General features: G+C 59.4%; 53 protein-coding genes and 1 pseudogene (1 of these 54 only partly in view). 26 read left to right on the top strand and 28 right to left on the bottom strand.

What is annotated here, in order from left to right; all coding sequences use genetic code 11:
* The 6 genes from AC1DK3_RS12320 to AC1DK3_RS12295 all read left to right on the top strand — a co-directional run.
* Positions 1-224, top strand: the 3' portion of a protein-coding gene (locus AC1DK3_RS12320; RefSeq protein ID WP_477192480.1) for a DUF6111 family protein. Its footprint begins 82 nt before the window's first position; 224 of the gene's 306 nt are visible here — the last part of the coding sequence; the start codon falls outside the window, past its left edge; it ends in the stop codon at positions 222-224.
* Positions 225-227: 3 nt separating this feature from the next.
* A complete protein-coding gene (locus AC1DK3_RS12315) occupies positions 228-1487 on the top strand; it encodes a CCA tRNA nucleotidyltransferase (RefSeq protein ID WP_477192479.1) in 1260 nt (419 codons plus the stop codon).
* 97 nt (positions 1488-1584) lie between these two features.
* The gene (locus AC1DK3_RS12310) at positions 1585-1818 is read left to right on the top strand and encodes a hypothetical protein (RefSeq protein WP_477192478.1); all 234 of its coding nucleotides are present in this window, start codon (positions 1585-1587) and stop codon (positions 1816-1818) included.
* 271 nt (positions 1819-2089) lie between these two features.
* The gene (locus tag AC1DK3_RS12305; RefSeq protein WP_477192477.1) at positions 2090-2926 is read left to right on the top strand and encodes a UDP-2,3-diacylglucosamine diphosphatase; all 837 of its coding nucleotides are present in this window, start codon (positions 2090-2092) and stop codon (positions 2924-2926) included.
* 73 nt (positions 2927-2999) lie between these two features.
* The gene (locus AC1DK3_RS12300; RefSeq protein WP_477192476.1) at positions 3000-4244 is read left to right on the top strand and encodes a BtaA family protein; all 1245 of its coding nucleotides are present in this window, start codon (positions 3000-3002) and stop codon (positions 4242-4244) included.
* 20 nt (positions 4245-4264) lie between these two features.
* Entirely contained in the window at positions 4265-4951 is a 687-nt protein-coding gene (locus tag AC1DK3_RS12295; protein WP_477192475.1) for a class I SAM-dependent methyltransferase, read from the top strand.
* Here AC1DK3_RS12295 and AC1DK3_RS12290 read toward each other — a convergent pair.
* Positions 4948-5133 carry a hypothetical protein gene (locus AC1DK3_RS12290; RefSeq protein ID WP_477192474.1) on the bottom strand — a complete coding sequence of 62 codons (186 nt, stop codon included), beginning with the start codon at positions 5131-5133 and terminating at the stop codon, positions 4948-4950. The two genes, AC1DK3_RS12295 and AC1DK3_RS12290, sit on opposite strands and share 4 nt — an antisense overlap.
* Positions 5134-5336: 203 nt before the next feature.
* Positions 5337-6026, bottom strand: a complete 690-nt coding sequence (locus AC1DK3_RS12285) for a hypothetical protein (protein WP_477192473.1) — start codon at positions 6024-6026, stop codon at positions 5337-5339.
* A 392-nt stretch (positions 6027-6418) separates the two neighbouring features.
* Between AC1DK3_RS12285 and AC1DK3_RS12280 the strand changes: the two genes are divergently transcribed.
* Positions 6419-7429: a hypothetical protein gene (locus tag AC1DK3_RS12280; protein WP_477192472.1), complete on the top strand. Its 1011-nt coding sequence runs from the start codon at positions 6419-6421 to the stop codon at positions 7427-7429.
* Between the two features lie 126 nt (positions 7430-7555).
* Here the strand turns inward: AC1DK3_RS12280 and AC1DK3_RS12275 are convergent, their stop codons facing one another.
* Positions 7556-8356, bottom strand: a complete 801-nt coding sequence (locus AC1DK3_RS12275) for a hypothetical protein (RefSeq protein ID WP_477192471.1) — start codon at positions 8354-8356, stop codon at positions 7556-7558.
* Positions 8357-8698: 342 nt separating this feature from the next.
* Between AC1DK3_RS12275 and AC1DK3_RS12270 the strand changes: the two genes are divergently transcribed.
* The gene (locus AC1DK3_RS12270) at positions 8699-9148 is read left to right on the top strand and encodes a DUF7282 domain-containing protein (RefSeq protein ID WP_477192470.1); all 450 of its coding nucleotides are present in this window, start codon (positions 8699-8701) and stop codon (positions 9146-9148) included.
* Between the two features lie 132 nt (positions 9149-9280).
* Here AC1DK3_RS12270 and groL read toward each other — a convergent pair whose 3' ends face one another.
* The 3 genes from groL to AC1DK3_RS12255 all read right to left on the bottom strand — a co-directional run bounded on the left by groL (position 9281) and on the right by AC1DK3_RS12255 (position 12040).
* Positions 9281-10927, bottom strand: a complete 1647-nt coding sequence (gene groL, locus AC1DK3_RS12265) for a chaperonin GroEL (protein ID WP_477192469.1) — start codon at positions 10925-10927, stop codon at positions 9281-9283.
* Between the two features lie 44 nt (positions 10928-10971).
* Positions 10972-11286, bottom strand: a complete 315-nt coding sequence (gene groES / locus AC1DK3_RS12260) for a co-chaperone GroES (protein WP_477192468.1) — start codon at positions 11284-11286, stop codon at positions 10972-10974.
* Between the two features lie 406 nt (positions 11287-11692).
* Positions 11693-12040, bottom strand: a complete 348-nt coding sequence (locus AC1DK3_RS12255) for an H-NS histone family protein (protein ID WP_477192467.1) — start codon at positions 12038-12040, stop codon at positions 11693-11695.
* Positions 12041-12892: 852 nt separating this feature from the next.
* On the opposite strand from AC1DK3_RS12255, the gene AC1DK3_RS12250 reads away from it, so the two are divergent.
* From AC1DK3_RS12250 to AC1DK3_RS12240, 3 genes are all read left to right on the top strand, one after another.
* The gene (locus AC1DK3_RS12250; protein ID WP_477192466.1) at positions 12893-13483 is read left to right on the top strand and encodes a superoxide dismutase; all 591 of its coding nucleotides are present in this window, start codon (positions 12893-12895) and stop codon (positions 13481-13483) included.
* Positions 13484-13623: 140 nt separating this feature from the next.
* The gene (locus tag AC1DK3_RS12245; RefSeq protein ID WP_477192465.1) at positions 13624-15456 is read left to right on the top strand and encodes a cyclic nucleotide-binding and patatin-like phospholipase domain-containing protein; all 1833 of its coding nucleotides are present in this window, start codon (positions 13624-13626) and stop codon (positions 15454-15456) included.
* A 155-nt stretch (positions 15457-15611) separates the two neighbouring features.
* Entirely contained in the window at positions 15612-16871 is a 1260-nt protein-coding gene (locus AC1DK3_RS12240; RefSeq protein ID WP_477192464.1) for a patatin-like phospholipase family protein, read from the top strand.
* Between the two features lie 103 nt (positions 16872-16974).
* Here the strand turns inward: AC1DK3_RS12240 and AC1DK3_RS12235 are convergent, their stop codons facing one another.
* A complete protein-coding gene (locus AC1DK3_RS12235; RefSeq protein ID WP_477192463.1) occupies positions 16975-17271 on the bottom strand; it encodes a DUF4236 domain-containing protein in 297 nt (98 codons plus the stop codon).
* A gap of 125 nt (positions 17272-17396) precedes the next feature.
* Positions 17397-18833 (bottom strand): helicase HerA-like domain-containing protein, encoded by a 1437-nt coding sequence (locus AC1DK3_RS12230; protein WP_477192462.1) that lies wholly within the window; start codon positions 18831-18833, stop codon positions 17397-17399.
* Between the two features lie 216 nt (positions 18834-19049).
* On the opposite strand from AC1DK3_RS12230, the gene AC1DK3_RS12225 reads away from it, so the two are divergent.
* Both AC1DK3_RS12225 and AC1DK3_RS12220 read left to right on the top strand, forming a co-directional pair.
* Positions 19050-20924 carry a methylmalonyl-CoA mutase family protein gene (locus AC1DK3_RS12225; protein ID WP_477192461.1) on the top strand — a complete coding sequence of 625 codons (1875 nt, stop codon included), beginning with the start codon at positions 19050-19052 and terminating at the stop codon, positions 20922-20924.
* A gap of 5 nt (positions 20925-20929) precedes the next feature.
* Entirely contained in the window at positions 20930-22300 is a 1371-nt protein-coding gene (locus AC1DK3_RS12220; RefSeq protein WP_477192460.1) for a chloride channel protein, read from the top strand.
* Positions 22301-22316: 16 nt separating this feature from the next.
* Here the strand turns inward: AC1DK3_RS12220 and AC1DK3_RS12215 are convergent, their stop codons facing one another.
* The 4 genes from AC1DK3_RS12215 to AC1DK3_RS12200 all read right to left on the bottom strand — a co-directional run bounded on the left by AC1DK3_RS12215 (position 22317) and on the right by AC1DK3_RS12200 (position 25043).
* Complete coding sequence (locus AC1DK3_RS12215) at positions 22317-23126, bottom strand: hypothetical protein (protein ID WP_477192459.1); 810 nt, start codon at positions 23124-23126, stop codon at positions 22317-22319.
* Positions 23127-23441: 315 nt separating this feature from the next.
* On the bottom strand, positions 23442-23645 hold the full coding sequence (locus AC1DK3_RS12210) for a hypothetical protein (protein WP_477192458.1): 204 nt from the start codon (positions 23643-23645) through the stop codon (positions 23442-23444).
* Between the two features lie 137 nt (positions 23646-23782).
* A complete protein-coding gene (locus AC1DK3_RS12205; protein ID WP_477192457.1) occupies positions 23783-24052 on the bottom strand; it encodes a hypothetical protein in 270 nt (89 codons plus the stop codon).
* A gap of 91 nt (positions 24053-24143) precedes the next feature.
* Positions 24144-25043, bottom strand: a complete 900-nt coding sequence (locus AC1DK3_RS12200) for a DUF817 domain-containing protein (protein WP_477192456.1) — start codon at positions 25041-25043, stop codon at positions 24144-24146.
* Positions 25044-25218: 175 nt separating this feature from the next.
* Here AC1DK3_RS12200 and AC1DK3_RS12195 point away from each other — a divergent pair, with 175 nt between their 5' ends.
* Positions 25219-25728: a hypothetical protein gene (locus AC1DK3_RS12195; protein ID WP_477192455.1), complete on the top strand. Its 510-nt coding sequence runs from the start codon at positions 25219-25221 to the stop codon at positions 25726-25728.
* A gap of 85 nt (positions 25729-25813) precedes the next feature.
* On the opposite strand, the pseudogene AC1DK3_RS12190 reads toward AC1DK3_RS12195, so the two are convergent.
* Positions 25814-26347: pseudogene (locus AC1DK3_RS12190) on the bottom strand (glyoxalase superfamily protein); the annotation flags it as partial.
* A 314-nt stretch (positions 26348-26661) separates the two neighbouring features.
* On the opposite strand from AC1DK3_RS12190, the gene scpA reads away from it, so the two are divergent.
* The 3 genes from scpA (at position 26662) to AC1DK3_RS12175 (ending at position 29949) form a co-directional block, all read left to right on the top strand.
* Positions 26662-28836 (top strand): methylmalonyl-CoA mutase, encoded by a 2175-nt coding sequence (scpA, locus tag AC1DK3_RS12185; protein ID WP_477192454.1) that lies wholly within the window; start codon positions 26662-26664, stop codon positions 28834-28836.
* A gap of 39 nt (positions 28837-28875) precedes the next feature.
* Positions 28876-29082 carry a hypothetical protein gene (locus tag AC1DK3_RS12180; RefSeq protein ID WP_477192453.1) on the top strand — a complete coding sequence of 69 codons (207 nt, stop codon included), beginning with the start codon at positions 28876-28878 and terminating at the stop codon, positions 29080-29082.
* A gap of 96 nt (positions 29083-29178) precedes the next feature.
* Positions 29179-29949: a hypothetical protein gene (locus AC1DK3_RS12175; protein WP_477192452.1), complete on the top strand. Its 771-nt coding sequence runs from the start codon at positions 29179-29181 to the stop codon at positions 29947-29949.
* 115 nt (positions 29950-30064) lie between these two features.
* Here AC1DK3_RS12175 and AC1DK3_RS12170 read toward each other — a convergent pair whose 3' ends face one another.
* Both AC1DK3_RS12170 and AC1DK3_RS12165 read right to left on the bottom strand, forming a co-directional pair.
* Complete coding sequence (locus AC1DK3_RS12170; protein WP_477192451.1) at positions 30065-30655, bottom strand: HdeA/HdeB family chaperone; 591 nt, start codon at positions 30653-30655, stop codon at positions 30065-30067.
* A 314-nt stretch (positions 30656-30969) separates the two neighbouring features.
* Entirely contained in the window at positions 30970-31404 is a 435-nt protein-coding gene (locus AC1DK3_RS12165; protein ID WP_477192450.1) for a hypothetical protein, read from the bottom strand.
* Between the two features lie 320 nt (positions 31405-31724).
* On the opposite strand from AC1DK3_RS12165, the gene pip reads away from it, so the two are divergent.
* A complete protein-coding gene (pip, locus tag AC1DK3_RS12160) occupies positions 31725-32669 on the top strand; it encodes a prolyl aminopeptidase (protein WP_477192449.1) in 945 nt (314 codons plus the stop codon).
* A gap of 302 nt (positions 32670-32971) precedes the next feature.
* The gene (locus tag AC1DK3_RS12155; protein ID WP_477192448.1) at positions 32972-34822 is read left to right on the top strand and encodes a DEAD/DEAH box helicase; all 1851 of its coding nucleotides are present in this window, start codon (positions 32972-32974) and stop codon (positions 34820-34822) included.
* 145 nt (positions 34823-34967) lie between these two features.
* Here the strand turns inward: AC1DK3_RS12155 and AC1DK3_RS12150 are convergent, their stop codons facing one another.
* The 5 genes from AC1DK3_RS12150 to AC1DK3_RS12130 all read right to left on the bottom strand — a co-directional run bounded on the left by AC1DK3_RS12150 (position 34968) and on the right by AC1DK3_RS12130 (position 39871).
* Positions 34968-35588: a Spy/CpxP family protein refolding chaperone gene (locus tag AC1DK3_RS12150; protein ID WP_477192447.1), complete on the bottom strand. Its 621-nt coding sequence runs from the start codon at positions 35586-35588 to the stop codon at positions 34968-34970.
* 179 nt (positions 35589-35767) lie between these two features.
* Entirely contained in the window at positions 35768-36265 is a 498-nt protein-coding gene (locus tag AC1DK3_RS12145) for a hypothetical protein (protein WP_477192916.1), read from the bottom strand.
* Between the two features lie 376 nt (positions 36266-36641).
* Positions 36642-37658, bottom strand: a complete 1017-nt coding sequence (locus AC1DK3_RS12140) for an efflux RND transporter periplasmic adaptor subunit (protein WP_477192446.1) — start codon at positions 37656-37658, stop codon at positions 36642-36644.
* Positions 37659-37667: 9 nt separating this feature from the next.
* On the bottom strand, positions 37668-37886 hold the full coding sequence (locus AC1DK3_RS12135) for a DUF1656 domain-containing protein (protein ID WP_477192445.1): 219 nt from the start codon (positions 37884-37886) through the stop codon (positions 37668-37670).
* Complete coding sequence (locus tag AC1DK3_RS12130) at positions 37883-39871, bottom strand: FUSC family protein (protein ID WP_477192444.1); 1989 nt, start codon at positions 39869-39871, stop codon at positions 37883-37885. Before AC1DK3_RS12130 ends, AC1DK3_RS12135 begins: the two co-directional genes overlap by 4 nt.
* Positions 39872-40110: 239 nt before the next feature.
* Between AC1DK3_RS12130 and ada the strand changes: the two genes are divergently transcribed.
* The 3 genes from ada (at position 40111) to AC1DK3_RS12115 (ending at position 43399) form a co-directional block, all read left to right on the top strand.
* The gene (ada, locus tag AC1DK3_RS12125; protein WP_477192443.1) at positions 40111-41190 is read left to right on the top strand and encodes a bifunctional DNA-binding transcriptional regulator/O6-methylguanine-DNA methyltransferase Ada; all 1080 of its coding nucleotides are present in this window, start codon (positions 40111-40113) and stop codon (positions 41188-41190) included.
* Positions 41191-41439: 249 nt separating this feature from the next.
* Positions 41440-41874, top strand: a complete 435-nt coding sequence (locus AC1DK3_RS12120; protein WP_477192442.1) for a CBS domain-containing protein — start codon at positions 41440-41442, stop codon at positions 41872-41874.
* A gap of 391 nt (positions 41875-42265) precedes the next feature.
* Positions 42266-43399: an MFS transporter gene (locus AC1DK3_RS12115; protein WP_477192441.1), complete on the top strand. Its 1134-nt coding sequence runs from the start codon at positions 42266-42268 to the stop codon at positions 43397-43399.
* Between the two features lie 70 nt (positions 43400-43469).
* On the opposite strand, the gene AC1DK3_RS12110 is transcribed toward AC1DK3_RS12115, so the two are convergent.
* Positions 43470-44561 (bottom strand): glycosyltransferase, encoded by a 1092-nt coding sequence (locus AC1DK3_RS12110; RefSeq protein ID WP_477192440.1) that lies wholly within the window; start codon positions 44559-44561, stop codon positions 43470-43472.
* A 765-nt stretch (positions 44562-45326) separates the two neighbouring features.
* The gene (locus tag AC1DK3_RS12105) at positions 45327-46658 is read right to left on the bottom strand and encodes a glycosyltransferase (RefSeq protein WP_477192439.1); all 1332 of its coding nucleotides are present in this window, start codon (positions 46656-46658) and stop codon (positions 45327-45329) included.
* Positions 46659-46967: 309 nt separating this feature from the next.
* Here AC1DK3_RS12105 and AC1DK3_RS12100 point away from each other — a divergent pair, with 309 nt between their 5' ends.
* Positions 46968-48719 carry an FkbM family methyltransferase gene (locus tag AC1DK3_RS12100; RefSeq protein WP_477192438.1) on the top strand — a complete coding sequence of 584 codons (1752 nt, stop codon included), beginning with the start codon at positions 46968-46970 and terminating at the stop codon, positions 48717-48719.
* A 123-nt stretch (positions 48720-48842) separates the two neighbouring features.
* Here AC1DK3_RS12100 and AC1DK3_RS12095 read toward each other — a convergent pair whose 3' ends face one another.
* The 3 genes from AC1DK3_RS12095 to AC1DK3_RS12085 form a co-directional block, all read right to left on the bottom strand.
* Positions 48843-49442: a hypothetical protein gene (locus AC1DK3_RS12095; RefSeq protein WP_477192437.1), complete on the bottom strand. Its 600-nt coding sequence runs from the start codon at positions 49440-49442 to the stop codon at positions 48843-48845.
* A gap of 95 nt (positions 49443-49537) precedes the next feature.
* Complete coding sequence (locus tag AC1DK3_RS12090; protein ID WP_477192436.1) at positions 49538-50185, bottom strand: sulfotransferase domain-containing protein; 648 nt, start codon at positions 50183-50185, stop codon at positions 49538-49540.
* A complete protein-coding gene (locus AC1DK3_RS12085) occupies positions 50186-50830 on the bottom strand; it encodes a sulfotransferase family 2 domain-containing protein (protein WP_477192435.1) in 645 nt (214 codons plus the stop codon).
* Between the two features lie 307 nt (positions 50831-51137).
* Here AC1DK3_RS12085 and AC1DK3_RS12080 point away from each other — a divergent pair, with 307 nt between their 5' ends.
* The 3 genes from AC1DK3_RS12080 (at position 51138) to AC1DK3_RS12070 (ending at position 53945) form a co-directional block, all read left to right on the top strand.
* Complete coding sequence (locus AC1DK3_RS12080) at positions 51138-52118, top strand: NAD-dependent epimerase/dehydratase family protein (RefSeq protein WP_477192434.1); 981 nt, start codon at positions 51138-51140, stop codon at positions 52116-52118.
* A 131-nt stretch (positions 52119-52249) separates the two neighbouring features.
* Entirely contained in the window at positions 52250-52801 is a 552-nt protein-coding gene (locus tag AC1DK3_RS12075) for an isoprenylcysteine carboxyl methyltransferase family protein (protein ID WP_477192433.1), read from the top strand.
* Positions 52776-53945 (top strand): NAD(P)/FAD-dependent oxidoreductase, encoded by a 1170-nt coding sequence (locus AC1DK3_RS12070; RefSeq protein WP_477192432.1) that lies wholly within the window; start codon positions 52776-52778, stop codon positions 53943-53945. The genes AC1DK3_RS12075 and AC1DK3_RS12070 overlap by 26 nt, the downstream gene beginning before the upstream one ends.
* Here the strand turns inward: AC1DK3_RS12070 and AC1DK3_RS12065 are convergent.
* The 3 genes from AC1DK3_RS12065 to AC1DK3_RS12055 all read right to left on the bottom strand — a co-directional run bounded on the left by AC1DK3_RS12065 (position 53942) and on the right by AC1DK3_RS12055 (position 56638).
* A complete protein-coding gene (locus tag AC1DK3_RS12065; protein ID WP_477192431.1) occupies positions 53942-55048 on the bottom strand; it encodes a type III polyketide synthase in 1107 nt (368 codons plus the stop codon). The two genes, AC1DK3_RS12070 and AC1DK3_RS12065, sit on opposite strands and share 4 nt — an antisense overlap.
* 292 nt (positions 55049-55340) lie before the next feature.
* Positions 55341-56264 carry a copper homeostasis membrane protein CopD gene (copD, locus tag AC1DK3_RS12060; RefSeq protein ID WP_477192430.1) on the bottom strand — a complete coding sequence of 308 codons (924 nt, stop codon included), beginning with the start codon at positions 56262-56264 and terminating at the stop codon, positions 55341-55343.
* A 17-nt stretch (positions 56265-56281) separates the two neighbouring features.
* Positions 56282-56638, bottom strand: coding sequence for a copper resistance CopC family protein (locus AC1DK3_RS12055; protein ID WP_477192429.1), 357 nt, complete (start codon positions 56636-56638; stop codon positions 56282-56284).
* Between the last annotated feature and the right edge of the window lie 277 nt (positions 56639-56915).

The raw sequence follows: 56915 nt of genomic DNA, 5'->3' as shown, positions 1-56915 counted from the left end.
ACGAATGGGCGGGCCTGTCGGCGATCGTGAGCCGGGCGCCGTTGCTCCGGCTTTTCGTCGCCGGTGCCGCGCTGATGCTCGGAACGCTCATCGCATTCTCGTCGCGGTCTCACAACAGCCCGCGCGACGTTTACGTGCCGGCCTCGATCGAAGGCGGCAAGCTGGAGCCCGGCCATAGCATCCATGTTCCCGAACCGGCCGAGCAGCCGGCGGCAAAGCCCTGATCCATGGCCGACACGCCGTTGAAATGGCCCCGCGTGAGCGCCCCTTGGTTGAACGCGCCTGCGTTAGGCAAGGTCTTCGCCGCACTTAGCGCCGGCGGCGCCGAAGCCCGCGTCGTCGGTGGCGCCGTGCGCAACACGCTGCTCGATCGGCCCGTCCACGAAGTCGATATCGCGACGACGGCGCCCCCCGAAGATACCATGCGTCTCGCGCGTAATGCGGGACTCGGCGCCTACCCGACCGGCATCGACCACGGCACCATAACCGTCGTCAGCGATGGACAGTCGTTCGAAGTCACGACCCTTCGCCGCGATGTCGAGACCGATGGCCGTCACGCCGTCGTTGCATTCACGAACAATTGGACGGAAGACGCCTCCCGCCGCGATTTCACGATCAACGCGCTCTACTGCGATCTCGATGGCAACATTTACGATCCGGTTGGCGGCGGCCTCGCCGACATCCGCAAGCGCCGCGTCCGCTTCATCGGCGATGCGGAAGCGCGGATACGCGAGGACTACCTTCGCATTCTCCGCTTCTTCCGCTTCAGTGCCCAATATGGGAACGGCCAGATCGATCCGACCGGCCTCGCCGCAGCGGAGGCGTTGAAGGATGGCCTGATCCTCCTCTCCGCCGAGCGTGTGAGCGCCGAGATGCTGAAGCTTCTCGCAGCACCCGGCGCACCGGACGTTCTTGGCGTCATGTACGACGCCGGCATTCTGCAACTCGCAGTCCGCACCCAGATCGAGCCGGATCGTTTCGCCCGGCTGGTCGCAATCGAAGCGGCCCTCGGCGAACCACCCGATCCGATAACGCGTTTGGCGGCCCTCGCCGTCATCCATCCGGGCGACGAGGTCTTTCTCGCCAACCAGCTCAAGCTCTCGAATGCCGACGCCCATCGCATTGCAGCAGCCCTCGAGACCGACCCGGGGATCGATCCGCATACGCCGGAATCCGCAGGCCGAGCGGCCCTTTATAGACTCGGTCGGCAAGATTTCCGCCGCGCGGTACGCCTCGCGTGGGCTCGGTCCGGTGCTTCGCCCAACTCCCAAACCTGGCGCGCTCGAGCGTTGCTGCCGGATCGTTGGAACGCTTCCAAAATGCCCTTTTCCGGAAGCGATGTCATGGCGCTCGGTGTTGCCCAAGGGGTCGCCATCGGCCGCGTTCTCGAGTCTTTCGAACGCTGGTGGATCGAGAACGATTTCCCGTCTGATGCCGAACAACAGCGCAAAGTGCTCAAAGACTTGGCGGCAAAGGCACTTGCTTAGCAAATCAAAATATTTCACTTCACCTGGGCTTTTGCTCCAGGTAGGTTCTCCCCCGTTGCGGGGTCAGTCTTTTGTATTGCGTTGAGGAAATGCCCTGATGGACACTATCGGTCGGGAGCGCGAGCGTTCGCGCAAATTCGTCCAAGTTGTCTTCGCCGTTCTAGCCCTTCTCAGCCTCGTCTCAGCACTCGCGGTATCGACTCGCGGTGTTGATCTGGGATTGCCTGAAACATCGACATATCCGATCGCGCTGGCGTTTCTTATCGTCGGCGCCGTCGATACCGCTCTGCTGTTCGCCTGGGAGCGCATCTCCCAACGTACGGAGCTTTGAGTTCGAAGCCCCGCTTGGCGGCTGCGTCTGGCGGCCGGCTCCCCGAAGGGGAATAGCCAGACGCCAACAAAAACTTTCCGCGCGGCTTCGCATAGAGCGGTCGCCGCCTGGATTCAAAGCCTCAGTCCACGTCCCTTTTTCATCCAGCATTATTGGTAAATGTGCGCGAGTTGGGCTTTTGCCGCTCGCTTACCTCACAGCCGCAGGCCTTCGTCATACGCCTGTTACATGAATCCCGTCCTACGTTTCGCATGAAAGCATAGCTGCTTTTATGGAAAGCGTACTGACTGGGGGGCTGACATTGAGCGCACCGAACCCGGAATTGAATTATCGGGCCGTCTTCATTTCCGACATCCATCTCGGGATGCGTAACTCGCAAGCGACAGCCCTCATCGACTTCCTCAAAAACGTCGAATGCCAGGATCTCTATCTGGTGGGCGACATCGTCGATTTCTGGAAAGTTCGCCGCGGCCCACATTGGCCGCAAAGCCACAACGACGTCCTGCAAAAACTGCTCCGCAAAGCCCGCAAGGGTACGCGCGTCGTCTTTATCCCCGGCAATCACGACGACGGATTGCGGGATTACGCGGGAATGAATTTCGGCGGCGTCGAGCTGCGCCGCGATGCCGTGCACGAAGGCGCCAACGGTAAACGCTATCTCGTTTTGCACGGCGATGAATTCGACGTCGTCGTCCGTTACGCCCGCTGGCTCGCCTTCCTCGGGGACCGCTCGTACGACGCCGCTCTCGCGCTCAACGTGCCGCTGAACTTCATGCGCCGTCAGCTTGGCCTCGGGCACTGGTCGCTCTCCGCGTTCCTGAAGCACAAGGTCAAAAGCGCCGTCAATTACATCGGCGAGTTCGAAGAAGCTCTCGCCGGCGAAGCCCGCCGCCGCGACACGCAGGGCCTCATCTGCGGCCACATCCATCACGCCAACGAACGCATGATCGACGGCATCCACTATCTGAACTGCGGCGATTGGGTTGAAAGCTGCACGGCGATCGCAGAGCGCTTCGACGGCCAATTCGAAATCATTCGCTGGAAAGAACATCTGGCCGCCAGCGGCAAGCAGGCGCCTTCAGGTCGTTGGCTTATCGAAGCAGCCTAGTTTCGGAGGGCGTTTCGGACGGCCGGCGCGCGGAGCGTGTCGTCCGAAACGAACCAGAAATCGGAGATCTCATTTGAACGTCACCGCCAAAGTTTTCGAACCGACGAGCTCCGATCTCTTGAGCGAAGCCGTTCATCAGAACAGCGCCCTGAGCCCCGCCGGCATCCTCGAGCGCACCTTCACGTTCGCCTTCCGCTCGATGGTCTATCCGCAGATCTGGGAAGACCCGCGCGCGGATATGGAAGCCCTCGAGCTTACGCCGCAAAGTCGCCTGGTCACGATCGCCTCCGGCGGCTGCAACGTCATGAGCTACCTGACGGCCAATCCGGCGCGCATTTACGCGATCGATCTCAACGAAACGCACATCGCGTTGCTGAAGCTGAAAGTAGCGGCGGCCCAGCACCTGCCGAACCACGCAACGTTCTATCGCTTCTTCGGCGCCGCCAACGACCGCCGCAATACCCATCTCTATAACGATCTGATCGCCCAGCACCTCGACGCGGATACGCGAAGCTATTGGGAAGGCCGCGACCTCACCGGCCGCCGCCGCATCTCGCGGTTCGCCCGCAACTTCTATCATTTCGGCTTGCTCGGACGTTTCATCGCGACAGGCCACCTCGCGGCGCGCATCTTCGGCGCCAACCCGAAACGGATGCTCGACGCGCGCACCATCGAAGAGCAGCGCGAAATCTTCGCACGCGAAATCGCGCCGGCCTTCGAGCACCCCGTGCTGCGCTGGATCACATCGAACCGCGCCTCGCTCTTCGGATTGGGCATCCCGCCGGTGCAATACGATGCGCTGTGCAACGGCGGCTCGCGGCGCATGTCCGATGTCTTGAGAGAGCGCTCCGAGCGCCTCGCGACCGGCTTCGATCTGAAAGACAATTATTTCGCCTGGCAGGCGTTCGGCCGCCGCTACCCGGCGCAAGGCGAAGGCCCCTGCCCGCCTTATCTCGACAAAGCGAATTTCATGGCCGTCAAGGCGCGCGCCAACCGGGTCAACGTCATCCACGACAACATGATCCGCTTCCTGTCGAACGAACCGGCGGAAAGCCTCGACCGCTACGTGCTGCTCGACGCGCAGGACTGGATGGACGACGCCGCGCTCAACGCCCTTTGGCAAGAGATCACGCGCACGGCCCGCCCCGGCGCTCGCGTCATCTTCCGGACCGCGGGCGAAGAAAGCATTCTGCCCGGTCGCGTATCGGACGCGACCCTGGACCGCTGGACATACGATGCCGCGAAATCGGCCGAGATCCACAAAAAGGACCGCTCCGCGATCTACGGCGGCTTCCACCTCTACGTCAAAAACGCCTAACCGGTACGATGACCGCGACGATGACCGCAGCCACGAACGCCACCGCCGCAAACGCAATGGACGGCATGTATCGCCGCCAGCGCTACATCTACGACCTGACGCGCCGTTATTATCTTCTCGGCCGCGATCAATTGATTGATGAACTCGATCCGCCGGTACCGGGCTCCGTGCTCGAAATCGGCTGCGGAACGGCGCGCAACCTGCTTCGCGCCGCGCACCTTTACCCAGCCACCCAATTCTACGGGCTCGACGTTTCCGAAGAGATGCTGAAGACAGCGCGCGCCGCCATAAATCGCAGCCCTGCTGGCGACGCGATATCGGTCGCGCAGGCCGACGCGACGACATTTTCGCCGAACGAACTCTTCGGCGTCAGAAAGTTCGATCGCATTTTCATTTCATACGCATTGTCGATGATACCACCGTGGGAAGCGGTGATCGACCGCGCCGTCACGCAGCTCGCGCCGCGCGGAGAACTGCACATCGTCGACTTCGGCACGATGGCCTCAATGCGTCCGCTTCCGCGCCGTGCCATGCGCGCGTGGCTTGCTCGCTTCAGCGTCACGCCGCGGCTCGATCTCGAAAGCACGGTCCGCGAAACGGCGAAGCGTCACGGCAGAACGGCATCATTCAGCCAAGGCCGCTTCGACTATTCCGCAATCGCCCGCATTGGCATCTGCTCTCGCAAACCGCAATCCGCTCAGAACTAGCTGACGCTCGGTCCGATTAATTCCCTGAGTGCAGCTTGAATGCGACGCCAATCTTCCGCGAGCCCCTTATCGCCGCTCTGGGCGTATCGGCGCGCCCTTTCCGTCGCGTCGGCGAGCGCCTTGCCTCCGTGCAATACATAGAGCTTGCGGGCATGATCATGAACTTCAACCGCATTCATCATGGCTGATCCTCCCAGTCGTCTTTGATCTCGACTTCACTCCGTTCTCTGCTCTCAAACTTCGGACTCGCAAAAGCCCTCGTAGTTCCCCTGGCCAACCTCGCGTCTAACGTCTCGCGCCTGATCCTCCTGACCCGCTCCCCGCGCAAAAGCCCCGGCTCTCGCGGCCGGGGCTTCGTCCAAAAGAGTGACCCCGAAAGATCCTGTTAGGCGCTCGTCTTGGCTCCTTCAGCTGGCGTTGCGGCGCCGTTCGCGACGATCGCGGCGACCAATGGCTTGTCTTCGGCTGGGATTTCAACCGCAGCAACAGGCGCTTCGGCTGCTTCAGCAGGAGCAGCAGCCTCAGCCGCTGGCTCGGCGGCTTCCGTTGCTGGAGCTTCAGCAGTTGCAGCTTCCGCCGGTGCTTCTTCGGCGGTCGCAGCTTCTTCAGCCGGAGCCGCCTCAGCAACGGCCTCAGGCTCCGAGGCAGCCTCCACGGCGACCTCCTCCGCAGCCGCTTCGGCCGGAGCCTCTGCAACGTCCGCGGGAGTTTCCGCCACGGCCTCAGCAGCCGGAGTTTCTTCCGCAGCAGCCTCGGCTGGCGCTTCAGCCACCGCTTCCGGCGCAGCCTCTGGAGCTGCTTCCTCTGCCGCGGCTTCCGGTGCCGCAGCAGCCTCGACAGCCTCTGGAGCAGCCTCCACGGCGGCCTCAGCAATCGCCTCCGGAGCCGCTTCTGCGGCCGGTTCAGCTACGGCAGCGGCTTCGGTCTCCGAAGTAGACGGTGCAGTAACAACGTCAGAAAGCTCGCCGATCGCTCGTTCGACGGCTTTCATGGCTCTGAAGTCCGGCGACGCCTCAATGCGCGCTCGAACATCGTCGTGTAAGGTCTTGAGCTTGGACAGGATATCGGCCGACATCTATTCTTCCCTTTGTCTTGGAGTTCTGAGAATAAGCATCCCCTTCGCCTGCGCATGACTGTTCATGCGGACGCTCGTCTTCAGCTTGTGCAGTAATGCGCAAGAATAAATGTACAGGAATTCTGTTCAGCGCGAACCGCTGCGACAGTCTGTCAACAGCTATAAATTGCGCGTATGGCCAGTTGGCGTATGTACGCCTTTCCGCTACATCCGAGAGGTGCTGAGATGGGACAGCACCAAATTCGGAGGCCGGTGCTGTCAGGGCGGCAGGCGGTTCGGATTCAGGCATGCGGAATAAAGTGGGCAGGCTACCCTCGCACAAAAAAGCAGGCACCTCGGTTCTTAGATGGCTCCTCGGCGGCCTCAGCCGCGCAGCGGCGACGGGCCTAGTCGTGGGCGTGTTTCTCCTCATATTTGGTGCCACGCCGGCCCAAGAATTCGCTCAGGTTTGGCATGATCCGCCTGCCTGGATCGCTAGCGATGTTACGAGATGGATCGCCATTTTTCTCGGCTTGGCGACAATCGCAACTGTATATTTCTTCAGGCAGGCAGCAGGTGGTATCACGCCTCCGCCGATGCGGCAGTACGCCGAGGCCAAAATTGAAGAACTCAGAAGCGCGGCCATTGATCTAGAGCCTGTCGCATGGGGTCAGTTGCGGAGTACTGCTGAGCAACAGGCCCGTCTCAATCGCTTTCAAGCCATCGCTCGGTATTTTGAAGGCGAGGCTGATATCCATGCCTTGACCGAGAAGGTATGGGCTGGCGCCCAACGTCTAGGCATCATGGCGCAACATGAGCCGCCCTTTGGAACCAACGCCCCTGATCCGCAGACGCAGCGCGAGCTTCTTCAAGAGACAATGTCTGCAATTCGCGAATTGGCGAACAAAGCGGCGGCTCATGTGATTTTCACATCAAACCAAGGAGAAGGTGCCCACGAGCGGTCGGCTCCTGTCGCAGCGCAGAAGCGGGATAAAGCCGATTGGCCCCTCGGCCACGCATTAAGGTACATGGTCATGCAGTCACAGTGGGCGCGCGAACATGGCGTCAACGAAACGCTTGCTGTTGAGCTGCTGAACGCCGACGCCCGCAGCGGCGCTTTGTCGGTTTGGGGGTGCCCATGCTCAAACTTTGATGAAATCGCTGCCAAACCAGCAGACGAATTTCGTGAGGAAGATTTGCGTTGGGGAAAGGAGGGGCCGTCTCCGATCACGCTAGCGGATTGGTCGGAACTCGAACTTTATCAGGCCACTATTTCTACGACCTACGTCGATGCCATACCTCACAGGCCACAACGGGCAGGGCCACGTTACGGCACGAAAGGTCGGAAATGTTTCGGCTACTTGCGAGTGAACAAATGGCAGTTTAAGTCGCTATACCCGCCACAATATCCAGAGGATGCCTGATGTCCCGAGGCAAATACCTTTCACTTGAAGAAGCCCGCAACGCGGGCAAGCTCGAACAGTTCGCCAAGAAACATCCAGCCCACTGCGCCCAGCGCTGAACCAGTTCCAACCTCACACCGAATACCATCACTCGGCAGCTGCCTCAGAAACACGCGTCGTCAGCAACCGCGCGACCTGCCCCGCCAGCCATCCTGACTTCGGCACGTCAAGCCCATTGAAATGGACGAACGTCGATCGCCAAAGGTGGATGGCGACCGTTTCGGGCGTGATGAGCTGCTCGATGAAACCCGGCTCGAAGACGCGCGTGATGGCAGGTCCCCTGATCGGGATCGGATAAAAAACCTTCGCCGGAAGCGCGAGGTGATCGACCCCGCAACGCTCCGCGAAATACGTCAACGCCGCCGGTCCGTATTTCGGCGCAGGCAGACGAGCCCCCATCGCCGAAGCCGCAAGTCCCTTCACGATCCGGCTGCACTTCGTCGTCCACGGCATCCAGGGCATCACCAAACGATGCATCGGCCGCTTCCGGCAAAACGCAAGGTAGCGATTGAGAAGCTCGCTGTCCGGCGGCAACCGGAGAACCGAATTTCCGATCCGCTCATCATTCTGCTCGCCGAAAACATATTCGGATTTGGGAAGCGGCTCGATGAAGATGACGTCGAGATCGGTCCAGGTCCCGCATCCTTGCGCGATAGCTTCAAGCCGGAAGAAATCGGAAAAGTGCGCGACGCCGAACTGAAGAACCTCATCCCTGTCGGCTCGGCTGAGGATCGAGGCGGCATCGCGAACCGCGCACCCGAGTTGGGTGGAGAGCTTCTCACGATCCCCGTAGGTGAAAACCGTTATCTCTTCTCCGATGTCTTTCGTGGAGGCGACGCAGAGGCGTTCCATCCAGCTCACTTCACCCGACCAGAAGGAAAAGAGCATCAAGAAATCTCGCGATTGGTCCGCGCACAGATGATTCAGATTAAGGCCTGCGGCGGCGACGAATAACAAGCCGCGTTTGCATATTTCCGCGGGAATATGTTCGAGCAAAACCGGAAGCCCGCGCGCTTCCCTCTGCGTTCGAGGTCTCGATCTCGATTCAGGTTTTCACGAAGCGCGGTTCAAGTGTTCACGAATTGCACTGCAGCAATCACATCTTCTCTGATGAGAACGTGAACGGCCGTGAACAGACCCAACGGTGTAATATTCTGAACAGCGTCCCCAAATGGAAAATGCGCAATCAAAAGCGCCTCTTAAGCCAACAGTCTAAACTTGGAGACGTCCATGACTTATGCAGCTGATCCCAAATTCGCCCTCACCGCCGCTGCCGCCGCATTCTTCGCTTTCGCGGCCAACCCAGCAGTCGCGATGACTGATCAGCCGGCGAGCCAGGAAGCCACCGCAGAGGTTCCCGCATCCCTCATCGCCTTCGACCAGAAGCCCAAGGGCGACGCGATCGCCATCAGCTACGTCCATCTGCCTCATAATGGTTATGTCGCGGTCTTTGCCGACGAAGACGGCAAACGCTCGGACAAAATCCTTGGCTTCACAGCGCTGGACAAGGGCAGCCACAATAACGTGAGCGTCAAGGTCGACGCTGGCGTTGCACCGGGCTCGGCGCTGTGGGCGACCCTCTATAAGGATGCCGACGGCGACAAATCGCTGGATACGAAAAAGGATGTTGCGTTCTGGCCGGAAGGCGATCCTCTCCAGAACCGGCTCTTGGTCCAATAACTGGCGCACGGCGTCCAACCAAACGTCCGACAAAAAAAAGCCCCGCAGCAATGCGGGGCTTTCTGATTTCTGATTGCGCGCCTTGCGGCCGGCTCGACGAAGGAGAGTCGCAAGGCACCAGCGAAAACTTCCTTAGAAGTCCATGCCGCCCATGCCGCCCATGCCGCCGCCGGGAGCGCCGTGTGCGTGGCCCGCGTCCTTCTTCGGAACGTCGGCGATCATGGCTTCCGTCGTGATCAACAGGCCAGCAACCGAAGCAGCATCCTGCAGTGCGCAACGCACGACCTTAGTCGGGTCGATGACGCCCTGCTTATAGAGATCGCCGTACTCGTGCGACTGAGCGTTGTAGCCGTAAGCGTACGTCGAGTTCTCGAGGATCTTGCCGACGATGACCGAGCCATCTTCACCAGCGTTGGCTGCGATCTGACGAGCCGGAGACTGCAGCGCCTTGCGAACGATGTTGATGCCGACCTTCTGGTCGTCGTTCTCGGGCTTCAGGGCGTCGAGCGCCTTGCCTGCGCGAAGCAGAGCGACGCCGCCGCCGGGGACGATGCCTTCTTCAACGGCTGCACGGGTGGCGTGCAGTGCGTCGTCGACGCGGTCCTTGCGTTCCTTGACTTCGACTTCGGTCGCACCGCCGACCTTGATGACGGCGACGCCGCCAGCAAGCTTGGCGAGACGCTCCTGGAGCTTCTCACGGTCGTAGTCCGAGGATGTTTCCTCGATCTGCGCCTTGATCTGCTTCACGCGTGCTTCGATGTCGGACTTCTTGCCCGAACCGTCGACGAGCGTGGTGTTTTCCTTGTCGATCGTCACCTTCTTGGCGCGGCCGAGCTGCGCGAGCGTCACGGTCTCGAGCTTGATGCCGAGATCTTCCGAGATCACCGTGCCGCCCGTCAGGACAGCGATGTCCTCGAGCATGGCTTTGCGGCGATCGCCGAAGCCCGGAGCCTTGACGGCAGCAACCTTGAGGCCACCACGAAGCTTGTTGACGACGAGCGTTGCGAGCGCTTCGCCTTCGACATCTTCAGCGATGATCAGGAGAGGCTTGCCCGACTGGACGACGGCTTCGAGAACCGGAAGCATCGCCTGCAGACCCGAGAGCTTCTTCTCGTGGATGAGAATGTAGGGGGTCTCGAGATCGACAATCATCTTGTCGGCGTTGGTGATGAAGTACGGCGAGAGATAGCCGCGATCGAACTGCATGCCTTCGACGACATCGAGTTCGAAATCGAGGGTCTTGGATTCCTCGACCGTGATCACGCCTTCCGAGCCGACCTTGTCCATCGCTTCCGCGATCTTCTTGCCGACGACTTCGTCGCCATTCGCCGAGATCGTGCCGACCTGAGCGATCTGGTCCTTCGTGACCTTCTTCGAGTTCGTCTTGAGGTCTTCGACGATGGCCTGAACTGCGAGATCGACGCCGCGCTTCAGATCCATCGGGTTAGCGCCGGCCGCAACCGACTTGGCGCCTTCGCGAACGATCGCCTGAGCGAGAACCGTTGCAGTCGTCGTGCCGTCGCCGGCGAGATCGGCCGTCTTGGACGCGACCTCTTTGAGCATCTGCGCGCCCATGTTCTCGAAGTGATCATCGAGCTCGATCTCTTTCGCGACCGTCACACCGTCCTTGGTGATGCGGGGCGCGCCGAACGACTTCTCGATGACGACGTTACGGCCCTTGGGACCGAGCGTTACCTTTACGGCGTTAGCAAGGATGTCGACGCCGCGAAGCATACGCTCGCGAGCATCTTGACCGAACTTGACGTCTTTAGCTGCCATGTTGAGCAACTCCTAAGCTTTGCTGAATTGGGGGGGACGAATAATTAAGCAGCGGCTTTCGTCTTAGCGGGAACCGAGAGCACGCCGAGAATGTCGCTCTCTTTCATGATGAGAAGGTCTTCGCCGTCGATCTTGACTTCGCTGCCCGACCACTTGCCGAACAGAACGCGGTCACCGACCTTGACGTCGAGGGCGTTGATCTTGCCGGCTTCGTCGCGAGCACCCGGACCAACGGCAACAACTTCGCCCTGCTGGGGCTTTTCCTTGGCAGTATCGGGGATGATGATCCCGCCAGCGGTCTTTGACTCTTCCTCGATACGTTTCACGACAACACGATCGTGGAGCGGACGGAACGTCATGGGAATAACCTCATGATTTGATGAACAATTCCAAGGCTCGCAACTTGGAGGACCTGATGGTCCGGCGGGAACGGTTTGTCCGGCTGAAGCGCGACAGATCCTTACGAAGCCCGAGCACAGAGGCTATATGCTGCCCTCTGCTAGCACTGTCAATAGTCGAGTGCCAAGACATCGGCGAATTCGGCGAGAGACGCGTCGGCTTTTGCCCGGAGCGTTACCAGTGTTGCACGCACATTAACTGGCTTATCCGGCGTCGGATTCATGAATAGGCGGCCGGCAACATAAAAGCGCGGCGCCAAGGAATGATAAATTTAAACTGCATGCAGATTAGGCGAGGATATCCGCCCCGGATATCCCCGCCTATTGCCAGTATTTCCGCGATTTAACCGACTAATAGTCGGATTGATTAAATCGAAAAATCTGCGAGTTTTGCGCCCTTTCTCAGACGCTCCACTAACCAGTTCGGCTTGCGGCCGCGGCCAGTCCAGGTGTCGAATTTGTTTTCGGGATTTGCATACTTCGCAAGCCCGACGGACTTGTTCTTTCCGGCTCCGCGGCCCCGCACGCCGCCAAACAATTCCGCAACCGAAAATCCATGCGTTTCGGCCATATCGGCCACTTTTCTTTTCAATTCGGAGCGTTCGCGATCCCGTGCAACGGCGATGGCCTTTTGCACCTTGGATTCAAGATCGACAAGTTCTTTGAGGGAGAGCTTGTCGACATTGAACGCCGCCATCTTGTGTACCTTTCGCATGACAAACTAAACCTCTACTAAATCCTGTGCCGGGTGTAGCCACATTGGGAAGCCGTCGCAGCAGAAATCTCTGCGATGTGTCACCTTGTCAACGCACACTCGTCAATAGTCGTGAATTTTCGGCAAACACTTATTGACGCGAGGGCTAATAGGTGACGGCTGCCTAAGGGCGGCGAATATATATCTCCGATGCGTCGCGCTTGATATAAACAAATGAAAGCTGTCACTGTCGTATCAGACAAAAGTCGTATTTGACCAACCGAATGCCGAGTAAACGTCCGGGTTGAAAAATAGATCCGGAGCTGGTGTCCCGCAATCTCAGATATGCCTTTCCCCACCTTTCCGCGCGCCACAATCGGGATAAGCCAGCCAGCCTACCGGAATAAGAGCCGCCGCCGCCTTTGCAAATTGGCGTAAAAAACTCTGAGTTCTCCTTTTAGGCGAAATAGGCCGGCCATTTGACCCGTCCTTTTAATGGACGACATGCGGACCGGATCGCGAGGGTGGCGGCCGTCCGGTTATCCGCCATTGTGGAGGGGAGATTGGAGGCGGCGCCGGTAAAGTCGCCCGGCTTCTTTCTCGCAAGGCGCCCCTCAATCGAATGAATGATCCGCAAATTCAAAAAAAAGCGGCCTTGGCGCTTGTCCCTCGCCGCCGGTCGCCAACATCGCTGACCCGGCATCGGTTATTAGAACATCGGTTATTAGGAAATGGCCGTTAGTAGCGGCGCGTCGCTTAAGCTGGAACCGCAGCACTGACCGGAAGTTCAGCCCATGTCTTGTGCAAGCGGATTCCAAAAGCTACTTTCCCGCGACTTTCGATCCACCCCCAACTGCAATGAGTGCTCGTCCTATGACGCTGAAACTCCCTGATCTTCCCTACGCCTATGATGCTCTCGCGCCGTTCATGTCGGCCGAGACGCTCGAGTACCACCACGACAAGCATCACCTGGCGTACGTCGAGAATGGCAACAAGCTCCTCGCTGGCTCCAAATACGAGGGCCAGTCGCTCGAAGACATCGTAAAGAATGCCTACGCCGATAAGGCCGTCGGGCTCATCAACAACGTCGGCCAGCACTATAATCACCTGCATTTCTGGCAGTGGATGAAGAAGGGCGGCGGCGGCAAGAAATTGCCCGGCAAGCTTCAAACGCTCGTCGACGCCTACGGCGGCTTCGACAAGGTTCGCACCGACTTCATCGAAGCCGGCAAGGGCCAGTTCGGCTCCGGCTGGGCTTGGCTCGCCATCAAGGACGGCAAGCTTGAAGTCGTGAAAACCCCGAACGGCGAAAACCCGCTGATGTACGGCTCCAAGCCCATCCTCGGCGTCGACGTCTGGGAGCACAGCTATTACATCGACTACCGCAACGCCCGTCCGAAATATCTCGAAGCCTGGTTCGACAATCTCGTGAACTGGGAGCACGTCGAGGCCCTCGCAGGCTAATTTGGCCCACTCGTTTGGCCATCTGATACGACCGGCCAAATCGGCCGGTTAATCTCTTTTGCCGTTTCGCGACGCAGCGGTTCGATAAGCGGGGCGCCGCCATGGTATAAGGCTCAAAAAGCCTGCCATGCGGCGCCCCGATGTCGTCCAAGCGGTTCACGCTCTCCAGCGTTCCGACCTTCAAGGATCTTCCAGCAGAGGCGCTTCGCCGGCTCGAAGATCGCTTGCAGCCGATACACGTCCGCCGCGGCGACCATGTCGTTCGGCAGGGCGAGGCCGCTGACGCCCTTTACGTCGTTGTCTCCGGCCGCTTCGCCGTTGAGGTCAGCGGCCACTCCGGAACAGTCGCAGAGATCTCGCGTGGTTCGACCATCGGTGAGATCGCGTTCTTCGCGGGCGGCACTAGAACGGCAACCGTAAGCGCCATCCGCGATGGCATCGTCGTGCGCCTGACGCGCGCCGACTTCGACGCGATTTCCGAAAACTCATCCGCCATCTGGGCCGGAATTACAGCGACCCTCGCAGACCGGCTCGCCGCAGAGACGCGCCGCAGCTCGGCGTTGAGCAACAACGCTCAGGCAAAACACGCGCGCCCTAGACCGCGTACGATTGCAATCGTCGGAGCCGCATCCGGGTTCGTTCCGCCGGCCTTCATGTTGGCGTTCGCCAAAGCGGCGACGGCCCGACCCGGCACGTTGATCACCTCGAGCGCGACGATCACCGATATCGTCAGCGAGGCATCTGCGAGCGACCTCGAATTCACCGAAGCCCTCAATGCGCTCGAAAGCCACTACGGCACGATCGCGTTCATCGCCGATCGAGACCTGACGTCGTGGAGCGAAAAAGCAATTCGCCAGGCCGACGAGGTTCTTCTCGTCGCCGCGCCGCTGGATGAACCCGTCGGATCGCCAGTGCCGCTTGGGGCCCTCGAAAGCTTTGCGTTATCGATCCATCCGCCGTCAGCCCGCAGGCTCGTAGTCGTGCATGCGCGGCCCGGCATCGCGCAAGGCACGCGCCATTGGCTCACGCACCGTCAACCGGCGATGCACCACCACGTCGCCCTCGGCGATACCGAAGACATCGCACGCCTTTGGCGATTTCTGGCTGGCGAAGCGCTCGGCTTCGTCGCCTGCGGGGGCGGCGCTTATTGTTCCGCGCACATCGGCGTATACCGCGCATTTCGCGAAGCCGGCATCGCGTTCGATCTCCTCGGCGGAACGTCGGGCGGCGCCGCGATGGCCGCAGCCTTCGCACAGGATTTAGATCCGCACGCTATCGACGCCGGCGTCCATCGCATGTTCATCGAAGGCCGCGCGCTCTCGCGCTATACGCTGCCGAAATACGGACTGCTCGATCACACGCATTTCGACGCGCACCTCGAGCGGGAATACGGCACCGTTCGCATCGAAGACCTCTGGAAACCTTACTTCGCCGTCTCGGCCGATCTCTCGAACTATGAGGCCGAGGTGCACTTGAGCGGACATCTGTGGCGAGCCATCCGCGCCAGCGCCGCGATACCAGGGCTGCTCCCGCCTTTCTATACCGATGACGGACGGATGCTCGTCGACGGCTCGGTGATTTCGAACGTGCCGGTCGAGACGATGCACAGCCTGAAGCGCGGACCGAATGTCGTCGTCAGCTTCCAAGCCGGCGAAGGCGAGAAATTCTCCGTCGACTATTCGACTTTGCCGAGGCGACGCGAACTCATCTGGCGCGCGCTCAATCCCTTTACGAGAGACGCTCTACCGGCCGCCCCGTCCGCGGCGACAGTGCTGGTCCGCAGCCTAATGGCCAACCGCGGGCATTTCGAGCGCCATCTCGAAGCTGACGATTGGCTGCTCGTCCCGCCCACGCCCGCCGAGATGGGCGCGCTCGACTGGCGCCGGCACAGCGAGATTATGGACGCCGCCTACGAACACACACGCGCGGAAATTGAACGGCGCGGACGCGTCGATTGGGGCCGACAATCCTGAATTCACCCGCCCAATGGCATTTGCGCACTCAAAAAATCAGAAAACCGCCATTTTATCATCGCCCTGAGCCTCTCCTGACATTGCCGCAGCCTTAACGGTGCCGTAAACCGAACGCTGTATTTGGGGGTTTGGGATGTCGTCGGGGGTTGTTTCGCGTGGTAAGGCCTAGGCTTCACGTCGGGCTGATGCTGGTCGCAGCGCTCGCCATATCGGGCTGCGCGGCGACGATCCAGCGTAACGGCATCACCAGTGCAAAGTTGGCTGAAGCGGCCGAAATTCCCGGCATGCCCGGCGTTCGCTTCTGGGCCGACGAAGTTCCCCGCAATCCCCTCGCCGAAATCCGCCGCCGCACCGCGCACATGCCACCGGTCGGGCAGACCGCCAAATCGAAAAACGGCCGAAAGGTCATCGATACGCTCGCACTCTCGGGAGGCGGATCGGACGGCGCATTCGGCGCTGGCGTTCTGGCAGGCTGGACGAAACGCGGCGACCGTCCGGAGTTCCAGGTCGTAACCGGCGTCAGCGCCGGAGCGATCATCGCGCCGTTCGCGTTCCTCGGACCATCCGAAGACGAGAAGCTGCGTGTCATCTGGACCCAGTACAAGCAGGACCAGGTCGTCACGCCGGAAATCTTGTCCGGGCTCTTCGGCGGACCGGCGCTGGCAAGCACCGCGCCGCTTCAGGATCTGATTGCTCAATACATCGACCGGCAATTTCTCGATCGGGTCGCGGCCCAGTACAAACGCGGCCGCGTTCTCTTGGTGCTGACGACCAATCTCGACGCCCAGCGCCCCGTCGTCTGGAACATGGGAGAGATCGCGCTCAACAGAAGCCCCGAATCAACGGAACTCTTCCGCAAGGTCATTCTTGCATCCTCCGCCATTCCGGCCGCGTTCCCGCCCGTCAAAATCGAGGTCCGGGCCGACGGCAATAGCTATGACGAATTGCACGTCGACGGTGGAACGACGCGAGAGGTTTTTGTCAGCCCCGTCGAAGCGCCGCTCGCGGCATTCGACTCGCTTTATTCAACGCCGCCGATCCGCCGGTACTTCATCATCAAGAATGGCAAGGCGACACCCGTGCAGGAGGTCGTGACGCCGACCACGTTGCAGATCGCGGCGCGATCGATTTCAACCTTGATCAAGAGCCAAAACCAAGGCGAGCTTTATAAGATCTATCGGGTCGCTCGCGATGGCGGGGCCGATTTCAATTTCATGGCGGTGCCGCCGTCGTTCGACATGCAGACCAAAGAAATCTACGACCCGCGTTACCAAGCTGCCCTTTATGCGGAGGGCTTCGCCGAAGGCCGCAGGAACGTCTGGCTCAAGTCGCCGCCGGGACAAGCCCCCGCACCATCCATCGCGCCGCCCGCGAACGAATTGTCGTCCTCCGTCCCCCCAGCTGGCAGCGGTTGAGGCGCGGGCGCATTCACACGAACGATCGATAAAATATCGACAAAAATAATGGCGCCGGAAGTGATCCCGGCGCCCGATAAAGAAATCCGTCGGCGACGTTCAATTAAAACCAGTGCGGCTGCCACCAATGCAGCAGCGCCTTCACCGTCGCCGGAGAAACCACGTATGCTATGCCGATGACGAGCGCGATCAGGATCAGCCCGATGATCAACGTCGTGCTTAGCGGCGTGCGATAGCTCAGCCCCGTTCCCGGAATACCGAGCGTGACTTGCTCACCCTTTTTACCGACGTTGACCGTTGCGCCATGGCCGCCAAGGCTGCCGCTGACGCCTGTCTTGCTGAGATTGATGCGAACGCCGGGCAGAATGCTGATGGTCTTGCGAAACCGGAAGTAACCCATGTCGTTCTCCTCATCGGCAGCAACTGCCGGTCAGATTGGTCAGTCGGCGCAGCACATACCGCAATCTGCGATTCTCGCAAAAAACGTAATGGTTCCCGTTGCAACATTCAACGGATAGCCACGCGTCATCCCTTGCCGCGAAGAATGTTCGAGAATGACGAAAGCCTCTGCTTCAGTTGTCCGACGACGGTATTTCGCGACTGCAGGCGTTCGTGCGCCGATTCGCGGTCGAGTTCCTTGTCGTATTTCCGCAGGTTATTGCTATCGGCGGCAATGAGGGCCTTGCGCTCGTCCGCCGTCAGTGGCCCGACGCGCGACATCGGCGGCCGGATGAGCGTCCGCTCGACCATCGACGGCTCGCCTTTGCCGTGAAGCAGCGACACCAGCGCCTCGCCGACCTTCAGCTCCTGAATGGCCCGCTCGGTGTCGATCTCGGGATTGGGGCGGAACGTCTGCGCCGCCGCACGGATTGCTTTCTGCTCCTTCGGTGTGAAGGCGCGCAGCGCGTGCTGAATGCGGTTTCCGAGCTGCGCCGAAACGCGATCCGGCACATCGCCCGGGCTCTGCGTCACATAATAGACGCCGACGCCTTTCGAACGGATGAGGCGCGTCACGCGTTCGATCTGCTCGAGCACGGCTTTCGGCGCATCGTTGAAAAGAAGATGCGCCTCGTCGAACAGAAACACGAGCTTCGGCTTATCGAGATCGCCGACCTCGGGAAGCTTGTCGAACAGCTCCGTTAGAAGCCAGAGCAGGAACGTCGCGTAGAGACGCGGCGTGTTCATCAGCTTCTCGGCGGCGAGAACGTTGACCACACCGCGGCCGTCCGGCTTGACCTCGATAAAATCCATGATGTCGAGCGCAGGCTCGCCGAAGAATTGAGCGGCGCCCTGCTCTTCCAAAACCAAAAGGCGGCGCTGAATGACGCCGACGGTTGCGGGCGCGACGTGTCCGTACTTGCTTCTGAGCGTCGAAGCCTTCTGGCCCATTTCGTCGATGACCGATCTGAGATCCTTGAGATCGAGGATCGTCATCTTGTCGTCGCCGGCCGCGCGCTGATCTTCCGCCCAGCGGAACGCGATGTTCAGCACGCCCTCTTGCGGCTCTGTCAGCTCCATGAGGCGCGAAAGAAGCAGCGGTCCCATTTCCTGCACGGTCGCACGCACGGGATGTCCGTCTTTCCCGAAGATGTCCCAGAAGACAGTTGGAAAGGACGTATTGCCGTATCGCGTCAGGCCGATCTCCTGAGCCCGTTCGACGAGCTTCGGAGACGGTTTGCCCGTCGCGGCGATGCCGGAAAGATCACCCTTGATGTCCGCCGCGAAGACCGGAACACCGGCAGCGGAAAACCCCTCCGCCAGCACCTGCAGAGTCACCGTTTTTCCGGTGCCCGTAGCGCCCGTGACGAGGCCATGGCGATTGGCGAGAGCAAGCTCGATGCACTCGGGCTTCAAATCAGGGCCCGATTTGCTGACGCCGATGAGGATCAGCCCATCCTGCACATAATCGCGAGGATCGGCGACGGGCTCGCCAGCCCCCTCTGCGCCGTGCGTACCAGTCATTTCGCCTCCAGCTATCTACGAACTCGACTCATTGGCCGAAGCTCCTGCCGGTGATGCCATGCGCCGCCGCTCTAAGCAAACCGGCCGCCAGGACGTGCCGAGCGCGGCAATTCGGCCGGCGCCCGAGATTATTTCACGCTCGCACCCGGCTCCTGAGCGGGTATATCGGAAAGCGGGCGTGCCGGGTACGCCCCTCGCCTGTGGGAGCCAAGTTGTATGACGACCGCGACTAACGAATTGCACCTTTCAGGCGATTTCCCCGCCGCCAGCACCGAGCAGTGGCGCGCCCTGGTCGATAAGGCCCTTAAGGGGGCGGATTTCGAGAAACGGCTCGTCACCCGCACGGCCGACGGCATCAAGATTAATCCGCTTTATAGCCGCGGCGACGCCCTGCAGGCGACTGTCAACGAACTGCCGGGAGCCGCTCCGTTCACGCGCGGGACGCAAGCCGTCCGCGAAGGTCTCGGCTGGGATATCCGCACGTTCCACATCGAGAGCGATCCAAAAGCGTTGAACACGGCGATCCTCGACGATCTCCAGGGCGGCGTAACCTCGATCGGCATCCAGGTTGGCGGCAACGGGTTGCCCCCTACGAAAGAGGCCTTCGCCACGGCCCTGAAGGACGTCCTTCTCGACGTCTGCCCAATCGTCCTCGTCGCTCAGGAAAACTTTTTCGACGCCGCGTTGGCGCTCAATGCCGAATGGGACGCTCGCGGGATCAAGGCCCCCGACCGACAAGGTTCGTTCGGCGCCGATCCGCTCGGCACGCTCGCAATGACCGGCCGCCTGTCCGAGCCGGTCGAAACGGCATTGGCCCGCGCCGTTGCGCTGATGAATGCAACCGAGGCGAACCCGCGCGTGCAAGTCATGACGGCCGACGGCGTCGTCGCGCACGTCGCAGGTGCGAGCGAAGCGCAGGAACTGGCCTTCATGCTCTCCGCGCTCGTGGCGTATCTGCGAGCGGCGGAGGAAGGCGGCATCTCCCCCGAAAAGGCGCTGCCGAAAATCAATGTCTCGCTCGCGGCCGATGTCGACGAATTTGCGACGATCGCGAAGCTGCGCGCGGCACGCCGCCTGATCTGGCGCGTCGCCGATGCTTCTGGCGCTGGAGATGTTGCCTCTGCGGTGAAGCTCAATTGCCCGACGTCCTATCGCATCATGTCGAAGCGCGATCCCTGGACCAACATCTTGCGCACGACCATCGCCTGCGCCGGTGCGGCTCTCGGCGGCGCGGACGCAATCGTCGTTCTCCCCTTCACATTCGCCCTCGGCAAACCCGACGCGTTCGCGTGCCGCGTCGCCCGCAATATTCAAATTGTCTGCCAGGAAGAGAGCAATCTCGGGCGCGTCAACGATCCGGCCGGCGGCTCCTGGTACGTCGAAAATCTGACCGCCGACATGGCCAAGAAGGCCTGGGAGATCTTCCAGGATATCGAAGCCCGCGGCGGCCTCCTCGCCGGGCTGACATCGGGCTATATCCAGGAAACCATCGCGAAGACGGCCGAAACCCGAGCCAAGTCGATTGCGACGGTCCGGCAGGAGCTGACAGGCGTCAGTGCCTTCCCGCTGCTCGGCGACGACGGCGTTCACACCGAGCCTTGGACAGCCCCATCTCCGTCGGCCGAAAAAGCGGCGGTCGAAGTGGCGCCGCTTCGGCCTCACCGTCTCGGCGAAGCGTTCGAAGCTTTGCGCGATGCCGCCGACGCGCATGGCGGCTTCAAGGTCTTTCTCGCCAGCATGGGTGAGATCGTCGACCATAACATCCGCACCACTTGGGCGAAGAATTACCTGGCGGCGGGCGGCATCGCGGCGCTCATCAGCGACGGCTACAAGACGCCGGAACATGCGGCCRCCRCTTTCCGTGAATCCGGCGCCGATGCCGCGTGCATCTGCTCGTCAGACAGTGTCAACGCCACACTCGCCGGACCAACTGCGCAAGCGTTGAAAGCTGCGGGCGCCAAGTTCGTCTTGATGGCGGGACGGCCGGGCGAGAATGAAGCCGCGCTCAAGTCGGCGGGCGTCGATCAGTTCCTGTTCGCAGGAGCCGACGCCGTGGCGACCCTCAAGGGCCTGCACGAAAAGCTGAGCTAGACCGGATGACGGTGTCGGCGCAGGGCTCATCAGGAATTCAGAAGAATGGACGCGGCCGCAAAGCGCTGCGGCTGCGCCGGTATCGATATGTCGGATTCACACGCCGGGTATGGCACCGGCGTGCCGTGTTTCTTCTGGGCGCGATATTCGTCGGCCTCGCCGCCGTGGCGTTCGCCGAACTCTCCGATAAGGCCCAAGCGCTCTATGGCTACATACTGACCGAATGGCGTTGGATGCCGTTCGTGATGACGCCGTTGGGCTTCATGGCGCTCGCGTATGTCACGGCGCGCTGGTTTCCGGCAGCGGCCGGTAGCGGCATTCCGCAAGTCATCGCCGCGCGCGCAAGTCGAGACCCCGCCCATCGTCAAAGCCTTCTCGGTTTGCAGACGACACTCGCAAAAATCGTCATGACGGTCCTCGCGCTTGTTGTCGGCGCCTCCGTCGGCCGCGAGGGTCCAACCGTCCAGGTCGGCGCTTCCGTGATGTTCGCCGTTGCGAGCTTTGCCGGCATCGGACGCCACAACGGTCTTGTGCTCGCGGGCTCTGCTGCAGGCATCGCGGCTGCATTCAATGCACCAATCGCCGGCATTCTCTTTGCGATAGAGGAATTGGCGAAATCGTTCGCAGGCCGCATCAACGACATCGTCATCGCTTCGGTCGCGATCGCTGGCGGGGTCAGTTGGTTGATCCTCGGAAACTACGCCTATTTCGGCGAGGTCTCGGCGCAGATGATCGTCCCGGCGGACTGGGCTGCGGTCCCGATCTGCGCGGCCCTCGGCGGCTTCATGGGCGGCCTCTTTTCGCTTTCGCTGATCACGATCACCCGCAGGCCACCGAAATTCATAGCGACACTCCGCCGGAACCCTGCAGTATTCGCAGGCATCTGCGGGCTTGTCGTTGCCGCCCTCAGTGTTGCGACGGCGGGATACGCCTCTGGAAATGGGTACGGCCAAACCCGGGCGGGCCTGCTGCTGGGAGAACACCTGCCCTTTTGGTACGGCCCTTCAAAACTCGTGACGACCATGCTGTCTTCGGCAAGCGGAATTCCGGGAGGATTGTTCTCACCCTCGCTCGCGGTCGGCTCCGGACTCGGATCCATGCTGACGCCCGTCATCACGTTCGTCGATCCGCGCGCTCTCATGCTGTTGATGACCGTCGGTTATTTCGCGGCCGTAGTCCAATCACCACTGACCGCCGTCGTCATCGTCATGGAGATGACCAGCGATCGCAACATGGTCATCCCGCTGATGGCGACCGCTCTACTAGCCGCAGGCATCTCGCGTTTGATCAGCCGCGAACCGCTTTACCACGCGCTGGCACATGCCTTCGCGCCTCGACCGCAGGAAGCGAAAGCTTCGCTTCCACGACAGCACTAACTCATAACGCGCTAACTCAGCACCCGCAAAGCTTGCCCCAACACGTTCGTTCGGTCTTCGCGCAGGTTGAGATCTGTGGCTCCATCGATTGTCCCGGAATGCCGATCTGGAAGGAGTCTTTTGGCACGCTGCCACGATACGCCCCATCTGGTGCGGCCGCCGAATTGGTCATCGGAGGCGCCCCAGCCGTAGCCAAGCGCCGGTTCGCGGCCGTGTCCGCGCTCTTTTTCTTTGAGCGCTTCGCCGAGGACGGGAACAGCGCCGCCTCGTCATCCGGCTCGGCCATGCCGAGCCCCATGGCGGGGCGGAAGCGCTTCTCCGCGCGCGGGCGGCTCGCGACCGAAGGTTTGCTCTCGGTCGCAGCCGTCTCGGTCTGCTGATGTTCCGACTCGGTGGCTGGCGCTTCCGCGGATTGCGGAACGACGGTCACGACCTTCACCGGATCGGCGAGAGGTTCTGCCGGCCTTTCAACCGGATCGGAAACCGGAGCCGCAAGGCTCAGCGCGCTCTCGACGATGGCCGGCGTTTGCCGGATCTGATGCAGGTCGACGTGCTGGACCTCGGAAGCCAAGGCAAATTTGGCGCTCAACGCTTCGGCCGCAGTACGATCCGACAGGCGGTTCGCCTCGGCGAACTGCTCGGTGGCGAGCACGAATTGGCTGAAGTTCAAGATCGGCACGAACTCCGGAACCGTGACGGCTTCTTGCGCCGTCTGTTGGATTCCGTCGGCCGCATCCGCCTTGCTGATGGGCGCGAATTTTGTCGGAGCGGAAAACGACGACGCGAAGATCGCGCCTCCGACGACGATGAATGTCTTCAATTTCACGACGCATTACCCCACGCGACACATGGGACCACTCGTCGACTCCGGCCCGCACCGGTGCCGCGGCACCCTTTTACAAAAAGCGAAGAGGTTGGAGCTTTGCTCCATAACCCCCCATTCCCCAATGACAATTGAACTTGCAACCAAGGCAGGACAATGGCCGCGCCGCGTGCTCTGTTTGAGCTGAACGCACTTGGCTTCAAGTCTGGACCGAACACAAAAAATGCCGGCTCCAATAAGGAGCCGGCAAAGGTGCACCGGAGAAGAAGCCAGAGAAGACGCGAGCACAGGGAAGAAGTTTGCAGCGCGACGAACCCGCTATTCGCGAGCCGATGTTGCGAGTACAGCCATGATGCCGAGCATGGGAATGGAGGCCAGCACCGACATGGTGGCGATCGCATATTCGTTGCCGCCTTCGGTCAGCGGCGAGAGAAGCGCCTGCGCATCCGGAAGAGCGGCGACCACGACAGTCGCAACGGTGGTGATTGCTGCGGCGGCTGATGCGATGACGATGCCCGACATGATCGTGATCCTCTCGAATGTTTGAAGACCGGTTGGGGTCTGATGAGAGGAAGAATGCGCGCAGTGCGCGATCGTCGCTGTTCCGCCCGGAACACCTATCGAGTGACACCCAATTGAGTGACGCGGAATGCTGGAAATTACTTCCCGAGCTTTTCGATCCTGGCCGCCATGTCGGGTACGACCGTCATGCGGTAGGACCCGTTCTCGCACGTGAGGGTCCACACTTCCTCATTGGGCCGCGAAGCGTTGTTGCTTCTTTCAGCACTTTGCGGCTTGTCGCAGGGGAACCCCTGAGTGCGGACCTGCGCGGCGAGATCAGTGGCGGCCTGACCCGCCGCCGACGCATTCGTTGCGGCGCCACCTAAAACAAACAACAAAGCCGCTGCGATATAGGGTGATTGAGCCATAGAAGCCGCTCCGAATAAGAGTGCTCTCTTCTACAGCGAAGCGCTCCGGCAGAATGGCGCGACGCGAATTCGAGGTAAACAATCTACTTCGCTATTCTGAATTTACCACCGTATTCGGCCGGTTGATCCACGCAACGAGCGTGTACGAGATCAGCATCAACAGAAACCACGATCCGAGCTTGCCGATCCCGACGAGTTCCCAGCCATGCCGCTGGTGAGGATAGGCCCAGGCCGCGGTGAACGTCCCGATATTCTCCGCGAACCAGATGAAAACCGCGACGAGAAGAAGCCCAACCAGCAGCGGCATGTGCCGGTGCACCTTCCAGATCTTGTAATAGACCGTACACGGCCCGATGAGCACGATCGCCGCCGCAAAAAGGATCGGCCGCGCATCCCACACGTAATGATGTCCGAAGAAGTTGGCGTAGATCGCGACGCTCAGGATGCCGAGCGCCCAAACCGGCGGATGCCGCGTAAATCGAAAATCGAAAAGACGCCAGCAGCGCGCAATATATGAACCGATCGCGGCATACATAAATCCGGTGAATAGCGGCACGCCGCCGATGCGGAGAAAGCTAGGCTCCGGATAAAGCCACGACCCGACCGACGTCTTGAATATCTCCATCACCGTGCCGACGACATGGAACACGCAAATGACCTTCACCTCGTCCATCGTCTCGAGCTTGAAAGCGACCATCAGAATTTGAATGAGCACCGCCGCGATGACGAGGAAATCGTAGCGGGCGAGTTCCGCGCCTTTCGGATAGAAAAGATGCGTCGCAATCAGCAAAGCCAGCATCGAAGCGCCGAATAGGCAGGCCCACGCCTGCTTGACGCCAAATCGAACGAACTCGTAGGCGAAATGGGCTGCCGGACCTCGCGCTTGCGCCGCCTCTCCAAGCTCGGCTTCCCAATCGATGAAGCGCGCTAACGGCGCCCAGAGCCGGGCCGCACTTGTCTTGGGGTTCCTGTCGGAGACCTTGCGTTGCATATCTGACCTTGAGAGAGGCGGCAGGGCGGGTTTGGACATCATGCCGACGTTTGTGGCATTCTCGTTTCCGAAGGCGGCCCGCAGAAATGTCTTCGGATTAACGCCGCGGTTCCTCATTCCCGCCACCGGCATGCACATCGGCTAACGCTGACGGGGACCACCACAGGATGTCGTCATGGCCGTTTCTCCGCCGCCGAGCCCTCGAAGCGCTTCGCTGTTGCGGCTGACGTCGATGGGACTGCTCGCCGCCATCATTTCCGCGCTCATCGCCGCGATGACGATGCTGGCGCTCTCCGACTACCAATCTTACAAGAGCCCTATCGCCGGACCGGCCGCGGGATCGCCATTCCAGAACTATGCCGATGATCTCCCCAGCGCGCTCATCGCGGCGTTCCTCTGGTATATTCCCGTCGGCACGTTCGTCTTCCCGCCGCTCGCAAAGCTCCTCGGAGCGAGCACGGGCACCGGCACAGTCAGATTGCTGAAGTTCGCGATGCTGGCAGCGCTCGTTTGGCTTCTAGTTGGCGAAGCAATCTACCTCGTCCTGTCGCCCCTCGCCCCTGCGCCCCCCGGCGTTCAGAGCCACGACTTGATAATGGCAGCCCTGAGCGGTGTGCTTTTCGCTATCATCTACGATCTCCTCCTTCGGCGAAGGGACTACCTCCTCGGTCAAAGGCCGCAATAATCAACGCCGCCCTCCTCAAAGAGCGGCGTTGAATCACACTTGGAAAGAGCCATGAAACCTGTGGTAGCCGCCAGATACTGCCAGTCTACCTATCTTTATGTTCCATGAAACGGATGCGGTTGTTGAATGGATCGGTGACCTTAAGCTCCGTCCGTGTCCCCTCATCCTCAAGACCTGGTTTCATGTAGCGATAGTTCTTGGCTGTGAGTTCCTTGTGGAACTCACGGATGCCCTTCATGTAGACGCACATATTGCCGCCGGGCGTCGCGTCCCCCGCGTGCTCGGAGAGATGCAGCCTCAGCCCGCTACGCGAGATCTGCGTATAGAGCGGGAAATTGTCGCCGTAGCGGTGTTCCCAATCGACGGTGAAGCCGAGAAATCCAAGATAGAATTCGTGCGCCTTTGCTACGTCAAAGATACGCACGATCGGCACCGCCTGTTCGAAAGAGATCGCGCCCTCATCTTGAGCGTCTCTTACGCTTTTGATTTCCGCCGACAGGATGTTCCAGTTTTCGAGCCCAAACTGACGAGCGACAATCTCCAGCGCCTCGCTGTGAGTAATTGTCACTTCTCGGTCGGCAAGAGTCTCCTGCATGGCTTTCGCCATGTTACCAACGCCTTCGGCCGACGGTTGAAACGGTCAGGAAGGATGAATGGGAGGCGTTCGCCATGCCCCTTTTGGGAGCGCGAGCTGCTGGCCGCCTCCGGCCATATCGACAGCGTTGCGGATTTGAGCCGCCTTGGCCAGCCAAAAATCTTTACACCAACCCGTCAGGGTAAAGGTTTGACCACGTAGGGTAGCCAGCCGCACCAAAACCCGGTGCTCACACCCGCGAAGCGGCGTCGCACGCGTCAAGGAATATTGTCGCCGCCCCCCGTTTTCGCGTACCGTCTCGCCAGAATTCAAATTTTGGTCCGGAACACCCCTACCCGATGTCCTCGATCCCTAATTTCGCACAGGTACCCCTCGACCCTCCTGCGACCGGAAAACCGGCCGCGAAGGCCGCCGCCCCGGAGGCACCCGTCTGGGAAACGCCCGAAGGGATCCCCGTGAAGCCGGTCTTCACTGACGCGGATACCGCCGGTCTCGACTTCATTGACGGCATGCCGGGCATCGCACCATACCTGCGCGGGCCCTATCCGGCGATGTACGCACTGCAGCCCTGGACCGTCCGGCAATATGCCGGCTTCTCGACAGCGGAAGATTCCAACGCCTTCTATCGGCGCAACATCGCGGCCGGCCAGAAGGGCCTCTCCATCGCGTTCGATCTCGCGACCCATCGCGGCTACGATTCCGATCACCCGCGCGTCAAAGGTGACGTCGGCATGGCGGGCGTGGCGATCGACTCTATTTACGACATGCGCGTTCTCTTCGACGGCATTCCGCTGCAGGACATGACCGTCTCGATGACGATGAACGGCGCCGTGCTCCCCATCCTCGCGCTCTTCATCGTCGCGGGCGAAGAACAGGGCGTCTCGCCGCAAAAGCTCGCCGGAACCATTCAGAACGACATTCTGAAAGAGTTCATGGTCCGCAACACCTATATCTACCCGCCAGCGCCCTCGATGCGCATCGTCTCGGACATCTTCGCCTATACCAGCGCGAACATGCCGAAGTTCAACTCGATCTCGATTTCCGGCTACCACATGCAGGAAGCAGGCGCGACGGCTGACCTCGAACTGGGCTACACGATCGCCGACGGCATCGAATACGCACGCGCAGGCGTCGCGGCTGGTCTCGATATCGATGCCTTCGCTCCGCGCCTCTCGTTCTTCTGGGCGATCGGCATGAATTACTTCATGGAGATCGCCAAGATGCGCGCTGCGCGTCTGCTCTGGGCGAAGCTGATCAAGGACGAATTCAATCCGAAGGACGCGCGCTCCCTGTCGCTGCGCACGCATTCGCAGACCTCGGGGTGGTCGCTGACCGCGCAGGACATTTTCAACAACGCGACGCGCACGTGCCTCGAAGCTATGGCCGCAACGCAAGGCCACACGCAGTCGCTGCACACGAACGGCCTCGACGAGGCAATCGCATTGCCGACCGACTTCTCGGCCCGCATCGCCCGCAACACACAGCTGCTGTTGCAGCAGGAAAGCGGCACCACCCGCACCATCGACCCCTGGGGCGGCAGCCACTACGTCGAACGGTTGACGTACGAACTCGCCAAGAAGGCGATGTCGCACATCAGGGAAATCGAAGAGCAGGGCGGCATGGCGAAGGCGATTGCCGCGGGCATCCCGAAGCTCCGGATCGAAGAAGCCGCCGCCCGCACGCAGGCCCGCATCGACAGCGGCCGCCAGACGATCACCGGCATCAACAAATACAAGATCCAGGGCGACCGCGAGGTCAACTTCCTCAAGGTCGACAACCGCGCCGTGCGCGAGGCCCAGCTTGCGAAACTCGACCGCCTGCGCAGCGAACGCGACGAGGCCGACGTCGAAGCAGCCCTCAATGCGTTGACGGAAGGCGCGAAGGGCAACGCCAACCTGCTCGATCTCGCGGTGCAGGCTGCGCGCAAGAAAGCGACCGTCGGCGAAATCTCCTACGCGCTCGAAAAGGTCTTCACCCGCCACAAGGCCGAAATCCGCGCTATCAGCGGCGTCTATAAGAAGGAAGCGGCGATGAACCCGAGTGTTGATCGCGTCAAGACATTGGTCGAAGCCTTCGACAAGAACGACGGCCGCCGGCCGCGCATTCTGATAGCGAAGCTCGGCCAGGACGGTCACGACCGCGGCCAGAAAGTCATCGCCTCCGCGTTCGCCGATCTGGGCTTCGACGTCGACATCGGACCGCTGTTCGCAACCGCCGACGAAGCGGCCCGTCAGGCTGTCGAAAACGACGTGCACGTCGTCGGCGTGTCGTCGCTCACCGCCGGACACTTGACGCTCGTGCCTGAGTTGAAAGCGGCGCTCGACAAGGAAGGGCGCGGCGATATCATGATCGTCGTCGGCGGCGTCATCCCGCCATCCGACTACGACGAGCTGTTCCGCTCCGGCGCGAAGGCCGTGTTCGGCCCCGGCACCAACATCCCGGAAGCCGCAGCCGACCTCGTCGAAAAGCTCAACGCTCAGCTCGGCTACGCCGACAAGCAGGCGGCGGAATAAATCAATCGCCCGTATCTCGTTGTGTGAAAGGTAGCGACCATGGCTTTCGACCAGATCAAGCTGGAGATCTCGCGGCTTCTCACCGAGATGCAGAACGAGCCCCAAGACGCGCACGAGATTTACCTCGCGTTGAGGGAGAAGCTCAATCAGATCAAAGCCACCGGCATGCCCCTGCCGGATGATCTCGTGACGCTTGAACACGAGCTTGAGGAAGAATTCGCCAGCGAACAGCGAGACGGGAAATAATAGTTTTCGCCTCGAGCCTAAGCCCGGCGGTTGAGAAACCAACGCGCGGCCCGGCTGCCCCGACAAACAAGCGGCGGAGTAACGAGAAAAAGCGCAATGACGAACGCACTCTATGCGAAGTCGTTCGAAGTCATGGAGCAGACACATTGTCTGATGGCGAGTTTGGTGCCGCCACCGCGACCAGTGTCTATCTTCGGATCTATAACCTACCGGTATATCGAGAAGAGCTTACAACAAGCGCTCGTCCAGAAACTAGCCAGACTCATAACCGGCCTTAGGGCAATCTGCCTTTTAAACGCTAATGAACTTCATCAAGAGCAAGCTGCCATACAGCGGATCATTGATGAACTACAAGAGGATATCACTTTTCTCAGCTATGCTGTGATCACAAACACACGCAATCGGCTACATGATGAATATCTCGAAGATTTCTTCCAAGAAGAGTTTGATGCTTCGACGGCGATGGCATCGACGCAGCTAAGAAAAACCGTACCTCGAAAAAAAATCAGAGCATACGTTGCTCATGTGGAGGGCAGTTCCGACGATCAAAAACTGGTCGCCGAGATAAGTCGGACGATTTATTCCACCTACTCAGGATATCTACACGCTGCCTCACCACAAATAATGGAAATGTACTACGGACGGCCTCCTCGCTGGCACTTCGGCCAACCGCAATCGGAGCCGTCGCCATTTTGCAACGACTACACCGCTGATATTTGGAACTACTTTTATCGTGGTCTTATCGCCTTCGCAGTATCCGCCAAGGCATTAGGAGACGATCATTTATTCGCGAAGGTGTTCGCGCATGTGAAGGAAGTTGAGAAACTATCGGGTCAGGACTATTCGCGAAAACCAGATCATGTATGAATTCGACGTCATCGAACATTGGCAAAAAGCGGCCCGTAAAAGGCCGCTTCAATAATATACCGCCAAAGAAATCCACTTCTCAGCGGTCGAAGCCCTGGCGCTAGGAAATCCCGCCCTACTCCCCATCCTCTTCTTCACCCATGAACTTCTCGCTCGCGGTGAAGAGGCCCATCTGGGGATTTTCGGCGCAGTAGGTCGCCATCTTGGTGACGCTCTCGCCGAACTTGTCCATGTCGATGACCGTGCTCTTCGCCACGCTCGCGTGATAGCCGGCGAGCCACATCAGGATCTGGCCAAGGCCGTCGGTCTCGTCCTCCTTGGTGCTATTGACGGCCTCGCACTTCAGGATCGCAAGGTCGATGGCTTTGGACGTCTGGTCCTCGGCATTCTCACCCATGAATTTCTCGGATGCCGACATGACGCCGACTGTTGGGTTCTGGCCGCAGAACTCGGTTGTTTCGTTGAATTCCTTCAACAAGTTGTCGAAGTCGACGACCGTGCCTTGCTCCGCCGTCGCCTGATAGCCCGCCATCCAGTAGAGAACGACGGTCGCGCCGTAGGCTTCCGTCTTGTCGGAAGATTTGGACTTTTCGGCGAGCTCGCTGCAGGTCAGCGTCGAGGCGTCAAGCGTATCGGCCGAAGCGGAAGTGAAGGACGTAGCAAGCAGCAGCGCAGCAGTAACCGCGCTCAGAAGAGTGCGCATCATGGAGTAAGCTCCGAGTATGATGATTGGAGAGACGACGAGGCATCGTCGCTGAAGGTTTAACTCGCGCTACGGACCGGACCCGTGTTTGCGGCATGTCCCCGAGTGCGAATCAGCGATGACGTTAAAATACAATGGAATGCATGTGCAGCGCGTGTGAGAAATGCACCGCTCGAGCGCTATCTGGCCTGAAGCCGGCGCGGAGACAGCCGGGCGGCAGCGTGCTGAAATTCAGAGGATCAAAAAGTAAGGCGGCCCGTCGGCAGACGAACGGCGCACGAACCTCGCGCGCCGCTGTAGATTGATGTCATTCAAGCTTAGCGCTTGCTCAGGTTGAAAAACGCCGTTCCCGCTTCGCCCGAAAGCCGCACGCTCTGGCTCCGGCCGTTGACGGTGATGCGGATCTGGCCGCCGGTATTGTACTGCTGATTGAAGAAGCTTCCCGCGTAGCTATTCGCACCGACCTTGGTCAGCTCGGCAGACTGGTCGACCTTGGCTGACGCCGTGGCGCACGATGCTGACATTATGTAGCTTGTCGCGCCGGTCTTCGCGAAGTGCGCCCGGCACCTGGCTGCTTCCTTGGTGCCGGAAGAAAAGCTGATCGAGCCATTCCCGGCCCACGTTCCGACAATCGTCGCAGAGTCTGCCGCGTGCGCAGCCGTGAAGCCCGCAAAACTCATGCCCAGGGCTGCTGCCAGCGTCACGCCGATCGCCGATGCACGGTGCGTATTCCAAAGTTCGCTCTGGACCATATTTTACTCCATTGAGATCGGCGGATGATCTTCATAACGCTCCACGATCCACTTTGTGGCGTGGGGGAGGTAGGTATCGTGTCGAATTTCGTCAATTAGTCGGAACCTGGAAACCAGGAGTTTCGTGGCGTCGGAGTATCCGGCTATATGACGCATAAAAATCGCCCTCTGGACGCCGCAATTCGGGAACCTCGCATGCGCACCGTGACCGTCGTACGACGAGCGGCGAGAGATCCGGTTGTCATTCCGTTTGCGATGGTTGCGAGCTTCTTACCTGTCAAACTTGCCGTTTATGAAAAAGCATGCTCAGCAAAGTGACGATGAAGACTCTACCCGAATCGTTCCGTCCCTTCGATGCCCGCATGCTCAGCGTCGGCGACGGCCATTGGATTTATGTTGAGGAAGTCGGAACGAAGGGCGGCCGCCCTATTGTTTTCCTCCACGGCGGTCCGGGAAGCGGCTCCCAGGCCTTGCATCGAACACTGTTCGACCCTGCGCGAGATCACGTCTTCCTCATCGATCAGCGCGGCGCCGGCCGCAGCCACCCGTACCTGTCCTGCAAAGCCAATACGACCGCGGATCTGATCGCCGACCTCGAAATGGTTCGCGAACACTTCGCCATTGCGAAGTGGATGCTCGTCGGCGGCTCCTGGGGCTCGACCCTGGCCATCGCTTACGCCGAACGCCATCCCGAACGCGTATCCAGCCTCGTTCTGCGCGCACTCTTTCTGGGCACGGACGAAGAGGTTCGATGGGCCTTCGTCGATGGACCCAAGATCTTCCGGCCCGAAATGTTCGAGGCGTTTTGTAATCGACTTCCGCCGGATGAGCGGAAAGATCCCCTGTCGGCCTATGTCAAACGCCTGACCGATCCGGACCGGGCCATACAGGCACCGTCCGCACACGTCTGGTTCGCCTACGAACGCGCCCTGTCTGAACTGGCCCCGAAGCACGCCGTTCTGCCCGATAACGTCCCGAGCGACGCCCGCCTGCCGCCGACGTCGATCATCGAGGCGCACTACATCAAAAACAGCTTCTTCCTTGCGCCGGGAGAGCTTCTATCGAATGCGTACCGGCTCGCCGGCATACCCGGCACCATCGTCCAGGGCCGCTATGACCTTCTGTGCCCACCCAAAAATGCCTATGCATTGGCCGCTGCCTGGCCCGGCGCCCGGTTGGAAATCATCGACCATGCCGGACATTCAATGACCGAGACGGGCGTCATGGATGCCATGCGCCGGGCGATTAACGATTGCTCGGCTTGATGGTGCGCCGCACCCGCGCCCGCCCCTGACGGCCGCAAACGGGCGCTAACCTTCCGCGGCAGAGGCGCACGCGCGAGCGGAACTGCTTGACTTTTAATACAAACACCTTGATACAGCGCCCATTGCTCTTCGATGGCGCTCGGGTCCTCGTGCCACTACAAGCGGTTCAATCACCGCGCTCGACCCTGCATTGAGATCAATCCTTATAGACAAGGCCGCACCCCGACAGCGCCGGGTGTGGGCCATGGGACAAACCCCGGCACATGATGCACGGGGCGAGAAGCCCTTGGGACTCTTTCACTTTGACAACACAGACTTTCGAGGAATTCGGTTTTGCCGAGCCTCTTTCGCGTGCCCTGACGCAGTGCGGGTACACGACACCGACTCCTATTCAGGTGCAGGCGCTTCCGCCGCAGCTGGAAGGCCGCGACCTCCTCGGCATGGCCGAGACGGGCTCAGGTAAAACCGCAACTTTCCTTCTTCCGATCCTCAACAAGATTGCGACGGACGCAATCGAACCGGGCTGGAAGCAAGTCGTTGCCCTAATTCTCGCGCCGACCCGCGAGCTTGCCATCCAGATCGACCAGGAAGTGGCAAAACTCTCGCGCAACATGAACATCCGCCGTGCGGTCGTTCTTGGCGGCGTCAGCAAAGGTCCGCAGATCAACGCGCTGAAGCGCGGTGTTCACGTCCTCGTGGCGACGCCGGGCCGTCTGCTCGATCACGTCAACATGAGAAGCTGCGATCTTTCCGGCGTGCAGACGCTGGTCATCGACGAAGCCGATCGCATGTTCGACATGGGCTTTATCCGCGACATCAACAAGATCGTTTCGCTGATCCCGCAGAAGCGCCGTACCGCACTGTTCTCGGCGACAATGCCGACCGAGATCAGGAAGTTCGCCTACGATATTCTGCACGACCCCTATCGTGTCGATCTCTCGTCGAAAACCATCGTCGTCGATCGTATCGACCAGAAGGTCATGATGGTTCGCTCGGCTGAGAAGCAGAGCCGCCTGCACACGATCCTCGCCGGCGAAGATGCCAAGCGCGTCATCGTCTTCACGCGCACGAAGCGTGGCGCGGACCGCGTCGCCGACCGGCTCGGCATGGCGGGCATCAGCTCGTCTGCCTTCCACGGCAACAAGGCCCAGAACGCCCGTCAGCGCGCGCTGAACGACTTCACGCTGGGTCATATCCGCGTTCTCGTGGCGACCGACATCGCCGCCCGCGGTATCGACGTTTCGGACATCACGCATGTCGTCAACTTCGACATGCCGCTCGATCCCGAAACCTACGTCCATCGCGTCGGCCGCACGGCCCGCAAGGGCACGACGGGCATCGCGATTTCGCTGTGTGATCCGTCAGAACGCGGCGAAATCCGCGCCATCGAGCGGATGATGAAACAACCGATCGTCGTGATCGACGATATCGGCGGCGAAACTCTGCCGATGCCGGAACGCCGTCGCGACGACGACGCTCCGCGCCGTGAGGGTGCGCCTCGTGGTGGTCGCGGTGGTGCAGGCCATCGTGGTGGCGGTTCCCGTCCAAACCATCAGGCCGGAGCCGGCAGGCCCCGTTCTGAGCGCCCCTCTGGTGATCGCCCCGCCGGTGATCGAGGTGCTGACCGTCGCGGCGACCGTCCGCACGCAGCCGCTTCGCGCAGACCCTACAATCCCGCAGCATCGATCGATGCACCTGCCGCTGAAGGCGCCGCCAAGTTCGGCGTCGCTGACCGCGAGCACAAACCGCGTTCGGATCGTCCCCATCAGGATGGCCCCAATCGCGGTCCGCGCCGCTCACCCGACCAGCGCCCGGAACACCGTTCTGGCCCGCGCTCCTTCGGCGATCGTCAAGGCGAGCATCGTGCAAGCGGTCCTCGCGCCGGCGGTGAACGCCGCGGCGAGCACCGTCCGGATTCCCGTCCGGCACGCCATGCCGACGGAGCAGGACGCCCCGATCGCAGCCACGCACCGGCCGGACGTCATCGTGACGACGCCGGTCCCGCAAAGCGCGACGGCGGACATGCACCGAGAAAGCCTCTTCATGGCGGCGGCGAAGGCCGCCCGTCGTGGCATAGCGGCAGCGGTTCGGACGCGCCTAAGTTCATGAAACGGCGCGACGACGACCGCAACCGCGATCGGACTGCAAACTAAAAGACTTCAGCCTTGGCGGCCGGCTCTCCGAAGGAGCGTCGCCAGGGTCATCAAAGAAGCTTCAGCCCGGCCCATAAAAAAGGCCGGGCTTATTTGTGCCCGGCCAAGTTGAAAACGGAGGAGAGCAGTCTAGTCGAGCTGACCGTCAGCCCTTCTTGTCGGGAGGAGCGGATCCATGATCCTGGTCATCGTCGTCATGCATCTGCGGGCCGCCTTTGCCGCCGTGGTCCGACCAGCCGCCATGACGGCCACCAGGACCCCATCCGCCGGCAAACTTGTGGCCGTGATGACCACCCGGCATGAGTTGTCTCAGCAGCGGACGCAGCGCATCTTTCTGTTCATCGGAAAGCGAAGCGTAGAACGGTGAGAATGCAGCCGTGAACGCCTTCATGCGATCGGCGCGCTCCGTCATCCTCTCGCTCATCTTCTGGAAGCGGTCGGCAAGATCGGGACGCTTTTGCTCGCCACCCTTCTCTTCCTCGGCCTTGCGCTCTTCGCGCTTCTTCTTCCACTCTTCCATCCGGGCTTCGCGAGCTTTGAACCCTTCACGAACCTGCGTCTCGACCGGAGCCCAGAGTTTCTCCTGTTCGGGCGTGAGCTGAAGCGCGGCTTTCACCATCGCCACTCTTCCCTCTTGGAGCCGGGCGCGAGTGTCGGGCGTCATCTGCCGCCAACCGGCGTTGTCAGTCTTGGCAATGGCCACCGTGGCGGGAACTGCGACGACAGCCGCGAGCGCGATCCACGTGCCGCGCGATAAATTCTTCATGGGCGTTCTCCTTCGGCCGGGAATAGGCAAAACATGTTGCCGGCCGTCGGGGATAACAACGGAGACGTCTTCGTGATCCGTCGGCGCCCCGCGGATTACAGCATCGCAATTATTCAGCTGAACAAAATGAACAAATCGAGGGAAATTGGCGGGTTCGCCCGGCTTCAGTTAGTCCTGCTTCAGTCCGCCCGATTGATGACGGCGGGCGCATGCGGATCTTGCGACGGCATCAACCGGGTGTCTGCCGCAGCAGCCTTGCCGGGCTTCGTCCGGTCGATCTTCTGACCGGGATTTTGCATCGGACCGGACACCGATGATTGCGAAGCGACCGGGATGCGGACCGGCTTATCGGCAGGCTGCGCATAGACGACGCGGTCGCGGTCGGAGAAGCATCCGGCCACGCAGATCACCAGATCCTCGTTCGGGCGTGACGCGATCAACTTCCGTATAAGGGCGTTGTCCGGCCCCGCGCGGTTTGGCGAACCCATCCCATCCTCGGGGACAGTGTTGAGATTGTTCGCCGTATTTTGCGGATCGGCGGCCGGTCCGGCCGGTGCAAGCTGCGAACCTTCAGCCGACGCACTTTCCATTTCGGCGTCTTCGGCGAGAGCCCCGGTTAGCGGCATGGCAAGAAGAATAGCCAGGGCGCCAAGGCCCCACGACCGCGAGCAACGCATCACAGATGACTCCAAATCTAAACAGATTTCGAACAACTGTGCCGTAGCGGAGTAAACAAAGGCTTACTCTGCTCTGCGCGTTGGGGATCATGGAAGGCGGGTACCGGGTATAGGAGAGGCTGTAAGCCCGGCTATTCGTCGACTATTCGTCGAGAAGACCGTTCGACCTGTGTCCCCGTTGAAAATTCACGACGGTGACCGTCCTCCCCCGCCGATCCTGGACCTCTCTCGCGCGCTGTTGGCGTCGTGCATATCGCTCCGCCAATTCCTTGCTCGAAGCGATTTTTAGTTTCTGGGCGATGCTTTGCGAAAATGGTGACATGGAACTGGTCCTCGGAGTTTGCCGGACAACGGCAGCGACCGACCGCAGTTCCTTCTATTTTGAAATAAACAGTCGAATGTCGAATAACGGGTGCGGTTTGCGGCTGCTGCCGCCGTCCTTCGGTTCGATCTCGATCGTCGCCGTCATGCCGATGACAAGGCGCAGATCTTTCGGAACCTCGTCAAAATCGATCCGCACCGGAACGCGCTGCGCCAGTCTCACCCAGGTAAAAATCGGATTGACCGTTGCGAGCCCGCTTTTACCCGGCGTCGCGTTGGAGACCACAATACCGCGCGCAACGCTATCGACGTGTCCATGTAAAACCTTGTCGTAACCGAGCAGCCAGATCTTTGCCGGATCACCATCTTGAATTTGCTTGAGCGCCGTTTCCTCGAAATAGCCGTCGATCCAGAATGAACCCGCATCGACGATCGACACTACCTGCTGCCCCGCCGTCGCATAATTGCCTTGGCGTATCAGCAGGTTTGTGACCCATCCGTCCACAGGCGAGCGCAACTCGGTCCGGTCGAGATTCGTATTCGCCTGCGTGAGGTTCGCCTTCTGTTGGGCGACCGTGGCCTCAGCCATCTCGGCCGCCGACACATAGGTTTGCTTCTCTTCCCTCGACGACGCGAGGTCGCTCAAGGCCTGCCGCCGCGCCCGCTGCGCGATCTTGTTTTCCAAATCGGCCTGCGCCTGAGAGACCGCCGCTTTAGCGAGATCCACCGCAACATGGTAGTCGCGCGGATCGATCTTCATCAGCAATTCGCCCTTGTGGACGTATTGATTGTCCTTGATCGGAAGATCGATCACTTTGCCCGAAACCTCCGGCGCCAGCGTCACGACGTAGGCGCGAACCGTCCCGTCGCGCGTCCAGGGCCTCCCCATATAATCCTGCCAAAGGATCCACACGGCGCCCGCTCCAACCGCCGCGACCGCCAGCGTCGCGAGCATCGGCAGCACGCGGAGCCGCCTCTGAATCGATCGTTGGTCGTAGGCAATCGGAGGCTTCCGCTCGGGCGCTTGCTGTGGCGGCGTTGACTTTCGGCTGGGTGATACGACCTCGGTCATGATGCTCACCTAGCGGTAAATTCGAAGCTGCCCGAAGATCAGAACTGTGGCAGTCAGGACGATAAGAAAGACGGAGAACTCGAACAGAGCCGGGTGCCACATTCCGCGAGTCCAGCCGAACTTCACCGCGACCGCGCGCAACGCCATGGTGATTGCAAAGGCGAGCGCCATCAGCGGCACGAACGGTGAAATAAGAACACCCAGGATGTTGATTTCGACGAAGCTCATGACGGACGATTTCCGAAATAATCGCGCTGGCGTTCGACAGCCTCGGCAATTGCAAGCAGCATCGCCCTCGCCCGCATCCGCCCGCGGGCACCGGGTTGCGTATCGGGGATCGACGCGATCTCCTTGTCAAGAACTTCGAGCGCATGCTGAAGCCTTGGTAAATCTCCCTCAGCCAACGCCGTTTGAACTTCCGATATTTCGGCGCCGACCCGGCCGTGCCGCGACAGATGCTGCAGGCGGATCAGCTGCATGCCGATCGACAGTATCGCAACTAGCAGCGACCGCTGAACCGGGTCGGCTTCTTCGGGAAGCGCAGCCAGCCTTGAGTAAATACGGCCCTGCCACTGGCTGAACGTCGAGCGCCGCTTGCCGGCGGCCAATCGCCGGAGGTCGCGCATGGATAAGTCGATCAGCCGTTGTGCGCGCGCGTGCGCTGATGGATGAGGGATCACGAGCAGCGCGATCCCTCCAGCCACACAGCCGGCCAAGAGCCCGAACACCACATTCAGGAATTCGACCGGATCGAAGGTCATCACATTGCTCGGCCTGAGCAACGGCAGAAAATTCATCGTCGCCGGCGTAAAGAAAGGAAAGAGCGCCGGCACGGTCGACAGCGCCCCCATCGGTACGAGCGCGATAGAAATAATGAGAGAAAATGCAAGGAACGTCTCGTGATTGATCAGAGCCGTGAACTTGAGAACGCCCGCGACGACCGCCCCTATCAGCGTGCCGACCGACTGTCCCAACGCAGCTTTCGCGGACCTGTCCATCATCGGCGAGAACAGCATGATCGTGATCGCCGAGAACATGACGGCGTCGAGACCGCTCGGCCATTGCGAGATGATCCAGAACAGCACGACCAATCCCACACCGATGAATACGCGCATGGCATTCACGAGAGCAGGAAGATAATCCGCGACGACGACGCTCGGCATGCGCACAAGATCCCGCGCGCGTGCGGGATCGTTCAACAGCGCATACCCGTTGGCCGCGGCCGAGAGCCCCAATGCGACCTCGGCAGCCGCATCCGCCGCAAGGCGCGACGACACGTCGTTGGTCTTGAAGCCCATGAACTTTCTGACCAATCGTTCGTTAGCCCCGCGATCGAGTACCGATTCGCGCGTCCAATCCTGAGGCAGCTGATTTGATATGGCGGCCGCCGTCCGGGCCGCATCGGCCGGAGAAAGTTTGCGCAAATGCGTTTCTAGGACCCTGACTCCCGACACCGCGGCGAACAAGCCGTCCATCGCAAAGCGGAGGATGGATCGTCTTTGCATAACCTCAGGCGATTCCCCGGCCGCCTGATCGATGATTGGATCGAGCTCCGAAGTCCTTTTCGCGAGAGCGCGCCTCGTCTCGGGATCATTGGGATTCCATGGGTCGGCAAGTACCCCTTCGAGAAGCTCAGCCGTCTCCATGATGAGTTCCGACAGCAGCGTTTGTAGCCGCTGTGGCGAGTTGCCAAGATCCGTGAGCGCAATCACCAACGTTCCGCATACGATCCCGATGCTGATTTCCGAAGCCCGGTTGATCGCGATGTAGAATATTTGGCCGGGATCTGGAATTGACGTGCTGGCTATGATGATCAGCGTGTAGCCGGCGAGCATTGCTCCGTATGCCGCGAAATTTTTCAGCAATGTCGAAACGAACGAGCAAGCCGAAGCCCAGACGAGCATTCCGAACAGAAATCCGAAGCGGTCCTGCGGAAAGACCGCCGTAAGGGCTAAAGCTGCGACCGTACCGATGAGCGTCCCAATGAGGCGAAACACGCCTTTCAGCAGCGATGAACCGACGATCGGCTGGCAAACGATCGCAGCCGACGTGCCGGCCCAATAAGGCTGGTCGAGTTGGAGATAGAATGTGGTGAACAGCGCCAAGCACACCGCCGTCGCCAAACGCAAACCGAAGAACAACGCCGGCCTTGCGGTGGCAAGGACGTTCGTAAAGCCACTTCCAGATCTTTCCTCACCGACCGAGGCTGTCATGGCGTCCTTCGACATCGAGCCGCGTGGATTGCACGTGCGGCGCCTGATGAGAATTTCCGCCCGCAGTTGTTAAGAGACCGTACTTTGCGTGACGGCCTCGCAGGTTTGCATCAAATCGCTCATATCGGTAACATTCGTATTGGCGGTCCACTTTCCTAATTTGAGAGCAAGGAGCGGAGTGCGGCCGCCGGATGCCGCGTCTATCTTGCGAGACCATGAACACAGGAAAAGCGAAAACCATGGTTCGCATGCTCGCAAAGCCGGCCGCAACGCACTCGGCCACTGACGACATTTTCTGGAACGCAGTCAAAGCCCGGGATCGCGGGTTCGACGGTAAGGTCTTCTATTCGGTGGCAAGCACCGGCGTGTATTGCCGGCCGTCCTGCGCGGCACGGCTGGCGCGACGGGAAAACGTGGCGTTTCACAAAACCTGCCGGGAAGCGGAGGCCGCCGGATTTCGTGCGTGCAAGCGGTGCAAGCCCAACGAAACGTCACCGTACGAGCGCGCCGCGGCCAAGGTCGCCGAAGCGTGCCGGATGATCGAGGCAGCCGAAGAGCCGCCGAACCTTGGCGAACTCGCGGCCGCCGTCGAACTGAGCGCATACCATTTTCATCGCGTGTTCAAAGAAATCGCGGGGATCACACCAAAGGCCTATGCGGTCGCCTGTCGTCAGCGGCGGCTGCGCACAACGCTTTCGAAAGCCAATTCCGTAACTGAAGCAATCCATGAGGCCGGCTTCAGCTCCAGCGGCCGCTTCTACGCCAACTCCAACGATGTCCTAGGCATGACACCGACTGAATTCCGCTCCGGCGGCACAAATGCCGAAATGCGCTTTGCTGTCGGCGAGTGCTCATTGGGCACAATTCTCGTCGCCAGCAGCGACAAAGGCATTGCGGCAATTCTCCTCGGAGACGATCCGGAAGCGCTGATTCACAATCTCCAAGACCGCTTTCCGAACGCGACACTGATTGGCGGCGATCGCGCATACGAGGGCGTCATGGCCAAGGTCGTCGGCCTCGTCGAAGCACCCGGCACGGGCCTCGACCTGCCGCTCGACGTACGCGGAACGGCCTTTCAACATCGAGTCTGGGAAGCGCTCCGCGAAATACCTGCTGGATCAACAGCGACATACTCAGAAATCGCCGGCCGCATCGGCATGCCGAAAGCGGTACGCGCCGTTGCAACGGCGTGTGCGGCCAACAAACTCGCTGTCGCCATTCCCTGTCACCGCGTCGTTCGAAATGACGGCTCGCTGTCCGGCTATCGTTGGGGGATCGAACGCAAACGCCGGCTGATCGAGAAGGAAGCGAAGCGCTAAGCCGTCGCCGGCGCATCCGCACCACATTATCAATTCATTGCCGAAAATCGAAAGTATGTTGCCGCCATCTCCTAACGCAATCGGATCGCATGCCGACGATCCGATTGCCTCGGCGTTTCCCATCACAAATAAGTTGTCGAATTGCAGCGCATCAAACTCTTGACCTTCACCCGCGATGAGGTCCCACTATATCGCTTTCAGGACTCTGCGGTGTCGATATTGGCACCGGTGCAAACGCGGAGGCGCGCCATGATGGTTGCAAACATTTTGGGGGTGAAGGGGACGGAAGTGATGACGGTGCGCCCTGCCGATACCGTCCGCAACGTCGCTCGCCGGCTCGTCCAGGAAAACGTGGGTGCTTTGGTCGTGAGTTCGGGCGGCAGCACCCTCGACGGTATCATTTCCGAACGAGATATTTCCCGCGGCGTTGCTATGTACGGTGAAAACATATGCTCCTTGCGCGTGTCCGATATCATGACCCAGGGCGTCGTGACGTGCGCGCCGGACGACGCCATATCGGACACGGCCCGAATGATGACGGAGCGCCGGATCAGGCACATCCCCGTGAAAGACGGTGCGCACATCGTCGGCATCATAAGCATTGGCGACATCTTGAAGTACCGCCTCGACGAAGTGATGCTCGAGACTCGCGTGCTCCGGGACATCGCGATGGTAAGCCGTTGAGCGACTAGTCAAGTCGTATCCCGTTGAACGTCTGGGCGCGCGCTCTCTCGCACCATCGATCGAGAGTTGCCGGGACCGGCCTGAGTGACGGACTCGGATCCTCCTCTTGCGGGCATGTGACTTGGATCAGGCACTGCGGCGAGACCGCATGCCGCGACGCCTCCATGCAATCAGCAGCACATCAAATCGGTAGGTCATCCTGCCGCCTCCGCGTCGCAACCATGAACCTAACTCCCCTGGCATCGAGATGCACCGGCCTCGTGCGGAACGCACTCCCGGGATAACCCGCCGCAAGGAAAAAGAAATGAGGTTCCCCTAAAAGGACTGAGCGATTCTGAGATACCTCATCCGGCACCAAGAGTGGCGGCGAACACAAGGCACGACGGCAGTAATGTCCGCATCCGCACCCGGTAGAAAAGAGCAATTTTCGACACGAGCTGCATTCTTCGTCTCCGGTTTCACCCTCGCCGCCTGGGCGCCACTCGTGCCTTATGTGAAAGATCGGAGCGACTTGAGCGACGCCGCCTTGGGCCTTCTTCTATTATGTCTGGGCGCCGGCTCCGTCATTGCCATGCCGTTAGCGGGCGTATTGTCGAAGCGATACGGCTGCCGGCCGGTGCTCCTCGTCGGCACACTTTTCATCGTCATGTCGCTGCCGGTTCTCGCACTGACGTCGTTCGTTCCCTTGCTCGTCGCTATGCTTTTTATCTTCGGCTCTGGCACGGGAGCACTCGACTGCGTGATGAACGTTCAGGCAATCATCGTCGAGCGGGCAAGCGGCCGCGCAATGATGTCCGGGTTCCACGGCCTGTTCAGCGTCGGCGGTCTAGCGGGCGTCGGCGTGATGACGCTGCTCCTCTCTTCGGGCGCTTCGCCATTCGCGGCGGCGATGACTGTTTCAGCCGTTGCGGTCCTCACCATGGCGCCAGCAGCGCCTCACCTGTTGCCTTATGGCGCCGAAGGTGACGGCCCTGCATTCGCGATCCCGCACGGCGTCGTGCTGCTCATCGCCCTTCTTTGCTTCGTCATGTTTCTAGCGGAAGGCGCCGTCCTCGACTGGAGCGCGGTCTTCATGACCGAAAACAGGAACGTCGATCCATCGATGGGAGGCGCAGGATATGCGGCTTTTGCACTGACGATGACCATTGGCCGATTGACCGGTGACGCCGTGGTCGAACGAGCCGGACGCAAAGCTGTACTTCTTGCTGGGCCGCTCTGCGCTGCTATCGGCCTGCTTATCGTGACGCTGGTGCCATCCGCGTGGGGCGCCATCATCGGCTTCGGTCTGGTCGGCATCGGCAGCGCGAATGTCGTGCCGATCTTTTTCACGGCAATCGGCCGTCAGACGACGATGCCCGAGCACATCGCCGTCCCGGCCGTGACCATGATCGGTTACGTCGGCATCCTTACGGGCCCTGCAGCCATCGGCTTCGTCGCACAAGCCGTCGGCCTGCCCATGGCATTCGCTGCAGTCGCGATCCTCGTTATCGGCGTCGCCGTCGGCGGTCGGTGGCTGCGAGTCTGATCGACGATCGACGTGCTTACAAACCACCGCAGTCCCGTGCGGTCGACGCGGGCATGGCACTTGACGATCGTCACGCGCGGCGTGGTCGTGCCTCTCCTGCGCGCGAGTTCTCAAGCATTCGCCGAACGAATTTGCTATCGGCCACGCGGCATTGCACGAACGCCGAATACGTTTCGAATGCGGTCAGAAAATGCAAATCCATAAGCGATGTCCAAGCGGCCTTCCTCAAGAGAGCATATCGGTTGCGCCGGCTTTGGCCGAGATACCGCTCTTTCGCGAGCGCCGATATGGCACGCGCCGCAGCGACTGTCAGCGATGCGCGGCGCTCCTCGAATATCGCATCGATAGCGTGATACGCGGTCCCGAGGTCCTGCATGATCGAGCCGTGCTCGCCCGTCCGCGACATGAGTTCTTCAAAATTGGGAATTCCTGAAAGTCCATCACATGGGTCTGTGCCCGAGCGCGCCCTCTCCCGAGCAGCGTAGAGAGCAAGATCGCGGGAGAACGACTGGCGGGATCGAAACTGCTCCGAAACCGCCTTCGCATGCACGCGGTGGTGCACGAACACGTCGGCGACGTTCTCGATGGGATGTTGCTCTGACAATCGGAGCCAAAGATCGAAATCCTCGGCATGCTCGAAAGGCGCGCGGTAGGCGCCGCAGGCCAGCACGGCATCCTTCCTCATGACGACCGAGGGATGAGATACGACGCAACGGCCGTTCTCATAGAGCTGCCTCCGCACCTCCAGGCTGGTCAGCGGAAAGGCGGATGTATCCCCGGTCTGGAAACCGTCTGCGTCGATCATCAGCACCTGCGAGCCGACCGCAGCCACCTTTGGCGAACGCTCGAGATACGCGATTTGGGTCTTCAATCGGCCGGGAAGCGAAACATCATCCGCATCCATCCGCGCGACGAGCGCCGTCTCGGCGGCATTCAATCCGCCATTGAGCGCTCTTACGATCCCGAGCGGCGGCTGGTGAATGATCTGGAGCCGCCCATTCCAGCGCAAATCGGAGAGTATGGAAGCGGTTCGATCGTTCGAACCGTCGTTGATGACGATCAGCTTGTTTATGAATTCCGCGTCCGGAACCAAGCTGGAAATGGCGCGAGAAATATATTTTTCGCCGTTTCTTACCGGCATGATCACATCAATTTTTGGCATTATCCCATCCCCAAATCGTCATGGCTTTTCAAGACATGCGATGTCGCATCGTCGAAAATTCCGCCGAATGGCGTGACGCACTTTGACTAAGGAGAACTTCAGTTACGCAACCGAGATCGGCAGCCGGCAATCGGCTGCGAAGGGATCATCGAATCTTCAAGGGACCGTCCAAGTTRCACGCGCGACAGCGAGCTCAACGATGCTCAGTGATGAGGCGCGCGCCTCTGGCCTTACGAATAAATTCCGCAACGATGCGTCTCCGCACGAGCTAATATTAAGACAGTATATTTTCAGGTGCACCGAACGCGCTAATCGCGCGCTCTGAAGTCTATGAAAAAATCGATGATCGAATATTCAAAATCGCGAAGCATGTACGCGTACTATCAATACAACCGTCCTAACGCAAAGATCCGCATGCGTCCATGTTTTGACGGCTCACCACCAAGCCAATCGTCGCCTCGTCAACAGCACTTTTGCGATCACGCTCCGCGAGCGGCAGATAGACTCCGTTCGATGGCAACCGGGCGGAGATGTTCGCATTTGATTGGCAACCGGCATTGAAACCCGATCGGTGCGCCCGTGAGCACAACACCGGAGGCGATGCGTCCTGTCGCAAGAAGCTGCACCGTATTACGTAAGCCCCAATTGCGAGACGCGCGGCGATGACCCTGCGTGCCGGACGGTAGTTCTGAAGTGCGTCCCCGAATTCGCGATCAAAGCGGATGAGTTCAAAGGGGCGGGACCTGCCCAAGCGGGAGATGAAGATCAAATCATCCGGCGATACGTTGCCACATGATCGTATGTCTTGAAAGCTTGCTCTCGTAGTTTTAGCGCGCGGCTCCGGAAGTGCTCGTAATCTGCAACAATCTGGAGAATTCCGGCGGCCAGTGACTCTGGCGAGGATCCGGCCACGCCATTCCCGGAGTCGATGAGCGTCGCGGGAAAAGTATTATGCATCGCGACCATCGGCTTTGCTGCCAATAGAGCTTCGACAGCGACCGCAGATCCCCGCGAGACGGGATAAGCCTTCGGGTCGTAAGGGAGAAGCAATATATCGGACCTATTCAACGCAACGAGATAGGATTCCGAAGATACCGCAACCGGCAACCGTTCGATCGCTTCCCCGAAGTCGGCAAGTTCTAAATCGAACTCTCGCGATCGGCGAGAATCGCGACCGGAGCCCTGTACGAGAAACTTCACCTGATTGAATTGCTTCGCGCACAAAACTTGCCGAATGATGTCGGGCAGAATTTGGGACCCTTTTTCTACACGGGGCTCGCCGAGCCAGCCGATAAGAAGTGGCTTGCCGATTGGACGACATTGCGCGTTCTGAAATGGACGAACGTCGATAGGATGGGGACAAACATCGACGTTAAGGCCCGTTAGGCTGGCCAAAAGCCGCGCACCTGCTTCAGTCTCGGAAGATAGCGTGACGTGACGAGCGACCGACACTAAACGCGCAACAGCCTTCGAGACGCGGCCGTTATAATTGGAAAAGGGCATATTCCAATCTGACCAACACGTTCTGACATGAACGAACGGGTGATCGGCACGAGGCCGATTTAAACACCAACTTGCCAGCATATCGACAGTCTGCGAGTCCGCCGTGGGCACGATTAGGCGGTCGGTCGGCATCAAATTTTGAGAGGTGAGAGCTCGTATGAGCTCAGCGTGTCGGTCGCCCAAAAGTGCGCTCAACGGCAATCTGCGGCGCAATTCAACTTCCCATGCGCGCTCACGAAGGCCTTTGCGCAGAACTTTACGATCACCGATCAGAGGCTTTAGAGCCCTCCCGATGACACCCGTTTGGTGCTCGTAGATAGTCGATGAGAATGCCGGCACGAAATCCACAAAATCTGGCACCAGAACTCTGTCGAGTTTCTTGTGCGCCAGCCAGACGGCTTTGTGTCCCAAAGAATGAGCAGCGGAAGAGAGCACCGTCGCCACGCCCAGATGATGACCTGACTGGCTTTTGATAGCCGGATCCACGATTATGGTTCGTGTCATGTCATGGTCGCTGAGCGATGCCTGGTAGGGACGTTCTAGGTTCGAAGTCGACCAGTGGTTGTTACCACCAACGGTCTCATCATAACTCATTGAGCAGTTCTGCAGCGCTCAGCATACGAGTCAATGATTGGATCTTCGCTGTCCTCAACAGCTTTTTCAGGAATCAACTCCCCCGTTATGCGTAAACTAATTTCCAGGACCACGTTTGGGCCTCGAGCATCCCGCGTCCTCCAGCCGAAAGACCATGGCTCCATGCACCCCATCTGGATGCTTCTCCAGAAATCCGCAGGCGAAGAGTAGGACAGGAACGCCACACACCCTTCATCGAGAACCAACGACCTCCTACACAAAGACAAGACTCGACATTATAGAGATGTGCTTCTTGGCGGGGGCTGGAATATGATTGTCGGTCGAGGGAGCGCTGTTGTCTCCATAGTAACACCTACATTCAACTCGGAGAGATTCCTCGACACGACGATGGCGTCTGTGATTGGACAGGAACCCGGCGAGTCTCCCCTTACAATTCTGTATCACGTACAAGACGGCGGATCGTCCGACGGTACTTTGGAGATCGTCAAGAAGTGGCAGGCATGGATTGCCGAGCAGCCAAAGTCGTCCCGCAAGGAGGTCGTCTTAACGGTTACCTCCAAGCCGGATGCCGGAATGTACGATGCAATTGCCAAAGGGTTCTCAACTCTCCCTGTTCAGCATTCGAATTTGATGACCTGGATCAACTCCGATGACGCCCTCGCGCCAGGCGCGATATCAGCTGCACTTTCTATCGTCTCTGATTTTCCGGAAGTGACTTGGCTTGGTGGCCGAACAGCCTTCTTGGACGAATGGGGCGCAATCACGAGCGTCTTCACGGCGTATCCTTTTTTTTCCGCTCTCTTTCGCGAGGGTCGTTATGACGGCCGGGAACGGCGCCCATTTCTGATGCAGGAGGGCACCTTTTGGCGTCCCACTCTTTGGGAATCTGCCGGCGGTCTGGACACGTCATTTAAGCTCGCCGGAGATTGGGATCTTTGGCGCAGATTTGCTGAATTTTCCGATTACACGGCAGTCGACTCGATCTTCGCGTTCCACCGAAAACGCAGTGGTCAATTGTCGGAGGACCTACCAGCGTACCACGCCGAGATCGACGCGAAGCTTCGCCAGGTGTCGCCTAAATTCGAACCAACGGAGAACCGTGCTCCTGTCTTCATCAAATTCGATTATCAAATAAATCGCTGGATCGTTGCACCCGGTGTCGCGAAGCAGGCACCAGCACCGGCAAACACCGAAATACGGCCATGGGTGCGAAAAAAGGGCATCGTACGCTCATCACAATTTGGGCATTGGATATCCGGCCTAAATCGAAAACGGCTGCAGAAGCGGCGGGCGCAGAATGGCCACAAGACCGAATTTCCCCCACCGAATACGGCGCCAAATGCTCCTCCTCGAATTGACCTCCTTGAATCCGGTATCTCCCGCCATCCAACGAAAGCCGATGCCCTGAGACGGATCAAGTCATTGAGCGTGCCGATCGGGACCGTTCTTGATGTTGGCGTACTTTCCGAAACCCCGGAGCTGATTGAAGCGTTTGGAGATAAATTCCAACTTCTCTTCGAGCCTATAGCCGAGTGGAATGCCACCATCTCAACTAATTACCGCGAGACCGCACATGAGATAGTGAACGTTGCCGTCACCAATTTCGAAGGCAGTGTGACGATGCGTACGGAGTCCATATTTCCCGGCATGGAAATTTCGCACGCGTACATTGCTCAGTCCTGGGAAACAGATAGGCCGCTGCGGGTCGTTAGCGCGACGACGATTGATTCAGCCGTCGGCGCTCGGAACCTAGCGGAGCCTTTCCTTTTAAAGATCGACGTTGACGGTGCTGAGCTGGACGTCCTGGATGGAGCAAAGCAAACACTCGGAAAATGCAGCATCGTCATTGTAGAGGCGACATTACAGAATCTTCCTGCGCGCCTTAATGCAGTTATCAAGGAAGGCTTCGAGCTATTCGATATTGTCGATCTGTGCTTCTACGATGAAACTCTTTATCAAGTTGATCTAATCTTCATCAATCGCCAGGTTGCAGACACCCTCAAGCTTCCTGACATTAACCACTTCGAGCCGGAGAAATGGCTCAATTATCTTCATGGGTAAAGTTCATGGTTGGCATAGCGAGAACGATGGACCCAACAACAAACGGATTTCAGATTGCTCGCGTTAGGTTCGGGCGTGGACGCTAAATGATCGGTTCGCCGCAGCGTCCAGGCATCCTTCACGCTAAGGTCTTTGATCCGGGTACGACGTATCGTAACCCATGCGAATCAGCCACTCGCGATGTTCTTCGGTGATGGCCGCTCCTAGAGCTTCACTAAGCTGATCTCGCCAGCGCCCGTCCCTCCCATCGTTCCGGTGGTTTCTGTGGGTCAGAAATTCCTGGTCATGGATTGAGTTGTCGTCTCGATTATTGGGCGTATCCCCGAGCAATTTCGCAAACCCAGAGAATTCTCGGTCTTCAAAATGGACATCTAGGGCCGCCGCCACAGCGCGCAAAGCTTCCTCCGGCCGCTCCATAATATCGCTGTAAACCAAATCGATCTGCGAGCGGGACGACCAATATTCGTGGAAAGAACGCCAATTTCGAATGAGATCCAGAAGTTGGCTATCGTCGGATGCCCAGCCCATCGACTGACTTGAGGCAGCGACATCTCGCAGATCCCGATGGCAGGTCAGGATAACGTCTGCCTTTCGGGCCAAGTCGTCATCATTCGCGTGGAGCTTGACGAGCACCGCTCCTGCCGCAGCTGCGCGATCACGATCAAAATCTCCCACCCAGCACGCATAGAGATCGGGAAAGCGTCTGGCGAGAATGCACCGCATCGCATTGTAGAGCCACGTACTGCCGCTCCTTGGCGTTCCAGCGCAAAGAAAAAGTGGCATAGGTTCAGCCTCCCCTCCTCGCGAGGGTAATGCACTCAAAGCGCATAACCAAGCTCGCGCATCACTGCGCCATGGTGGTGTTCGAACAATTTCGACTGAACCGCGGTGAATTCTTCCGCTCGGTCTCTTCCCAGACGAAAAAATTTGGGATCGGCATCGTGCATCTCTTCGAATGTTCGCTCAAATTGCCGGCGCGGACTCTGTTCGAGAAAATGAGCAAGCTTCTCGACTTCGATCGAAGGCGACCTGATGACCTCCTCGAAGCGAAGCAAAAGAAAATTATCGGCTCTCAATTCGCTTGTCGACGACTTGACGTGATCTGACCAAGAACCGCATGGAGCGTTTCCGACGATAACATCTTCAATTGACAGCTTCGTGCCGCCAAAATCACGCAAATAATGAAAGTATGACAGAAGGGCGGATTTGCCATCTCTCACAACATAGATGTATTTTTGATCATCGTCGGGGACATGATGCGTCTTCGTAATCTTTGCGCTTCTTGGCGTCGCGAAGCTGCTCCCGGTAAGCCGATTGATAGCCAAATCAGCGGGATTATTCTCCCATCGGGCGGCTACCGGAAGATCAAAGCAATCCGCCAGAAGCATGCGGATGAAAGTGTTCCCGCTTCGCGGATAAGAAGCCAGCCAAATCTCATCCCGACCGTCGACAGAATTATCGTTCATCTAAATCGACTGCCGATTTATCAGCCCCCGATAAAGATCCGTGTCACTCGCAAAAATCCCTTTAAGATGGCCATAGTTTGAACTGTAGTTGCTTCTATTGAGCGAAACCGAATGCTTCAATTCTATCTGGCATGCCTCCGAAATTTTCTTGCATGCATCTTGAAGATTATCGATTGAAAATATGATCAGCCTGCTATCGAGAGCAACACCTCTCAAGTAGTAACGGCCGTAAAAATGCTGAATGTGGTCCAACTCGGCGAATTCCTCCATAGACATTCGCCCATCCTTTATGAGTGACACCTCGCTGTGCCGTCTCCTCGTCACTTCAGTATCGGGAAGAGTTTGTTGGACGTAATGAAAATGCGATACGGCCCGCTCTAGAGGATCTCGTAAAATCAGTATTTTGAGATCGTAAGGCGTGTCATCGTAAGCGCACGCGGAGAAGTGGCCAAAAACAAACCAATCTTCGAGCTTTGCCAATTTTGCTTTTAGCTTTTTTTGCTCCCCTTCGCCCACGCTTTTATCGGACTGACAAATCCATGTCGGATGATTGAAATAGTCGAAATAAACATCATCACGGGATTCAATCTGAAACTTTATCGAAGTCCCGGCGCACTTAGGTATGTGTGGGAAGACAATTTTCATACCTCCTCCAGTACCTCACTAGCCGAGCGCTCCCGCATCCGCATCCAGGCATCAACAGACGACATCCGAATCCCTTGTTCGACGTCTGATTTTGACCACAGCGAGCATTTCGCTGACAAGCGGGCCGGGCTCGTTTCACCCGTTTTTTTCATTCTTTCCGCTAGCAATCGCGCCGTCCGTTGCCGCCGATCGGATGGAGGAAATTGCCCGCGACCCCGGTCAGCCCGCAAAACGGCGTCGGCAGAGACCGAGATTGCGTAGTAAAAGTGCGAGTGTCCGAGACTTTCACACCGCAAGGCGAACGGAGATGGCTAACTGGGCTTCAATGTCGGGCCAAAGAATATTCGTCGCAGGCGCAAGCGGCTTTGTCGGCACCTGTTTCCTTCGCGCCGCATTGGTCGCGGGCCACGAAGTCGACGCCCTGACCAGAGCGAAAAGCCACGCTGCGGCGCTTCGCGCGCAGGGAGTGAACCCGATTGTCGGCGACGTGTTGGATTCGGAGGGGGCATGGCGGGAAGCCTTGCGCAATGCCGATGCGGTCGTCCATCTCGCGCAACCACAGACTTTCGGCGGCCGCCTCACCAAAGCGCGCGCGATGCAGTATTCCGTCCTCCGGCTCGACATGGATCGCGCCTTGTTCGCAGCGATCGATCCGGCGAGAACGCGGCGGATCGTCTACGTCGCTGGTACGAGCTATTATGGCGAGTGCGGATCGGAAATCTGTGACGAGAACGCGATGCCTCACCCGCGAGGATGGGGACCCTATCTCGCTCCCGCGATTGAAGCCTTACCCAACTACATCGCGCGCGGACTGCCCATCGTAGCTGCGTTTCCAGGCTGGGTGTATGGCCCCGGCTCTTGGTTCGCGCAGTATGTCCTCGAACCGCTCCGCGATGGAAAGCCCGTCTACGGGTTGCGAGGTCGCGCCCGGTATACGTCTCCGGTCCACGTGGAGGATTGTGCACGCGCCATCCTCCATCTGACCGGCAACGGCGAGTTAGGAAGCCGCTATTTCGTCGTTGATGATGCTCCCGTGCCCGGCGAGCGGTTGGCCGAGATCGCGGCCAACGCGCTTGGCGTCACCGGGCATGGGCGCAAGTTGCCATTCGTTCTGCTGAAGCTTTTGGTCGGCCAAGTCATCGCGGAAAGCCTCGCCTATGAATGCCGTCTTTCGAACAATCGGTTGAAGTCCACCGGCTTTTCGTTCGAATTTCCGTCGTGCGAGCAGGGTATCCCACATGCCGTCAAGACATGGTTGCAAGAGAATCCGGCCCCGATGGTCGAATGAGTGATCAAACGCTGAACAAATTGAACGGTTCGATCACGGATCGATCAACCAATCGAAATACTTCCAATTGGAATTGCCGCCATTCATTTGTAAAATGGTCGAAGTCATTTACGAGTAAGAGCGGCTAGTTCATGATTTCAGATAGCATCGGTCTACCGCAGATAGTTGCTCTGCTCGTACTTTGCCAAAGAGGAGCCGAGGAGCTCTACTCGGCGCGCAATACCCGGGCATTGATCGCGGCGGGTGCCGAAGAAGCCGGCCGATCCTATTACCCCGTCGTCGCCACGACGCATCTGGCATGGATCGCAAGTCTCTTTTTCCTGATACCCGCGAGCGCTCCGGTATCCTCTATTTTGGCGGCCGCCTATATCCTGCTGCAAGGCGTCCGCTACTGGGTCATTGCCTCGCTCGGGGGATTCTGGACGCACCGCATTTTTACGCTCAAAGACGCGCCCATCGCCCAGAGCGGGCCCTATCGATATTTCCGCCATCCCAATTATGCTGTCACGATTGCCGAGACGTTTCTATTGCCGACTGTCTTCGGCGCATTAGCGCTCGGGATTATCATGTGCGCGGTGTGGACTGCCGTTCTCGCCTACAAGATCGAACTCGAGGACAAAGCACTTTTCGCTAGGCGCGCGCTTTCCGAGCAAAGCCTTGAACATCAGCGGCCCCTCACCTGACGAAGCACCGCTCGGCGACGCGACAGCCGACGCCATAGCCGTCGGCGGCGGCCTTGCAGGCTCCGCTTTCGCGCTGGAACTCGCGCGTCACGGCGCGAGCGTGATGATCTTCGAACGCAGCGGCGGCCCGCATCACAAAGTCTGCGGCGAATTCCTGAGCGACAGGGCACAGGCACTCCTGCACTACCTCGATATCGACGTCCATGCCCTCGGCGGCAGTTCAATCGATGCGCTCTGTCTCGCAAACGGCTCGAACCAGGCGAGCTCCCGCCTTCCCTTCAAGGCGGTAGGCGTCTCGCGTTTCCTTCTCGATGAAGCGGTTACGAAGGCCGCAGAACGCGCCGGCGCGAAGATTTTTCGCGGCACGTCGGTTGAGGGAATAGAAGATATCGGCGGCCGCGTCCGCGTTCGGACGGCGCGCGCGGTTTTCGAATGCCGTGCAGCGGCATTAGCGAGCGGCAAGCACAACATTCGCGGTCTGCCGCGACCCGATGGACCGATGGTCGGCTTCAAAATGCACCTGCGCCCCGCGGAAGCGGCGCGCACCGCACTGACCGGGGTCGTTCATTTGATCGCGTTCGCTGGCGGCTACCTCGGCCTATGCATGGTCGAGGATCAAACGCTGTCTATTGCGTGGAACATCCATTCGGATGTTCTGCAATTCGTTGGGACAAGCTGGGCCGCTCAATCGGCCTATTTCGCGGTGCAGTCGCGCATCTTCGCCGGCCTCATAGACGGCGCGACGCCTGCTTGGGCGAAGCCGCTCGCCGTCTCCGGACTTCCCTATGGCTTCATGCGTTCGGCGACGATCGCACCGGCGATCTATCCGGTCGGCGACCAGTTGGCTGTCATCCCGTCATTCTCGGGCGATGGCACGGCGCTCGCTTTGGCATCGGGGATCGCAGCCGCCCAGGCTGTTCTGAGATGCGAGAGCGCGTCTGACTTCCAGGCCCGCATGCTCGCGAACTTCAAGCCGCAGTTTGCCCGCGCGGCAGCCCTCGATCGGGTCATTGCCGGCGCACTGCTTCGCCGCGTTGGAATTGCCGGCGCGCGCCTCTTCCCCGGCATGGTGACGATGCTCGTCTCCGCGACGCGGCTGCGCGGCCTCGACGGCTTGATAGCGTCGCCTAAAGCGCGGAACTAGAGATCGAGCACGGCAAAATAGGCTGAAAAACCGGGCCCAAACGCCGCTAACAGATGCCGTCCTTTGTCTCCCGAGGCCATCGCTCTCTCGAGGATGAACAGCGCGGTCGCCGACGACATGTTCCCGAAGTCGCGCAGCACATCCCACGAATGCGCCAGCAGCGACCTGTCGATGCCGAGAACATCTTCCGCAGTCTCGAGCACTTTGCGTCCGCCCGGATGAAAAAGAAATCCCTTGAAATCGCGGAGCGACATGCCACGCCTGCCGACAAATTCCTTCACCACCTGACCGAGATTGTTACGCATCAATGTCGGAAGTTCCGGACTGAGCACCACGCCAAAGCCATCGCCTTTGACATCCCAACCCATGATATGTCGCGTGTTTCGCCAAGTGTGCTCACCGAAGGTCAGCACGACGGGCTTTTCGCCATTGGCGCCTCCACTCGCACCATTTGCAGATGTCCTGAGCACGACGCCGGCAGCGCCGTCCCCGAATAACGCCGCCGCAACGAACATCGCCATGCTTGGGTCGTTCGGGCGCGCGCAAAGGCTGCAGAGATCAACGGTGATGAAGAGGACATTCCCGCCCGGCCGACCTTGGGCGAAGCGCGCCGCGCGCGCGAGCCCCGCGACACCGCCGCCGCAGCCAAGACCGAAAATCGGCAACCGCTCGACATTCGGCGAAAAAGGCAGGCGGTCCATAAGCAGCGCGTCGAGGCTCGGAATGGCGAGCCCGGTGATCGTATTGGTGACAAAGGCATCGATATCGCCGAGCGATAATCCCGCGCGAGCAGTCGCGTCTAGCGCCACCTGCTCGAGCAATTTCAACGCGTGCTCTTGGAAAACTTCGGTACGCTCTTCCCAGGAATGCGCGCGGCGATACCAGTCGGTCGGCTGGCACGTGTAGCGAAAATCGATGCCCGTATTGGCAAAAAGTCCGTGCAGGCTTGCAAACTGCGGGTAGATGGTCGCCGCGTTTGCGAGCGCATCCTTCTGACTGACTTTGTAGGGAGGATTGGCGGAAGCAATCGAGAGAATTTCTACCGGCAGCCCAAGCTCCGGCCTGTGCGCGTGCTTCGCGAGATCAACCGGTAGCACTGTCATGGATCGTTCCCGTGGGTCGAAAAGGGCGATGTGCCGCCTACGCCGCCTTTCGCCTACGGCAACCTTAAGGCGCTATACAGTATACTGCCAATTCGACTTTACCAGCATGCTTACCCGTGGACTAAGACGTTCGAATAGAGCCGAATTCGCTCAAGGCTTCCACGCAGCTTCAGTCAACAGACATAGAACCGGAATAGAGCAAATCTCCGATTTTCGTGCGATTGCCCCTTCTGTGGACAATCAGAGCGAACTTATTTGCTCAGAATGTGGATAAATGGGCAAAGCATCGATTCTATTTTGCCGCCTGTTCAAGAGCCGCGGGCGGCATCGTTCCCAATTGAGCCACGATGCATATGATCAAAAGGCCGAAACACACTTCGATCAAGCTATTGCGGCGGAGCTGCTTTACTGCGCTCCGACTCGACAATGCTGGCACGAGCCAATAGCGATTGATCGCGGCCACGGCGACCATGGCGATAAATAGCACCACCTTGATCAATAGCAGTTGGCCGTATTCGGTGTGCGTAAAATGATGGACGCTGCCCACCAGGTAGAGCGAATTGATGATGCCCGTCGTGGCGATTGTCAGCACCGCTGCCATTCCTAGAAACGAAAATCGCCGGGTTACGCCTTCAATGTCCGCAGATGAGGAACGCGAACCTTCGTCGATCGAGCCGAGATAAAGTGCATAGGGCACCAAGCTTCCGACCCACGCACACACGGCGATGATATGAAGCACGTCGGCGAGGAGATGAATATCGCCCTTGAATCCGGGAGCGCTGGCGGCATGACCGGCGAAGGCTAGGCTTCCGGCGAATACGGCGGCCAACGACAACTCGAAAGACCGGAGCCAAATTCCCTGGCCTATCGCGGCCCCAACCGCTGCGCCAAGCAGCACCCCCACAATGAGCCGAACGATCCAAACGTGACCGAATTGCGTTTCAGTCAAAACCATTGCGGCTGTCCCGTCGGCAACGGATCGGCCCCACGCACCACCGTCGATCGCCGCACTGACAGAGAGAAACCATCCCGCACCCGAGGCGAAAGCCAACGCGAGACCTGCCCAGAAGATCAGTCGCAGCTGACTGTCGATGCCAAACTTCTCACTTCGCAATCTCAGGGAACCGGCAATCAGGCCGCGAAAAGACAAGACACCGGTCGCGAGAATAGTGGCCGAGTAGTGCAACGCTCGTGAAAGCACCAGCGGGTCAGCCACGTCGTTGACCTCACCAATTATTGGCCGACGCGGAAACTGAAGCTGCCTTGGGACTTGTGAGTATCAACCGAAAGCACGTGCCACTTTACTGTGTAAGATCCGGGCGAAAGACTTTTGACGCTCGCCTGTAGCGTATTCCCCGAAGCGCTACTGCCTCCGTCCACTCTGTCCCCATTCGAATTCTGTACTTCGGCTCCGCTGAATTTCGGCTCGAGAGATTCCGTAAAATACAAGGTTACGGTTTCGGGCGACGAACTGACCGTACTTCCGACGTCGGGGCTCGCATGATCCAGCACCGCATGTGCCTGAGCGATCGTCCCTCCTGCAGTCAGCGCCAACACAAATAAGGCGATCGCACGTTTTGAATTTGCCATCGGCTTCTCCCTCCATTGATTGGACGTGGCCACAACCGGCCGCTGAACATATCGTGCTTTCCTCGAAGACCACGAGGACGTCAGGGTTTATACCCGCTGGGAACCGCGCTTATTGAACATCGTTATTGGACGGTAACAGGTGCGGAACAAGTCGCCAGCATTGATGGCTTTTGTAAAAATGTCATCATTTTTGGCTGCTGATGTACATTAGTGGCGCGGAAAAATATTCGGTCGATGTATTGCGCAGTATCGCCGCCCGTAACCTGTATGGCTGTTA

It is taken from the genome of Hyphomicrobium sp. 01T421 (assembly GCF_056398805.1).
The sequence above is the reverse complement of the archived record's forward strand: the minus strand, read 5'-3'. Positions and strand labels throughout refer to the sequence as shown.

Bases quoted from the DNA above. Each gene is read 5' to 3' on its own strand.
- AC1DK3_RS12205 (WP_477192457.1), bottom strand. From the start codon at position 24,052: ATGGCTCAATCACCCTATATCGCAGCGGCTTTGTTGTTTGTTTTAGGT.
- AC1DK3_RS12285 (WP_477192473.1), bottom strand. From the start codon at position 6,026: ATGTCGGCCGATATCCTGTCCAAGCTCAAGACCTTACACGACGATGTT.
- AC1DK3_RS12200 (WP_477192456.1), bottom strand. From the start codon at position 25,043: ATGCAACGCAAGGTCTCCGACAGGAACCCCAAGACAAGTGCGGCCCGG.
- AC1DK3_RS12090 (WP_477192436.1), bottom strand. From the start codon at position 50,185: ATGAACGATAATTCTGTCGACGGTCGGGATGAGATTTGGCTGGCTTCT.
- AC1DK3_RS12195 (WP_477192455.1), top strand. From the start codon at position 25,219: ATGGCCGTTTCTCCGCCGCCGAGCCCTCGAAGCGCTTCGCTGTTGCGG.
- AC1DK3_RS12290 (WP_477192474.1), bottom strand. From the start codon at position 5,133: ATGATGAATGCGGTTGAAGTTCATGATCATGCCCGCAAGCTCTATGTA.
- AC1DK3_RS12075 (WP_477192433.1), top strand. From the start codon at position 52,250: ATGATTTCAGATAGCATCGGTCTACCGCAGATAGTTGCTCTGCTCGTA.
- scpA (WP_477192454.1), top strand. From the start codon at position 26,662: ATGTCCTCGATCCCTAATTTCGCACAGGTACCCCTCGACCCTCCTGCG.
- AC1DK3_RS12145 (WP_477192916.1), bottom strand. From the start codon at position 36,265: ATGCGTTGCTCGCGGTCGTGGGGCCTTGGCGCCCTGGCTATTCTTCTT.
- AC1DK3_RS12210 (WP_477192458.1), bottom strand. From the start codon at position 23,645: ATGTCGGGCATCGTCATCGCATCAGCCGCCGCAGCAATCACCACCGTT.
- AC1DK3_RS12130 (WP_477192444.1), bottom strand. From the start codon at position 39,871: ATGACAGCCTCGGTCGGTGAGGAAAGATCTGGAAGTGGCTTTACGAAC.
- AC1DK3_RS12120 (WP_477192442.1), top strand. From the start codon at position 41,440: ATGATGGTTGCAAACATTTTGGGGGTGAAGGGGACGGAAGTGATGACG.
- AC1DK3_RS12115 (WP_477192441.1), top strand. From the start codon at position 42,266: ATGTCCGCATCCGCACCCGGTAGAAAAGAGCAATTTTCGACACGAGCT.
- AC1DK3_RS12235 (WP_477192463.1), bottom strand. From the start codon at position 17,271: ATGGGTTACTTCCGGTTTCGCAAGACCATCAGCATTCTGCCCGGCGTT.
- AC1DK3_RS12085 (WP_477192435.1), bottom strand. From the start codon at position 50,830: ATGAAAATTGTCTTCCCACACATACCTAAGTGCGCCGGGACTTCGATA.
- groES (WP_477192468.1), bottom strand. From the start codon at position 11,286: ATGACGTTCCGTCCGCTCCACGATCGTGTTGTCGTGAAACGTATCGAG.
- AC1DK3_RS12295 (WP_477192475.1), top strand. From the start codon at position 4,265: ATGACCGCAGCCACGAACGCCACCGCCGCAAACGCAATGGACGGCATG.
- AC1DK3_RS12270 (WP_477192470.1), top strand. From the start codon at position 8,699: ATGACTTATGCAGCTGATCCCAAATTCGCCCTCACCGCCGCTGCCGCC.
- AC1DK3_RS12255 (WP_477192467.1), bottom strand. From the start codon at position 12,040: ATGCGAAAGGTACACAAGATGGCGGCGTTCAATGTCGACAAGCTCTCC.
- groL (WP_477192469.1), bottom strand. From the start codon at position 10,927: ATGGCAGCTAAAGACGTCAAGTTCGGTCAAGATGCTCGCGAGCGTATG.
- AC1DK3_RS12110 (WP_477192440.1), bottom strand. From the start codon at position 44,561: ATGCCAAAAATTGATGTGATCATGCCGGTAAGAAACGGCGAAAAATAT.
- AC1DK3_RS12180 (WP_477192453.1), top strand. From the start codon at position 28,876: ATGGCTTTCGACCAGATCAAGCTGGAGATCTCGCGGCTTCTCACCGAG.
- AC1DK3_RS12080 (WP_477192434.1), top strand. From the start codon at position 51,138: ATGGCTAACTGGGCTTCAATGTCGGGCCAAAGAATATTCGTCGCAGGC.
- AC1DK3_RS12105 (WP_477192439.1), bottom strand. From the start codon at position 46,658: ATGAGTTATGATGAGACCGTTGGTGGTAACAACCACTGGTCGACTTCG.
- AC1DK3_RS12220 (WP_477192460.1), top strand. From the start codon at position 20,930: ATGACGGTGTCGGCGCAGGGCTCATCAGGAATTCAGAAGAATGGACGC.
- AC1DK3_RS12175 (WP_477192452.1), top strand. From the start codon at position 29,179: ATGACGAACGCACTCTATGCGAAGTCGTTCGAAGTCATGGAGCAGACA.
- AC1DK3_RS12065 (WP_477192431.1), bottom strand. From the start codon at position 55,048: ATGACAGTGCTACCGGTTGATCTCGCGAAGCACGCGCACAGGCCGGAG.
- AC1DK3_RS12165 (WP_477192450.1), bottom strand. From the start codon at position 31,404: ATGGTCCAGAGCGAACTTTGGAATACGCACCGTGCATCGGCGATCGGC.
- ada (WP_477192443.1), top strand. From the start codon at position 40,111: ATGGTTCGCATGCTCGCAAAGCCGGCCGCAACGCACTCGGCCACTGAC.
- AC1DK3_RS12230 (WP_477192462.1), bottom strand. From the start codon at position 18,833: ATGACTGGTACGCACGGCGCAGAGGGGGCTGGCGAGCCCGTCGCCGAT.
- AC1DK3_RS12245 (WP_477192465.1), top strand. From the start codon at position 13,624: ATGTCGTCCAAGCGGTTCACGCTCTCCAGCGTTCCGACCTTCAAGGAT.
- AC1DK3_RS12250 (WP_477192466.1), top strand. From the start codon at position 12,893: ATGACGCTGAAACTCCCTGATCTTCCCTACGCCTATGATGCTCTCGCG.
- AC1DK3_RS12055 (WP_477192429.1), bottom strand. From the start codon at position 56,638: ATGGCAAATTCAAAACGTGCGATCGCCTTATTTGTGTTGGCGCTGACT.
- AC1DK3_RS12315 (WP_477192479.1), top strand. From the start codon at position 228: ATGGCCGACACGCCGTTGAAATGGCCCCGCGTGAGCGCCCCTTGGTTG.
- AC1DK3_RS12275 (WP_477192471.1), bottom strand. From the start codon at position 8,356: ATGCTCTTTTCCTTCTGGTCGGGTGAAGTGAGCTGGATGGAACGCCTC.
- AC1DK3_RS12150 (WP_477192447.1), bottom strand. From the start codon at position 35,588: ATGAAGAATTTATCGCGCGGCACGTGGATCGCGCTCGCGGCTGTCGTC.
- AC1DK3_RS12310 (WP_477192478.1), top strand. From the start codon at position 1,585: ATGGACACTATCGGTCGGGAGCGCGAGCGTTCGCGCAAATTCGTCCAA.
- AC1DK3_RS12305 (WP_477192477.1), top strand. From the start codon at position 2,090: ATGGAAAGCGTACTGACTGGGGGGCTGACATTGAGCGCACCGAACCCG.
- AC1DK3_RS12095 (WP_477192437.1), bottom strand. From the start codon at position 49,442: ATGCGGTGCATTCTCGCCAGACGCTTTCCCGATCTCTATGCGTGCTGG.
- AC1DK3_RS12100 (WP_477192438.1), top strand. From the start codon at position 46,968: ATGATTGTCGGTCGAGGGAGCGCTGTTGTCTCCATAGTAACACCTACA.
- AC1DK3_RS12140 (WP_477192446.1), bottom strand. From the start codon at position 37,658: ATGACCGAGGTCGTATCACCCAGCCGAAAGTCAACGCCGCCACAGCAA.
- AC1DK3_RS12170 (WP_477192451.1), bottom strand. From the start codon at position 30,655: ATGATGCGCACTCTTCTGAGCGCGGTTACTGCTGCGCTGCTGCTTGCT.
- AC1DK3_RS12135 (WP_477192445.1), bottom strand. From the start codon at position 37,886: ATGAGCTTCGTCGAAATCAACATCCTGGGTGTTCTTATTTCACCGTTC.
- pip (WP_477192449.1), top strand. From the start codon at position 31,725: ATGAAGACTCTACCCGAATCGTTCCGTCCCTTCGATGCCCGCATGCTC.